The organism is Nocardia sp. NPDC050712, from assembly GCF_040654295.1.
Lineage (GTDB): Bacteria > Actinomycetota > Actinomycetes > Mycobacteriales > Mycobacteriaceae > Nocardia.
Map to the genome: position 1 here is coordinate 448905 of NZ_JBFAHT010000001.1, position 57312 is coordinate 506216.

Here is a 57312-nt window from a genome sequence, read left to right on the forward strand (position 1 = left end):
GTCAAGCCGTTCAAGCCGAAGGAGCTCGTCGCCCGCGTGCGGGCCCGGCTGCGCCGCACCGAGGAGGAGCCGGCCGAGCTGCTCTCCATCGCCGACATCGTCATCGACGTGCCCGCGCACAAGGTGACGCGCGGCGGTGCGCAGATCTCGCTGACGCCCCTGGAGTTCGACCTCCTGGTCGCGCTGGCGCGCAAGCCGCGTCAGGTGTTCACCCGTGAGGTCCTGCTCGAGCAGGTCTGGGGTTACCGGCATGCCGCCGATACCCGCCTGGTGAACGTGCACGTGCAGCGGTTGCGCGCCAAGGTCGAGAAGGATCCCGAAAACCCGGAGATCGTGTTGACGGTTCGGGGTGTCGGCTACAAGGCCGGACCTCCGTGATCGATGATCCGGAGCGCCCGGGCGACGGAAACAGGGGAGGGGAGCGGTCGCCCGAGGCGCCGGGATTCGGCGCGCGCGTCGAAGCCACGTTAGCCCCGGCGGTGGCCTGGCTCAAGGAGGTCGGGACCGGCCTCGGTCACGTCTGGCGCCGCTCGTTGCAGCTGCGCGTCATCGTGTCCACGCTGACGCTGTCGCTGATCGTCATCACCATTCTGGGCGTGGTGCTGACCAGTCAGATCACCGATCGCCTGCTGGACGCGAAGATCAACGCGGCGGTCGAGGAGATGGATCGCGCCCGCAACACGGTCGAAGCCCAACTCGTGGGCGCCCACGATGCCGGCTCCCAGGAGCAGCGCCTGACCGATGCCCGCAGCGCCCTGTCCAACCGGGCGGGCGGCACCGGATCCTCCGGCGCGGCGGGCAGTTTCGAGTCCGCGCTGACCATGGTCGGCGGCGCGCCGCAGCAGCAGATCTTCAACGGGCCGATTCAGGAGGTCCCGGAGGAGCTGCGCCGGTTCGTGCAGCGCAACCAGGTCAGCTATCAGTTCGCGATGGTGTCGAATCTCGACGGCTACGACGGGCGCGCCCTGATCATCGGCAGTCCGAGCGCCGAGGTGCCGACCCTCGAGATCTATCTGATCTTCCTGCTGTCCAACGAGGAACGCAGCCTGTCGCTGATGCGCGGCACCATGATGATCGGCGGTTTGGTGCTGCTGGTCCTGCTGGCCGCGATCACCGCGCTGGTCACCCGCCAGGTGGTGCTGCCGATCCGGTCCGCGGCGCGCATCGCGAGCCGTTTCGCCGACGGCCGCCTCAAGGAACGCATGCTGGTGCGCGGCGAGGACGACATGGCGCGGCTGGCGCAGGCGTTCAACGAGATGGCCGAGAGTCTGTCCAATCAGATCACCCAGCTCGAGGAGTTCGGCAATCTACAGCGCCGGTTCACCTCCGATGTCAGCCATGAACTACGCACACCGCTGACCACCGTGCGCATGGCCGCGGACCTGATCCACGGCAGCAGCGACGATCTCGATCCCGCGCTCGCGCGCAGCTCCGAACTGCTGGTCACCGAGCTGGACCGGTTCGAGGGCCTGCTCAACGACCTGCTCGAGATCAGCCGTCACGACGCCGGTGTGGCCGAGTTGCAGGTGGAATCGCTGGACCTGCGGATGTGCGCGCGGGCGGCCATCTCCACCGTCCGGCACCTGGCCAAGGACTCCGGTGTCGAGGTCGTCGTCGACCTGCCCGAGGAACCGCTGGTCGCGGAGGTGGATCCGCGCCGCGTGGAACGCGTGCTGCGCAATCTGCTCGCCAACGCCCTCGATCACAGCGAGGGCAAACCGGTGCTGATCCGGATGCGCGGCGATGTCGACGCCAACGCCGTCGCGGTGGTGGTGCGCGATCAAGGTATCGGCCTGCGCCCCGGCGAGGAGAAGCTGGTCTTCAACCGGTTCTGGCGTTCGGACCCGTCGCGGATGCGGCGTTCCGGCGGTACCGGTCTCGGCCTGTCGATCAGCGTCGAGGACGCGAACCTGCACGAGGGCCGCCTGGAAGCCTGGGGCGAGCCCGGCGTCGGCGCGAGCTTCCGGCTCACCCTGCCGCTGGTGCGCGGGCGCAAACTCGGCCCGAGCCCGCTGCCGCTGGAGCCGCTGCTGCGCAAGCCGTCGATGCCGGTCGAGCTGGACGCCGACGACAACGCCGAGGACGTGTCGAGCCAGCCGTTCCACCTCGTGGAGCCCACCAAGAACGGCCACTCGACGGCCGCGGAGACAACCGGACCCGCGGACGGTGCGCAGCCGCCGGAGCCCGGCGTGCTCACCGAACCCGGAGAGAAACAGTGATGACTGTGGCTACCCAGCGGAGGTCCCGGCTGACCGCGTTCACGGTGTGCGCCGTGGCGGCGCTGCTGGCGCTCACGGGGTGCGCCAGCCTGCCCGAGAACTCCTCGCCGCAGGCCCTGGGCACGATCAACCGCGAGCCCACCACCGAGGGGCCGCCGCAACCCGCGGCCGATCGGGACCCCGACCTGCTGCTGCGCGATTTCCTGCAGGCCACCGCCGAGCCCGCGAACCGGCACCTGGCCGCCCGCCAGTACATGACCCCGGCGGCGTCCACCGCGTGGGACGACGAGACCAGCACCACCATCGTCGAACGCCCCGACACGCTGCGCGAGTCCCGCACGCCCGACAAAGCCACCTACGTGATCCGCGCGCGCAAGGTGGCCGAGCTGTCGGCCGACGGCTCCTACCGGGCCATCGAGGGCCAGCTGCTGGAAAACAAGATCGAGATGAGCAAGGTCGACGGGCAGTGGCGCATCGATGATCTGCCCGACGGCGTGGTCATGGACAAGGCGGCCTTCGCCAAGTCCTACCGGCGCTACGCGCTGTACTTCGTCGATCCGAGCGGCAGTTCGCTGGTCCCGGACCTGCGCTGGATCGCCGCGCCCAAGAACGAACTGGCCGCCCGGCTGCTGACGCTGATCGGTTCGGGCACCCAGCCCGCGCTCGCGCCGGTGGTCCGCAACCAGCTCACCCCGCCGGTGGCGCTGCGCGGCGACATCACCAAGGCCAACGGCGATCCGGACGAGGTCGGAGTCGGACTTGGCGGCGTGCGCATAGATTTCGCGGGCGCCGCGAACCTGAGCCCGCGGGACCGCGAACTGCTGGCCGGGCAGGTGGTGCTCACGCTGGCGGGCGCCGAGGTGCTCGGCCCCTACATGCTGCTGGCCGACGGCAAACCGCTCGACGAGCGCTTCGCCGCCACCGGCTGGTCGGTCGCCGACGTGCAGCAGCTCAGCCCGGCGGTGCAGAGCCAGAACCGGATCGGCCTGCACGCCCTGCGCGGCGGTGCGCTGGCCCAGGTCACCGAGACCGGGGTACTCAACGCGCCCGGGTACTTCGGCACCGTGAACAACCTGCAGTCGGCGGCGGTCTCGCCGGACGGCCAATTCGTCGCCGCGGTATCGGATTCGGGGCGCCCGGCGCCCGAACCGCAGCGCACCCTGATGGTCGGCAGTTACGGCGGCAGCGCCTTCCCGATCGCGGAGGGCGGCAGCATCAGCCGGCCGTCCTGGAGTGCCGACGGCAGCGCGGCCTGGGTGGTGATCGACGGGGAGAAGGTGATCCGCGCGGTCAACGACCGGGCCACGGGCACGGTGTCGCCGCAGGAGGTCGACATCTCCGCGGTGAAGGCGGCCCAGGACGATCCGATGCTGCGCCTGCCGATCACCGAGTTGCGCGTCTCCCGGACCGGCGTGCGGGCGGCGCTGATCGCCGACGGCAAGGTCTACGTCGCCGTGGTCGAACGCCGCGCCAACGGGACCTACGCGCTCACTTCGCCGTTGGCGATCGCGGTCGGGCTCAGCACCCGCGCGGTGTCGCTGAGCTGGCTGACCGCCGACACCATCATGATCGCCCGCGAGGGCAATATCGATCCGGTGAGCACCGTCTCGATCGACGGCTCGCAGCTGACCTCGCAGATCAGCCAGAACCTGACCCCGCCGGTGCGTTCGGTGAGCGCGTCGCCGCAGCATCAGTACGTGGCCGATTCCCGCGCGGTGCTGGAGCTGACGAGTAATCCCGATGGCGGCGAACCGTATTGGCGCGAGGTCCCCGGCCTGGGGTCCAGCGCGGTACCGGTGCTCCCCGGCTGATTGTCGGTGCCCGGGCGCAGACTCGGGCGATGAGGACCCTGCTGGATCTGATCCTGCCGTCCGCCTGCGCCGGGTGTGACCGTCCCGGGACTGATTGGTGCGCGGCGTGCGCCGGCGCGCTGGGGCCGCCGGTGCGGGTGTGGCCGCGGACCGATCCCGGTGTCCCGTGCTGGGCGCTGAGCCCGTATTCCGGCCCGGCCCGCCGCGCCGTGCTCGCCGCCAAGGAACGCGGCCGCCGTGATCTCGCGGACCCGCTGGGGCAGGCCCTGGCGGCGGCGCTGACGCGGCTGCGTTCGGAGCGTCACACGTTGGTGCTCGTGCCCGCTCCGAGCCGTGCCGCGGCGGCCCGGCAACGCGGTGGCGACCCGGTAATCCGGATGACCCGGGCCGCCGCGCGGTGGCTGCCCGATTGCCAGGTGGCACCCCTGTTGCGGGTGTGGTGGGGTGTCCGGGATTCGGTGGGGTTGACACCGTATGAGCGAAAACACAATCTTCGCGGCCGGATCACAGTGCCGCCGGCCCGCGCGGCCGGGCCGGGCTTCGCGGCAAAAGCCGAGGTAGTGCTGGTCGACGACGTGCTGACCACCGGTGCCACGGCCCGGGAGTCGGTCGGTGCGCTCGCCGCGGCGGGTATCCCCGCCCGGGCGGTTTTGGTGACATGTACTGCTTGACTCCCGGAAATTTGCGTGAACAGTGGCGCACTCGCAGATGTCGTACTAGCGTCGCGGACACACACCCGATCCGGGAGTTTGGAGGTGACGCCTCGGACAATCCTCGTGCCGCGCGATTCCGCGCGATTCTTCCGCGAACCATGGAATCAGCCACTGCTCGGCACGGCTAAAACCCGCCGTACTTGATTCAAACAGGTGCGGCCAGATCCGGGAGGTACGCGTGACGACTTCTTCACGACCTTCAGTGCGAGATGCTGAACCCGCGGTGCTCAACGGCGCCGTTCTCGAATCCACGGAAAACCCACCCGCTGCGGAGCGCCCCAAGGCCCCCAGCGCGGACGTAGTGGTCAAGGGCCGCAACGTCGAGGTGCCAGATCATTTCCGAATCTATGTCGCGGAAAAGCTTTCCCGACTCGAACGCTTCGATCCGTCGATCTTCATCTTCGACGTAGAGCTGTTTCACGAACGAAACCGGCGCCAGCGCAAGGCGTGTCAGCGCGTCGAGATCACCGCGCGCGGTAAGGGCCCGATCGTCCGGGCCGAGGCCTGCGCCGACAGCTTCTACGCCGCACTCGAATCGGTGACCGACAAACTGGAGAGCCGGCTGCGCCGCACCAAGGACCGGCGCAAGGTGCACTACGGCGAGAAGACGCCCGTCTCCGTCGCCGAGGCCACGGCCGACCTGATCGACGAGGCGCTGTTCACGCGCTCGAATGGTTCCTCCGCACACGATCATCCGATCGAACGCGCCGAGAAGGCGCCGGAGTCCGGCGAGTACGAGCCCACCGGGCCGGGTCAGGTCGTGCGTACCAAGGTGCACAGCGCGACCCCGATGTCCGTCGACGATGCCCTCTACCAGATGGAGCTCGTCGGCCACGATTTCTTCATGTTCCAGGATCGAGAGACCGACCGACCGTCGGTTGTCTATCGTCGCCACGCTTTCGACTACGGCCTCATCCGGCTCGCTTAAGCGTTGTCCCGCTCACCCGGCCGGAGCCGATCCGGCCGGGTGCTTCAGGTTCCCAGCGGCTCAGCGGCCGCGGAAAAACGTGCGGTGCAGCAGTGATTCGCGCCGCGGCGGCCGCATCGCCTCCAGCATCACCAGGTCCGCGAAGGATTCGGCGTCCCGCTCGCGGGCCGTGCCGTAGTCGGTGCGGCCCAGCACGTGGGTGATGGATTCCGCCGAGATCGAGGGCAGCAATTCGGTGATCGCCGCGATCGAGGGCGCGGCTTCGGGCTCGGTGCTCTCCGGGCCGTGGCCCAGCAGCATGTGCCCGAGCTCGTGGGCGATGATGTGCTCGGCATGCCACTGCGTGGTGTCCGCGCCGTAGACGATGACGTCGCTGTCGCGCTTGGCGATCCACAGCCCGCTGCCGGTGCCGCAGCCACTACCGGCCAGCACCGCGGTGTCCACCGGATGCAGGGTGATCTCGCGCCCGCGGTACTCCGCCACGGCGTCGAGATAGATATGCAGATTCCAAGGGTGGGGTATCGGTACGTCTCGGGAAACCTCCCGGAACCGGTCGTCCAAACCCGCCATGCTGAACCTTTCGAGCGTCCTGCGAGCAGACGCGCGCGACGCGTTCTCCTACAGCAGTTCTGCGATCCCGCCCCGATGCCGGTACAGATGCTACCGAGTTTTTGACCCAGACACTGCCTCGGTGCTCTGGATGACAGCTGTCAGCCGCGCCGGATCCACGTCGGAGCCGCGCAGCGCGATGCTGGCCACGTTCGCATCGCGCATGGTCGCGAGCAGTTCGAGTTCCCGGTCGATGGCGGAGGCCACCGGGCCCGTGGTGGTCAGATAGTCGGGTTTCACGCCGAAGCAGTGCGCCAGCGCGGCCAGCACGTCGGTGCCGACGGTGGCTGTGTCGTAGTCGTCGAACACGCCGTCGCGCAGCCGCTCCAGATGTTCGGCGGGGATGGTGCGCAGCAGCGCCTTGCTGACCTGTTCGGCGACCGCGCCGGTAGTGCGCTCCGGTGCGGAACGCGGATGCATGGTCGCGAACAGGCGGTTGATCTTGCGGCTCAGCGTTAGTCGCGGACGGTCCTCGGTCATCGCTTGCCTACCTTTCCATCCCGTGGGCGTTCGCCGCTACCCATCGAGCGTGGAAACGTGCTTCGGTGGCCGCGTCCAGATCCGCCGAACGGCCCGCGAGCCAGCGCCGATAGCGCCGTTCGCGCACCTCGTCCGGGTCGCTGACCTCGGCCGGGATCTCCAGCAGATGGGAGAAGGCCATGGCGACCAGTGGGTGCAGATCGCGCCCCGGGCCGCCGTTGCGCTCCAGCATCATCGTCGCGTAGCGCGCCGAAAGCCGGGACACGACGCCGTTCATCTCCCCGACGGCCGCGAGCACCGCGGGCTCGGTGACGCCGGTGTGCTCGACCGCGTCGTTGAGCCGGCCCGCCGAGGCGAGCAGTCCGGTCAGATCGGAGATGTCGAAGCGGATCGAATCCGGCCCGGACACGACCGACTCCTCGCCGACCTCGGGCGCGGTTTCGCGCGGGGTCGGCGCCCCGCCCGCGTAGGTGCGGGCGGCGCTGCCCGGCAGCCAGCGCAGCGGCACATCCAGTTTGTTCAGGGTGTGCGTGGTGGTGGCGGCGGTGCCGTCCTCGATCTTGCGGATGGTCGGGGCGGACGGGCCACCGAGGTCGCCGATCTGCATCTGGGTCAGGCCGAGTTCATCCCGGCGTTCCTTGATGATCCGGCCGAAGCGCTTCTGCCGCGACAGCTCCGACATGCTTTGCATAGTGGTCTTCATGCTAGGTCCCCCCGTCATTTGAAGACAAGTTTATAGAAAGCATTTGAAAAGATCATAGAAATATTGCTACTGTTCTTCCACGCCGAGTGTGCGACGTCGGCCTAAGTGGTTCTCCAGGAGTCGATTCCGGGGCGAGCAGGGGCGTTGCCGGAATCGGCGTCCAGGTCTGTCCGCGCAACGGCGCGCGGGCGGAACCGGGCTCAGCGGCTTCTGGAGGGGATCGCTGAGCCCTTTTGGGTTGCATCCGCGCGCGGGCCTCCCTGCCCGGCGGGGTGCGGGGAGGCCGCTTCGGGCTGCCCGTAGACCTGAAACTTACTTCAGAGTAAGTTTATGGGGGACAGGTCTCTCGAAGGGAATTCCCATGGCTACCAAAGCTGCTCGCCGTGCGGTGATCGTCTCCGGCGCGCGCACCCCGTTCCTGCGCGCGTTCACCGATTACACCCGCATGGACTCCATCGCCCTCGCCGATGCCGCCGTGCGCGGGCTGCTCGAGCGCACCGGCCTGCCGGGCGCGCAGGTCCAGGCCATCGTCTGGGGCGGGGTTATCCTGCCCAGCGCCGCGCCGAACATCGCGCGCGAGATCGCCCTCGATCTCCAACTGGACGCGGGATGTGAGGGTTACACCGTCACCCGCGCCTGCGCCTCCGGGCTACAGGCCGTCACCTCGGCGGCCGCCGCCATCGAGCGCGGCGAGTACGACATCATGATCGCCGGCGGCAGCGATTCCACCAGCAACGCCGAGGTCAAGCTCCCGCAGAAGCTGGTGCACGCCGGTGCGCCACTGGCGCTGGGCAAGCCGAAGGTCAAGGACTACCTGTCCGCGGCCGCGCAGCTGGCGCCGTTCACCGACATCCTCCCGACCCGCCCCAAGATCGCCGAGCGCACCACCGGCGAGGTGATGGGTGAGTCGGCCGAGAAGATGGCCCGCATCCACGGCGTCACCCGCGCCGAACAGGACGCCTTCGCCGCCCGCTCGCATCAGCGCGCCGCGGCCGCCATCGATTCCGGCCGCTTCGCCGATGAGGTGCTGCGGGTGCGCACCCCCGAGGGCCTCGACATCGAGCGCGACGGCCTGGTGCGCGCGGACAGCAGCGAGGCCAAGCTGGCCAAGCTGAAGCCGGTGTTCGCCAAGGACGGCACCGTCACCGCCGGCAACGCCAGCCCGCTCACCGACGGCGCCTCGGCCGTCCTGCTGATGAGCGAGGAGAAGGCGCGCGAGCTCGGCTACCACCCGCTGGCCGCGTTCCGCTCCTGGAGCTACGTCAGCGTCGACCCGACCGATCAGGTCCTGATCGGCCCGGCCATCTCGATGCCGCGGGCCCTGGACAAGGCCGGAATGGCGCTGTCGGACATCGATTTCGTCGACATCCACGAGGCCTTCGCCGCCCAGACCCTCTCGGTCGTGCGGGCGCTCGGCAGCACCGACTGGGCCAAGACCCGGCTGGACCGCGACACCGCGGTCGGCGAGATCGATATCGACAAGCTGAACGTGCACGGCGGCTCGGTCTCGCTGGGCCACCCCTTCGGTGCCACCGGCGCCCGCATGGTGACCACCATGGCCAACGAACTCGCACGCACCGGTAAGAACACCGCGCTGCTCGGCATCTGCGCGGCCGGCGGCATCGGCGCCTCGGCGGTGCTGGAACGCGTCTGAGAACGACGAAGGCGCCCATGGGAAACCATGGGCGCCTTCGTCGTTTCGAGCCTAGTGCTTGCGACGGCCCTTCGGCGCGCGCTTGGGCTTGCTCTGCGTGCGGGCGGCCTCGCGGCGTTCCCGGCGCGTGGTGCTGTCGCCGTCACCGTCGCCGTACTCCTCGGCGTCGCTGTGCACGGTCGCGTTGCCGTCCTCGGCGGGACCGTAGTAGCTCAGGCCGCGCTGGGTGCGCTCGTCGATGCCCTTGGCGCGCAACGCGGCCGGGGCCGCGGTGCCCGCGGGCGGCGCCTGATCGGTGGGCAGCGGCCGCGGCGCGGTGCCGACCGGCGAACGCAGGCCCGGATCGACCGAGACACCCTCGGGCTGCGGCTGCTGCACCTCGACCTGGAGGTTGAACAGGAAGCCGACCGACTCCTCCTTCAGACCCTCCAGCATCGCCGCGAACATGTCGAAGCCCTCGCGCTGGTACTCGACCAGCGGGTCGCGCTGCGCCATGGCGCGCAGGCCGATGCCCTCTTTGAGGTAGTCCATCTCGTAGAGGTGCTCGCGCCACTTGCGGTCCAGCACCGACAGCAGCACCTGGCGTTCGAGATTGCGCATGGAGCCCTCGCCGGCCAGGCCGTCGATCTCCTGCTCGCGCTTGTCGTAGGCGGTGTGCGCGTCGTCGAGCAGCGCGTCGGAGAGCTCCTCGCGGGTCAGGTCGCCGGCCTCGCCGACACCCTGCTCACCGCTGAGATCCTTGTAATCCAGGCTCACCGGGTACAGCGTCTTGAGCGCCGTCCACAGCTTGTCCAGATCCCAGTCCTCGACGTAGCCCTCGGCGGTGGCGCCGGCCACGTAGGCGGTGATCACGTCGGTGATCATCTCCTGGACCTGGCCCTCCATGTCCTCGCCGCGCAGGATCCGGTTGCGCTCGCCGTAGATGATGGTGCGCTGCTGGTTCATCACCTCGTCGTACTTGAGGACGTTCTTGCGGATCTCGAAGTTCTGCTGCTCGACCTGGGTCTGCGCGCTCTTGATGGCCTTGGAGACCATCTTCGCCTCGATCGGCACGTCGTCGGGCAGGTTGAGCCGGGTCATGATCGACTCCAGCGCCGCGCCGTTGAAGCGCCGCATCAGCTCGTCACCCAGCGACAGGTAGAACCGGGACTCGCCCGGGTCGCCCTGGCGGCCGGAACGACCACGCAGCTGGTTGTCGATACGCCGGGACTCGTGCCGCTCGGTGCCGAGCACGTAGAGGCCGCCGGCATCGCGCACCGCCGCCGCGTCTTCCTCGGTCTGCTGCTTGACCTGCTCGAGTGCCGAATGCCAGGCGGCCTCGTACTCGTCCGCGGTTTCCACCGGGTCCAGGCCCTGCTTGCGCAGCAGGATGTCGGCGATGATGTCGGGGTTGCCGCCGAGCACGATGTCGGTACCGCGGCCGGCCATATTGGTGGCGACGGTGACCGCGCCGGGCCGGCCGGCCTCGGCGATGATCTCGGCTTCCTTCTCGTGGAACTTCGCGTTCAGCACGTTGTGCGGGATGCCGCGCTTGGTGAACTGCTTGGACAGGTACTCCGAGCGCTCCACCGAGGTGGTGCCGATCAGCACCGGCTGGCCGTTCTCGTGCCGCTCGGTGCAGTCGTCGACCACGGCGGCGAACTTGGCCTCTTCGGTCTTGTAGATCAGGTCGGACTGGTCCGCGCGGATCATCGGCTTGTTGGTCGGGATCGGGACCACGCCGAGGCCGTAGATCGAATGCAGCTCGGCCGCTTCGGTTTCGGCCGTACCGGTCATGCCGGACAGCTTGTCGTAGAGGCGGAAGTAGTTCTGCAGCGTGATGGTGGCCAGCGTCTGGTTCTCCGGCTGGATCTCGACCTTCTCCTTGGCCTCGATCGCCTGGTGCATGCCCTCGTTGTAGCGGCGGCCGACCAGGATGCGCCCGGTGAACTCGTCGACGATGATGACCTCGCCGTCGCGGACGATGTAGTCCTTGTCCTTCTGGAACAGCTCCTTGGCCTTGATGGAGTTGTTCAGGTAGCTGACCAGCGGCGAGTTCGCGGCCTCGTAGAGGTTGTCGATGCCGAGCTGATCCTCGACGAATTCCACGCCGGCCTCGTGCACGCCGATGGTGCGCTTCTTGATGTCGACCTCGTAGTGCAGGTCCTTCTTCAGCAGCGGCGCGATGCGCGCGAACTCGGCGTACCACTTGGAGGAGGCGTCGGCCGGGCCCGAGATGATGAGCGGGGTGCGCGCCTCGTCGATGAGGATGGAGTCGACCTCGTCGACCACGGCGAAGTTGTGCCCGCGCTGCACCAGATCGTCCAGCGAGTGGGTCATGTTGTCGCGCAGGTAGTCGAAGCCGAACTCGTTGTTCGTGCCGTAGGTGATGTCGGCGGCGTAGGCGACGCGGCGCTGGGCCGGGTTCATGCCGCCGAGGATGACGTCGACCTCGAGGCCGAGGAAGCGGTGCACGCGGCCCATCCACTCGGCGTCGCGCTTGGCCAGGTAGTCGTTGACCGTGACGACGTGCACGCCTTCGCCGGAGAGCGCGTTGAGGTAGGCCGGGAGCACACAGGTCAGGGTCTTGCCCTCACCGGTCTTCATCTCGGAGATGTTGCCGAGGTGCAGCGCGGCGCCGCCCATGAGCTGGACCTTGTAGTGCTTCTGGTTCAGCACGCGCCAGGACGCCTCGCGGGCCACGGCGAACGCCTCGAGCAGCAACTCGTCCAGGGATTCACCGTCGGCGTAGCGCTGCTTGAACTCGTCGGTCTTGGCGCGCAGCTCGGCGTCGGTGAGCGTCTCGATGTCCGGCCCGAGCGCGATTACCTCGTCGGCGAGATGAGCGAGGCGCTTGACCGTGCGGCCCTCACCAATCCGTAGCAACCTCGTCAGTGTCAGCGCAGGCACGGGTCTCGTCAGTCCTCTGGTCGGTGTGTCATATGTCGGCCCCCACGCGCCCGCCTGTTTACCTGGCGGGTCCGCAGCACGCTCCATGGTAATGCCGGACCCATGGTAGGCACCGCGCGCCGGCTATTGCTTGCAGGTGCTCGAAACGGTCGGACCAGCGGCGAACTCCTCGCCCCGGGTCCGTCGCGAATGCGGCGGCTTTCCTCTCTCACCGTAGCCGAGCCGGAGCACGCGCGTCGCTTACGATGGAACGCGTCCGCCGTGTCGAAGGCGGCGGGGGCAGCGCAGCTCGCAGACCTCACTCCGGGTGAGCGAAAGCCGTTATGGGGCAGCATGATCGGCAGACGGCAGTCGTTCGGCCAGTTATACGCAAGGAGTAGCGGGCAGCGTGATCACGAGGTTGACGCCGCAGGACGCGTCTTTTTTCCGGTGGGAATCCAGTAGCAATCCGATCCACATCGGTTCGCTCGCGATCGTCCAGAACACCGGCGAGCAGCGGGGGATGGACTACGAGCGCCTGGTCGACCTGGTCGAGGGCCGCTTGGCGCTGGTGCCGCGCTATCGCCGCAAGGTGCGCGAGATCCCGTTCGCGCTGGGCCGCCCGGTGTGGGTGGAGGACAGCCGATTCGATGTCACCTATCACATCCGGCGTTCCGCGCTGCCGCATCCGGGCACCGACGAACAGCTGCACGATCTGGTGGCGCGGCTGGCCTCGCGCCCGCTGGATCAGACCCGCCCGCTGTGGGAGATGTATCTGATCGAAGGGCTGTCCGGCGGCCGGTCCGCGATCTTCACCAAGACCCATTCCGCCCTGGTCGACGGGGACAGCGCGCTCGAGATCGGGCACGTCATCCTGGATGTGAGCGCCGCGCCGCGCGGTCTGGCCGACGACGCCTGGGTGGCGCCGCGCGAGCCGAGCGACACCGAACTGCTGCTGGGTGCGCTGACCCACCTGGCCGCGCAGCCGCAGGCGGCGCTCGAGGTGGTGCGCGGCGCCAGCGCCGACGCGTTCGCGATGGTCGCCGCAGCGGGCAAGGCCGTGGACTCGGTGGTCTCCGCGGTGCGCGCGGCCACCACCGGCGCGCCCGACAGCCCGCTCAACGCCAAGACCTCCCGCAACCGCCGCTTCGATGTGGTGCGCACCGACCTGGAGGACTACCGCACCATCCGCAAGCGCTTCGACTGCTCGATCAACGACGCCATCCTCGCGGTTGTCACGGGGGCTTTGCGTAATTGGCTGCTCTCGCGCGGTGCGGCGCTCACCGAGTCCGCGACGGTGCGCGCGGTGGTGCCGATGTCGGTCTACGTGGAGGGCGCCGACGAGCTGAAACCGGCCAGCGAGGTGTCGTCTTTTCTCATCGATCTGCCGGTCGGCGAGCCCAATCCGGTGATGCGGCTGTCCCACATCGCGCATGCCACCGAGGCCGACGGCAAGCACCGGCGCGGAGTGCGGGCGCGCACCCTGGTGCACATGGCCGGATTCGCACCGGCGAGCCTTCATGCCATGAGTGTGCGCGCGGCGAGTACTTTCGCAGAGCACACGTTCAATCTGGTGATCACCAACGCGCCGGGTCCGCAGACGCCGATGTTCATCGGCGGCGCGCGGATGCTGGAGATGTATCCGGTGTCGCCGCTGCTGCGCAATCAGGCCTCGAGTATCGGGATCACGTCCTACGACGGGCGGGTCTACTACGGACTCACCGCCGATCGCGACGCGATGGCCGACATCGGCGTGCTGGCCACCGCGGTACACGAATCCATGGAGGAGATGCTCGGTGCCTGTGTCTGAGGAGAAGATGCGCGTCTACATTCCCGCCACGGTGCCGATGCTGCGCGCCTTGGTCGCCGACCGCGAGATCTTCCCGCTGGGCGCGACCGCGTTCGCGGTCACCCCGGCGCTGCGGGAGGCCTATGCCTCCGGCGACGACGAGGAACTGGCCGAGGTGGCGATGATGGAGGCGGCGCGGGCCTCGCTGCGGTTGCTGGCAGGGGAGAGCGAGGACGCCGCGGAGTCCGCGGCGGGCGCGGACGCGCCGGGTCGCCCGATCTACCGGCGCGCGGTCATCGCCGCCGATGTCCCCGGCGCCCGGCATCGGCCCGACCTGGACGACGCGGTGGTGAAGCTGGCCGGCCCGGTGAGCTACAACCAGATCGCCTCGGTGCATGTCGACCTGGCCGAGGCCGAACCGCAGGTGGCCAAGGCCGTCGATGTGATCGATGCCGCTGACATGGGCGACACCGATGCCGAATTCGTGCTCGGCGACGCCGAGGACCACCAACTCGCCTGGTATGCGGCTCAGGAACTGCCGTTTCTGCTCGACCTGCTCTGAGCCCGGGCAGGACACGCTAACCTACGATGCCGTAACCTTGCTGTCGAAGCAGCCACGCAGGGAGCCAGTCTTGCGAGCTGCCCATCAGACACAGGAGATATACGGCACCGATGGTCTTCAAGAATGTGCGTGAATGGCTGGAGGCGCCGGCCGCGAATGTCGCCGAGCGCGGCGGCCGGCTGAACGTCTTGCGCGGGGCTGTCGCCCGGGTCACCACACCGTTGCTGCCCGACGATTACCTGCACCTGGCCAACCCGCTGTGGTCGGCGCGTGAACTGCGTGGCCGTGTGGTCGAGGTCCGCAAGGAGACCTCGGATTCGGCGACCCTGGTGATCAAGCCGGGCTGGGGTTTCGACTTCAGGTACCAGCCGGGCCAGTACATCGGCATCGGCATCCTGGTCGAGGGCCGCTGGCACTGGCGTTCCTATTCGCTGACCTGCCCGCCGAATTGGTCCGAGCCGGGCCACGGCGGCAAGCGCGTCATCTCCATCGCGGTGAAGGCGATGCCCGAGGGCTTCCTGTCCAGCCACCTGGTCTCCGGCGTGAGGCCGGGCGCGATCATCCGCTTGCAGGCGCCGCAGGGCGGTTTCGTCATGTCGTCCCCGCCGCCGGAGAAGGTGTTGTTCCTCACCGCGGGCAGCGGGATCACCCCGGTGATGTCGATGCTGCGCGGCATGGATCGGCGTGAGCGCGTCACCGATGTGGTGCACCTGCATTCCGCGCGCACCGCCGCCGACGTCATGTTCGGCCACGAACTGCGCGCGCTGCACGACCGGCATCCCAGCTTCAGCACGCATCTGCATCTGACCGGTGAGAACGGCAAGTTCAAGCTGACCGATCTGGACGAGCGCTTCCCCGACTGGCGCGATCGCGAGACCTGGGCCTGCGGCCCGGCGGCGATGCTCGACGAGATCGAGCAGCACTGGCGCGACGCGGGCCTGGCCGACAAGTTGCACGTGGAGCGCTTCGAGGTGGAGCGCTCGGCGGTCGGCGAGGGCGGCACGGTCACCTTCGCCAAGACGGACCGCAGCATCGAAGTCGATGGGGCGACCAGTCTGCTCGAGGCGGGCGAGTCGGCCGGGGTTCAGATGCCGTTCGGCTGCCGGATGGGTATCTGCCAAACCTGTGTGCTCACATTGAGTTCCGGCCACGCGCGGGACTTGCGCAACGGTGACGAAAAGCGCGAGGGTGACAAAGTGCAGACTTGCATTTCTGCCGCCGCCGGTGATTGCACGCTCGACATCTGAGCGAACAACGCTGGTAGAAACGGCGCGGCCGGGGTATCACCCAGCGGCAGGGGGTTGGCGGCACCGCCGCGGGGAGGGTGGACACAGGTAAGCTCGAGCTGAGTTCGAGCCGACGAAGGGACCCGGGTGGCAATCACCGACATCAAGGCTTTCGCGCACCTCACCGAAGCCGATATCGAGATGCTGGGCCAAGAGCTCGATGCCATCCGGCGGTCGGTAGAGCTGTCGCGTGGCGAGCGCGACGCGAAATACATCCGGCGCACCATCGCCGCCCAGCGTGGCCTGGAAGTGGCCGCGCGCGCCATTCTTTTCGGCAGCCGCAACCGGTGGGCCTGGCTCACCGGCACCGCGCTGCTCTCGGTCGCCAAGATCGTCGAGAACATGGAGCTCGGGCACAACATCAGCCACGGGCAATGGGATTGGATGAACGATCCGGAGATCCACTCCACCAATTGGGAGTGGGATCAGACGGGTCCGTCCTCGCAGTGGCGGCGCGCACACAATTACTCGCATCACACCTACACCAACGTGCTCGGCAAGGACGAGGACCTCGGCTTCGGCATCCTGCGGATGACGCGCGACGAGGCCTGGCGCCCGGTGCATCTGGTGCAGCCCTTCGCCAACCTGATCCTGGCCGCCACCTTCGAGTGGGGCATCGCCCTGCACGACTGGGACGCCGAGAAGGAACTCTCCGGTGCGCCGCGCAAGTGGAACTCCGAGCCGAACAAGGAGTTCGCCCGCAAGGCGAGCCGCCAGGTCGCCAAGGATTTCGTGGTCTACCCGGCGCTCACCGGTCCGGCCTGGAAGTCGACGCTCAAGGCCAACGCCACCGCGAACCTGATGCGCAACCTGTGGGCCTACGCGGTCATCTTCTGCGGCCACTTCCCCGACGGCGCCGAGAAGTTCACCGTCGAGCAGCTCGACGGTGAGACCAGCGGCGAATGGTATCTGCGCCAGATGCTGGGCAGCGCCAACTTCAAGGCCGGGCCCGCGATGGCGTTCATGAGCGGCAACCTCTGCTACCAGATCGAGCACCACCTCTTCCCGGATCTGCCGAGCAATCGGTACGCCGAGGTCGCGGTGAAGGTGCGCGAACTGTGCGACAAGTACGACCTGCCCTACACCACCGGTTCGCTGGGCAAGCAGTACCTGCTCGCCTTCCGCACCATCCACAAGCTCGCGCTGCCGGACAAGTTCCTCAAGCGCACCGCCGACGACGCCCCCGAGACGTCCTCGGAGCGCAAGTTCGCGGGCATCAGCCTGCCGACGCTGCCGACCGCGGCGCAGATGCAGGAAACCTGGCACGAGACCCACATCATTCCGGTCGATCCGGCGACCGGGCAGCGCTACGGTCTGCGCTCGGCGATGCAGGAGGCGAAGCTCGTGCTGAAGGCGAAAGCCGAGCACGAGAAGGAAGTGCTGCGCGAGGCCAAGCGGGCGCTGCGGGAAAAGGCGCGCCAGGAAAAGCAGGTGCTGCGCGAAGCCGGTGTGGCCTTGCAGGAGCGGGCCCGCCACGAGCAGGAAACGTTGCGGCACAAGCCGTTCTGGGCGAAGGCGACACGCCGTTTCGGCTAACGGCTTAGCATCTCCGCATCACGTTTTCAATGCGGGATTTGCCACACTTCCACGTCGAATCTCACAACCTACGGTTACGTAACTTACGGTACTGTAACCAGTATGGCGATCTCGGATGTCAAGGAATACGCACACCTCACGCCGGAGGATGTCGAAGCTATCGGGGCCGAACTCGATGCCATTCGCCGTGAGGTCGAGTCCGCGCGCGGTGAAAGCGATGCCCGCTACATCCGCAACGTAATTCGGCTCCAGCGCGCCTTGGAAATCAGTGGCCGCGGTGTGCTGTTCTTCAGTCTGTTCCCGCCGGCCTGGCTCGCGGGCACCGCGCTGCTCGGCACGGCCAAGATCATCGAGAACATGGAGATCGGCCACAACGTCATGCACGGCCAGTGGGACTGGATGAACGATCCGGAAATCCACTCCAGCAACTGGGAATGGGACAACGCCGGCCCGTCCGAGCACTGGAAGATCACCCATAACTTCCTGCACCACAAGTACACCAACGTGCTCGGCATGGACGACGACATCGGCTACGGCCTGTTGCGCGTCACCCGCGATCAGCGGTGGTCGCCGTTCTACCTCGGCCAGCCGGTGTACAACCTGCTGCTGCAGATGTTCTTCGAATACGGCGTCGCCATCCAGCATTTGGAGCTCGGCAAGATCGCCAAGAAGAAGTGGGCGCCCGGCAGCCCCGAGCGCATCCAGTTCGAGGCGGACCGCAAGCTGGTCCTGAAGAAGATCGGCAAGCAGGCCGCCAAGGACTACCTGATCTTCCCGCTGCTCACCGGCCCTGCGTTCCTCGGCACGCTGAGCGCCAACTTCGCGGCCAACGTCATCCGCAATGTGTGGACCAACGCGGTCATCTTCTGCGGCCACTTCCCCGACGGCGCCGAGAAGTTCACCAAGGGTGACGTGCTGACCGAGTCGCAGGGCGAGTGGTACCTGCGTCAGATGCTGGGCAGCGCCAACATCTCCGGCGGCAAGGTCCTGCACTTCATGACGGGCAACCTGAGCCACCAGATCGAGCACCACCTCTTCCCGGACCTGCCGTCCAACCACCTGGCCGGGATCGGGGTCCGGGTGCGGGCGATGTGCGACAAGTACGACCTGCCCTACACCACCGGTTCGCTGCCGGTGCAGTACTTCAAGTCCTGGCGCACCATCATGAAGCTGTCGCTGCCCAACAAGTACCTGCGCCGCGGCACCGACGATGCCCCGGAGACCAAGTCGGAGAAGGGTTTCGGCGGCACGGCGACGATCGATCCGGCCACCGGCAAGCGCACCGGTCTGCGGACCGCGCTGCAGGCCGGCCGTAAGCGGATCACCCGTCGCGAGACGGTTTCCGTCTAGTCCGCAGTCGTTCGAGCACCGGGAGTCCAGCCGAGCTGGGCTCCCGGTTTTCGTGTGCGCGCTGCCCCTTGGTTGACTGGGCGGGTGAGTGCTGAGGAGTTGTACGAGGTCATCCGGCGGCGGCGGGATGTGCGCGCGGAGTTCACCGGGGCACCGGTGGACGAGGCCACGCTGCTGCGGATTCTCGACGCCGCGCACCGCGCCCCGAGTGTCGGCAACTCCCAGCCGTGGGACTTCATCGTGATCCAGGACCCGGCGACGCTGCGCAAGTTCGCCGACCACGTCGCCGAGAAGCGCGCCGAGTTCCACCGCTCCCTGCCGCCGGACCGCGCCGCCACCTTCGACCCGATCAAGATCGAGGGCATCACCGAGAGCGGTACCGGCGTCGTCGTCACCTACCGCCACGACCGCGGCGGCCCGCACATCCTGGGCCGCGCCACCATCCCCGAAACCGGCGTCTACTCAGCCGTTCTGGCCATCCAGAACCTCTGGCTCGCCGCCACCGCCGAGCACATCGGCGTCGGCTGGGTCTCCTTCTACGACCCCGCCTTCCTCGCCGACCTGGTCGCCGCCCCCACCGACATCCACCTGGTCGCCTGGCTCTGCGTCGGCCCCGTACACGAATTCCAGCAGCTCCCCGACCTGGAACGCTTCGGCTGGCGCACCGGCCGCCCCCTCGCCGACGCCGTGCACCGCGAAACCTTCGGCGGCTAGCCCGGCGCCAACGCCGCCGCGTGCCCGCGAATCGCGGGCTCGTAGCGCTTGATCTCGGCCGAATCGACCCGGTCGGCGATCAATTCCAACAGCGCTCCCAGCGCTTGATCCGGGTGGCCCGAGGCGTGCGCGGTCAGCGCGGCGAAGACCCGCAACGAGTCGGAATCGGGAAACTCCGCCCGCGCCTGCTCGAGCACCTGCCTCGACTCGTCGTACCGCCCGAGGTTGCGCAGCGAACTCCCGTACTGCAACAGGCACCGCTGCCGGATCACCCCGCTCAGCCCGGGCAGCGCCTTGCCGTAGTACTCGATCGCCGTATCCTCCTGCCCCGCAGTGTCATACGACCCACCCACTTCATACAACACATACGGATTCCCCGGGTGCTGCGCCAGCAGCCGCTCGAAGAACTCGATCGTCGGCCCCATATTCGCCCGATCCCGCTTCGCGAACGCCGCCGCGATCGTCGCGGCCAACTCGGGCGTCAATTCCGCATCGTTCGCTGTGCCACTCATCCGGTCATCGAACCGCACGACTCTCGTCCCGGCAATCCGATTGCCGGACCCCGGAGCGCGGTACCTTATGCCTCGTGGACCGCGCTGCCGTGCAGGCCTGGGTCGAGGAATACGAGCGGGCCTGGCGGTCGCCGGGCACGGCGGCACTGGATGGGCTCTTCGCGCCCGACGCCGGTTATCTGGTGTCCCCGTGGGCGGAGCCGCTCGACGGGCTCGCCGCGCTGGCCGAGTTCTGGGAGCAGGGCCGCGACGGGCCCGGTGAAGGCTTCACGATGGAGTCCGAAGTCGTTGCCGTGGAAGGTGATACGGCCGTGGTCCGGGTCGAGGTGGCGTACCTGGACGACACGCCCGCGCGCTGGCGCGACCTGTGGATCCTGTGCTTCGACTCGGTCGGGCGCTGCACCTGGTTCGAGGAATGGCCGTTCGCGCCGAAGCAGCCCGACGGGCACTAGTCGGTGCTGCGCTGCCAGGATTCGTTGGAGTTCAGGGCGTTGAGAAGCATGCGGATGGCGGCGACGCGACGTTCCTTGCCCGGAAGCCGATCCAGGGCGCATTCCGGATCGGCGGGCGGGCCGAGATGGGTGCAGCCGCGGGGGCAGTCCTCGATGGCGGCGGCCAGATCGGTGAAGGCGGCGATGACATCGTCGGGGGTGATGTGCGCCAGGCCGAAGGAGCGCACGCCGGGTGTGTCGATGACCCAGCCGCCGGCGGGCAGCGGCAGCGCGACGGACTGGGTGGAGGTGTGGCGGCCCTTGCCGACGCCGGAGACGATGCCGACGGCCCGATCCGCATCGGGCACAAGACGATTCACCAGGGTCGACTTGCCGACGCCGGAGTGCCCGATGAGGGCGGTGAGCTTGTTGTCCAGCAGCGCGTTGACCGGTTCCAGCGGATCGTCGACGCCGCCGTAGACGATGGTCAGCTCGAGATCGTCGAAGGCGGCGGCGAATTCGGACTCACCGGCCAGATCGTGCTTGGTCAGGCACAGAATCGGTTTCAGCCCACCGGCGAACGCGGCCACCATGGCGCGTTCCACGAACCCGGTGCGCGGCGGCGGATCGGCCAGGGCGACGACGATGAACAGCTGCTCGGCGTTGCCCACGACGATCCGTTCGAACGGATCGGTGTCATCGGCGGTGCGCCGCAACACCGTTCGGCGTTCGGCCACCCGCACGATGCGGGCCAGGCTGTCCGGCTTGCCGGACAGATCGCCGACCACGTCCACCTGATCGCCGACGACGATCGGCGTTCGGCCCAGCTCGCGGGCGCGCATCGCGACGATCGGCCGTTCCGGATCACCGTCGAGCACGCAGCCCCAGCGGCCGCGGTCCACCGCCACCACCATCGCGGCCTCGGCATCGCTGTGCCGCGGACGGGTTTTGGTGCGCGGACGCGAACTCTTGCCCGGACGAACCCGGACATCGGATTCGTCGTAGCTGCCCGAACTGCGCCCGCTCAGTGTGCCGCTCCCGGCGCGGAATCGAGCATCGTGGCCCACAGATCGACGAAATCGGGCAGTGTCTTGGCGGTGGTGCCGATGTCTTCGATCTCGATACCGGGCACCTTGAGGCCGAGGATCGCGCCGGCGGTCGCCATCCGGTGGTCGGCGTAGGAATGCCAACGGCCGCCGTGCAATTCGGCGGGCACGATCTCGAGCCCGTCCTCGGTCTCGGTGACCTTGCCGCCGAGCCGGTTGATCTCGGTGGACAGCGCCGCCAGCCGGTCGGTCTCGTGCCCGCGCAGATGCGCGATGCCGCGCAGCCAGGACGGGGAGTCGGCGAGCGCGGCCAGCGCGGCGACGGTGGGGGTGAGTTCGCCGACGTCGTGCAGGTCGATGTCGATGCCCGCGAGCCGTTCCGGCCCGCGCACGGTGAGGACGCCGTCGACGATGCCGACCTCGGCGCCCATCCGCACCAGGATCTCCCGGATGACATCACCGGGCTGGGTGGTGATCCGCGGCCAGTGCGGAATGCTGACCGCGCCCCCGGTGATCGCCGCGGCGGCCAGGAACGGTGTCGCGTTGGACAGATCGGGTTCGATTTCCCAGTCGACCGCGCGGATCGGGCCGGGATGCACGATCCAGGTCTGCGCCTTGCGGCTGTCGGCCGGCGCCTCCACCGAGACGTCGGCGCGGCGCAGCATTTCCACCGTCATCTCGATGTGCGGCACGGACGGCAGCGCCTTGCCGTCGTGATGCACGGTCAGGCCCTCCTCGAAGCGCGCGCCGGAGAGCAGCAGCCCGGAGACGAACTGCGAGGAGCCGGACGCGTCGATGGTGACGGTGCCGCCGCGCAGCGCGCCCTTGCCGTGCACGGTGAAGGGCAGGGTGTCGCCGTCGACCTCGGCGCCGAGGCCGCGCAGCGCCTCGAGGATGGTGCGCAGCGGGCGGGCCCGGGCCTGGGTGTCACCGTCGAAGGCGACGGCGCCGGTGGCCAGCGTCGCGGCCGGCGGAAGGAAGCGCATGATCGTGCCGGCCAGCCCGCAGTCGACGGCGCCGCCGCCGAGCGGAGTGGGCGTGACGGCCAGGGTGTCGGCGTCGCCTTCGATGCGTGTGCCCATGGCCCGCAGGGCCTCGATCATCAGGTTGGTGTCGCGACTGCGCAGGGCTCCGGTGAGCGTCGAGGGACCGTCCGCCAGGGCCGCCAGGATCAAGGCCCGATTGGTGATCGATTTCGATCCGGGCAGGCTGACGGTGGCGTGGACGGGAACATCGACATGGGGAGCTTGCCAATAAGTCACGGGTCCATCTTCGCCCATCGCACCGACTGACACGCGGGCGGTCGCGGAATAAGACCAGCCGCACCGGCCGGTGGCCGATGCGGCTGGATCGAAGGTACTGCTTACTTGTGCCGCCCGTGCAGGAACGGCACCACCTTGCGCAGCAGGTTCATGGTGGACTCGCTGCGGCTGTAGGACAGCAGGGCCATCCCGGGAATCGCGAACTTCTGCACCGCGATCGAATGCGGCCGGGCGAACTCGCGCAATCCGGGCTCGCCGTGGATGCGGCCGATGCCGGATTCGCCGACGCCGCCGAAGGGCAGCCCGGGGATGGCGGCGAAGGCCAGCACCGAGTTCACCGAGGTGGCGCCCACGCGCAGCCGGCGCGCGATCTCCAGGCCGTTCTTCTTGGAGTACACCGCCGAGGACAGCCCGTACTTGGACTTGTTGGCCAGTTCGACCGCCTCGTCGACACCGTCGACGGTCTTGATGGTGACGGTCGGGCCGAAGGTCTCCTCGGCGACGGCCTCGGAGTCCTCGTCCACGTCGACCAGGACGACCGGCTCGATGAAGGGGCCCTTGACCGATTCCGGGCCGCCGAGCACCGCGGTGCCGCCCTTCTTCAGCGCGTCCTCGATGTGGCGGCGCACGATGTCGATCTGGCTCGGCATCGTCATCGGGCCGTAGTGCGCCTTGTCGCCCGAGCCCGGCTTGATCTCGGTCAGGATCCGCTTGACCTCGGCCACGAACTCCTCGCGCACCGAACGGTCGACGTACACCCGCTCCACGCCGGCGCAGGTCTGGCCGCTGTTGGAGGTGGCGCCCCAGGCGACCGCGTCGGCGGCGGCCTTCACGTCGGCGTCGCCCGCGACGATCACCGCGTCCTTGCCGCCGCATTCCAGCAGCACGGGGGTGAGGGTGTCGGCGGCGGCGGCCATGATCCGCTTACCGGTGGCGGTGGACCCGGTGAAGGCGATCTTGTCGACGCCGGAGCGGACCAGCGCGGCGCCGGTCTCGCCGTAGCCGTTGATCACCTCGAACACGCCTTCGGGCAGGTCGGGGTTCGCCTTCTTGAACGCGGCGACGAGGAAATTGCCGATGCCCGTGGAGAATTCGCTCGGCTTGAACACCACGGTGTTGCCCGCGGCGAGCGCGTAGCCGATGGAGCCGTTCGGGGTGTAGACCGGGTAGTTCCAGGGGCCGATGACGCCGACGACGCCGAGCGGGCGGTGCTCGAGGCGCGCGGAGAAGTTCGACATCAGCGGGCCGGGGGAGATCTTCTTGGGGCCGAGCACCTTCTTGGCGTTCTTGGCGGCCCAGGCGATGTGCTCCAGCGCCAGCATCAGTTCCAGGAAGGCGTCGTCGAGCGGCTTGCCGTTCTCCCGGTGGATCAGGGCGCAGAACTCGTCGGAGTCGGCGACGAGCTGGGATTCCCAGCGCTGCAAGTACTTCCGGCGCTCGCCGTACTCCAGGGCGCCCCAGGTGCCGGCGGCGGTGCGGGCCTTGGCGACGGCCGCGCGCACCGCGTTCTCGTCATCGATGGGGTAGCTGGCGATGACTTCCCCGGTGGCCGGATCGACCGACGTCAACAACGTCTCGGGGGTGGTCTCTGTGGTGGTCACAGTGGAACTCTCCTCTTACCTCTGCGGTGGCCCGGTCGGTGCGCGCACCGGAGTGGACGAGGTGTGATCTACCCCATCCAATGAGAGGATGTTATGCCAAAACTCTCACCAGGTCACCAGCTCGGTTTCAATTGTCCCCGAACTTGTCGGGGTGAAGTGGCACGATCGAGATATGTGCGGACGATATGCGACCACGACGAACCCCGGCAAGCTTGCCGTGGAACTGGACGCCATCGACGAGTCCGGTGGCGAAAATGATTCCGGCAGTAACGGTTTCACGAACTACAATGTCGCGCCGACCACGCAGGTCCTGACCGTGGTGGAGCGGCACGAGCACGGGCACCCCGAGGACGACCCGAAGCTGCGGATCCGGCGGATGCGCTGGGGGTTGATCCCGCTGTGGACGAAGGTCGCCGAGCCCGGCGTCCCGGTCAAGGGCAAACCCCTGTTCAACGCCCGGGCCGACAAGGCCGCCACCACGCCGTCGTTCCGCGACGCGGTGAAGTACCGGCGCTGCCTGGTCCCGATGGACGGCTGGTACGAGTGGCTGGTCGAGCCGGATGCCACCAAGAAGGGCAAGGTGGCCAAGCAGCCCTATTTCATGGCCAATGCCGACGGTTCCCGGCTCTATATGGCCGGTCTGTGGTCGGTGTGGCGGGATAAATCCCTGCCCGAGAGCGATCCGCTGCTCTCCTGCACCATTCTGACTACCGACGCGGTCGGCGATCTCACCCGCATCCACGACCGGATGCCGCTGCAGATGCCGCGCGAGCACTGGGACGCCTGGCTGGACCCCGATCATCCGGCCCCGGCCGAGTTGCTGACCACGCCGAGTCCCGAGGCGGTCTCCGGGATTATCACGCGGCCGGTATCCCAGCTGGTCAACAGCGTGCGCAACAACGGCCCGGAGCTGCTCGACACCCTCTAGGGCGACAGAACAACGGCCGAGCGGATCAGCTGCTGATCGGCTCGGCCGTGCGTCGGGGTGCTCAGAGCTTGCAGGGCACCGTTTCCGTGGCCAGGCTCAGGCCGCACTTGAGCACGCCCGCGCCCAGGTCGATCGCCTTGTTGACCAGTCCGCCGCCCAGCTTCTCGGCCTTTTCGGCCTTCTCGTCGGGCTTGGCCTTGCCGGGGTAGTCGGCCTGCTGGCCGGGGTTCACCTGAATGACAACCGGATCCGCGCCGGCCGGGCTCGCGGTCAGCGGGCCCAGAGCCAGCGTGGCTGCTCCGAGTACCGCGACGAGCGAGCGGGAGACCAGGCGGTGCTGAGACAACATTGAGCATCACATCCTCGGGTCGGACGAATCGGACCTTGCTGGAGCTCGAGCGCAGCGCCTGTTTTGTCCGGTGCTGCCGGGATCATTACCGCACAGATCCGCGGTCGGCTGTTGGATGCCACACGGTCTGTTTTCAACCGGCGACGATCGGCGCGGTCACCGCCGCCGCCAGCCGCACCAGGTCGGCGGGCGCGAGTTCGATCTCGAGGCCGCGCCGCCCCGCGCTGCACAGCATCCGATCCCAGTGCAGCGCCGAGGCGTCCACCACGGTCGGCAATTGCTTGCGCTGGCCGAGCGGGGAGATGCCGCCGAGCACGTAACCGGTGGTCTTCTCGGCCTTCGTCTTGTCCGCCATGGCGGCCTTCGGCACACCCAGGGCGGCGGCAGCGGCCTTGAGCGACAAGGTGTTCGGCACCGGCAGCACCGCCACCGCCAGCGTCCCGGTGGACAGCTCGAGCACCAGGGTCTTGAAGATCTGCCCGGGCTCGACCCCGAGCTCCGCGCCGAGCGCGTCGACCGCCTCGGTGCCGTAGGAATCCGAGCGCGGATCGTGGGTGTAGGCGTGCACGCGATGCGCCACTCCCGCCACGGTCAGGGTGCGAATCGCCGGTGTCGAGGCTGCGGCCATGGCAGCGACTGTAACCGGCGCGGGAACACCGGGACGCTCGTGCCTGTTGCATTGCGATAGCAGCCAGTTGACGACGTGTGAGGAGAAGCCGGTGCCCGTATTGCTCGACGAACGTCCGGTGTGGACCGGGCCCGCCGACACGCAGTTCCCGATCGCTGTGCCGATGCCGGTAGATTTGGCAGGTACCGCAATCGAAGGGACAGGTGTGACGAGCGACGAAGGCGTGGTGGACGAGGGCAACCCCGGCACCGCGGTCGACGATGCGGAACTGGGGCAGCGGTTCGAGCGCGACGCGCTCCCGATGCTGGACCAGCTCTACGGCGCCGCGCTGCGTATGACCAGAAATCCCGCCGACGCCGAGGACCTGGTGCAGGAGACCTACGTCAAGGCGTTCCAGGGCTTCAAGAGCTTCCGCGAGGGCACCAACCTGCGGGCCTGGCTCTACCGCATCCTGACCAACACCTACATCAACTCCTACCGCAAGAAGCAGCGGCAGCCGGCGCAGTATCCGACCGAGGAGATCTCGGACTGGCAGCTCGCGGCGACCGCCGAGCACACCTCGACGGGCCTGCGCTCGGCCGAGGTGGAGGCGCTGGACGCGCTACCCGACGACGACATCAAGGCCGCGCTGCAGGAGCTCCCCGAGGAGTTCCGGATGGCGGTCTACTACGCGGACGTCGAAGGTTTCCCGTACAAGGAGATCGCCGACATCATGGGCACCCCCATCGGTACTGTGATGTCCCGGCTGCACCGCGGCCGCAAGCAACTGAAGGGTCTGCTCGCCGACGTGGCGCGCGAGCGCGGGTTCAACCGCGGTGAACGGCAGGAGGTCAAGCAGTGAGCGACGACATGGAGCTCGACTGCCGGGCGGTACTCGCCGACGTCTGGCTGATGCTGGACGGGGAGTGCGACGACGCCACCCGGGCGCGCTTGCAGCACCACATGGACCACTGCTCGCCCTGCATCGAGGCCTACGGCATCGAGGAGAAGGTCAAGGGTCTGCTCAGCCGCAAGTGCGGCGGTGACCGGGCGCCCGATTCGCTGCGCGATCGGCTCACCATCGAGATCCGGCGAACCATCACGATCACCGAGATTCAGACCAGAGAGTCTTAAAAGACCGGCAAACATTGAGCGGCCCGCGCTTCCCTCGGGAAGTGCGGGCCGCTCGGTGTTTTCACACGTGCGCTACGCCTCAGGCGTTGGGCCGCTTGCCGTGGTTGGCTGCGCTTCCCTTGCGGCTGCGCTTCTTACGTCCACGCTTACCCATGAGTAGGCTCCCTTCTGATTGAAGGCCATTCTTTCACGTGTGGTTGGCTGTACCTTCAGCGGATACAGACCGAACCGAAGAAGGGGCATCCATGGCCGAGGAAGTGCGCGCGGAGATGGTCTCGACCGTCCTGACCGTCGACGTCAAGGTCGGCGACAAGGTGCACGTGGATCAGGCGCTGATCCTGCTCGAGTCCATGAAGATGGAGATTCCGGTGCTGACCGAGGTCGAAGGCGAGATCACCGAGGTCGCGGTCGAACCCGGCCAGGTCCTGCAGGCAGGCGACTTGATCGCCGTGATCTCCTGATCGAAGCGTAGATCCCCGTGTCGACCCTCAGCGAGCTACTAGCCGAACACACCGACCTTCCCGGCGTCGCCGTGGACCATCTGCAACGGGTGGTGGGCGATTGGCAACTGCTCGCCGACCTATCCTTCGCCGATCTATCGCTCTGGGTGGGCGCCGGGCCGGTCACCGACGGCGCCGACATAGTGTGCGTCGCCCAGTGCCGCCCGACCACGGCCGCGACCGTGCACATCGAGGACCGGGTCGGCACCACCGCCACCCCGGACGATCATCCCCAGGTCTTCGACGCCCTGATCAGCGGCAAGATCGTGCGCGCCGACAGTGGCGGCGAGGCCGCCGCGGTCTATCACCCGCATCCGGTGCACGCGATCCGCGAGGCCATCCCGGTGCGCTGCGGCGACGACGTGATCGCCGTGCTGTCCCGCGACACCGACACCCAGCGTTCCAAGGTCCGCAGCACCCTCGAGATCGCCTATGTGGCCTGCGCCGACGACCTGTGCCAGATGATCGCCGACGGCACCTTCCCGACCACCGAGGACCGCGCGGCGACCCATTCCAGCCCCCGCGCCGGCGACGGTTTCATCCGGATCGACACCGAGGGCAGCGTGGTCTACGCCAGCCCGAACGCGCTGTCGGCCTATCACCGGATGGGTTTGCAGAGCGATCTGGCCGGTCAGGATCTCGCGGTCACCACTCGCTCGCTGATCACCGACCCGTTCGACGCCCAAGAGGTGGTCGGCGATATCCAGGCCGCGCTGGCCGGGCGTACCGGGCGCCGGATGGAGGTCGAGGCGCGCGGCGCCACCGTGCTGCTGCGCACCCTGGTGCTGCGCCCGCACGGCGAATTGGCCGGCGCCGCGGTACTCGTCCGCGATGTCACCGAGGTCAAGCGGCGCGATCGCGCGCTGCTGTCCAAGGACGCCACCATCCGTGAGATTCATCACCGCGTGAAGAACAACCTGCAAACCGTGGCCGCGCTGCTGCGGTTGCAGGCGCGCCGCACCGAGAACGAGGAGGCGCAGGTCGCCCTCACCGAGTCGGTGCGCCGGGTGACTTCCATTGCCTCCGTGCACGAAATGCTGTCCATGTCGGTGGACGAAGAGGTCGACCTGGACGAGGTCGTCGACCGGTTGCTGCCGATCATGGCCGATGTCGCCACCGTGCACACGGCGCGCATCAAAGTGCGCCGCGCCGGTTCGCTGGGCGTCTTCTCCGCCGAACGGGCGACGCCGCTGGTGATGGTGCTGACCGAATTGGTACAGAACGCCATCGAGCACGCCTTCGATTCGGGCGAAAACGGCACGGTGACAATTCGTTCCGAGCGTTCGGCGCGCTGGCTCGACGTGATCATCAGTGATGACGGCCGGGGCCTGCCCGCCGGATTCAGCTTGGAATCCTCCGACCGGCTCGGACTACAGATCGTGCGGACGCTCGTCACGGCGGAACTGGGCGGCTCCATCGGCCTGCATCCGGGTGCGGATGTCGGTACCGACGCGGTGTTGCGTGTTCCGCTGGGCCGCCGCTCCGGGCGCTGAATATCGGTGCGCGCAATCGAATTCGGACATTTGGTTGCGCTATAACAAGTTCGAGAACAAATAAGCCCGGCACCAGTGTTCTTGTCGGTGCCGGGCCGAATGCGTTCCCGGGCCCATGAGGCTGTGGCCCGGTAACGCCAGTCGTCGCTCTAGACGACGGTGCGGGTCCGGGTGCGCGCGTTACGACGCTTGAGCGCCCGGCGCTCGTCTTCACTCATTCCACCCCACACGCCGGCATCCTGACCGGACTTCAGGGCCCAGGACAGGCAATCGGCAGTGACGGGGCAGCGAGCGCAGACCAGCTTGGCATCGGCAATCTGCGCGAGCGCAGGACCACTGTTACCCACCGGGAAGAACAGTTCAGGGTCCTCGTCACGACAGATGGCCTTGTGGCGCCAGTCCATTCCTCTGCTCCTTTGCTGGGCGCCGCAAATGGCGCCTTATGGTTTGTGGATCGTTCACTTGTGCGACTCAAAAGTTTCCGCACGGTTGCTTGTGAATGCTTTCACGAACACCGTAGATGTCAATAGGTATCTGGTGCACCGTGGGGAAGCTCACGCTCTCGAAGTTCCCAGCGCGGGAACCTGCGGGCTCCTTTGTACTCGCTCTACCCAGTTTTCGCAGCGCAACCGAATGTTTCAGATCGCGTTTCGTGTTCAACGAGGCTGTGGGGCCACCACTTCGAGTACACCCGGCACCGAGGTGAAATCCACCACGTTGCGCTTCCCGATAAAGTCGCCATCGATTTGCAGCCCGATCGGCACCGGCGATTCGATCCGCACCGACGGCACGTCGTCCTCGCGAAACAGATTGCGGGACTTGGGATTTCCGTCGGCCGCCAGCAGCTGGCGGGCGAGCAGCAGGGTGGGAACCACATCCATCGAGCGCACCGCGAACAGGCCGAGGCCGGCCTCGAAGGTGGTGCCCGGATTGGTGTGCACCGGAGTGTCGTTGAGGTACGTCCACGGACTGGTGTTCGTTACGAACGCGTAATGCACGGCGTCCACCGGAGGGTGCCCGGGGATCGCTACGCGGACGCTGGGCTTGTTGCCCTTGGCCCGGAAGAACTGCCGAACGGTTGTGCGAAGGTAGCGCGCCGGGGTGGCGAGATGACCGTCGGCGCGGCTGGCGTCGATCGCCTCGCAGACATCGGCGTCCAGGCCGACACCGGCGCTGAAGGTGAACCAGCGGTCGTCGGCAACGCCCAGGCCGATCTTGCGGTCCCGGTTGACCGTGAGCAGGTCGATCAGCTGATTGGTCGCGGTCACCGGGTCCGGCGAGATGCCGAGCGCCCGGGCGAAGACGTTCGCGGACCCGCCGGGAATGACACCCAACCGGGGCCGCCAGACCTGGCCGTCGTCGACCTCCGGCAGCGGCAGGAATCCGTTGATCGTCTCGTTCACGGTCCCATCGCCGCCGTGCACGACGATCAGGTCCATTTCGTTGGTCGAGGCCCATTGCGCCAGCTCCGCCGCGTGGCCGCGATGCTGGGTGTGCGCAACGGTGAGTTGTGTGCGGCTCTCCAGCGCGTGGGCCAGCAAATCCCTGGTCTCCGGAGTGGTGGAAGTGGCATTCGGATTCACGATCAGCAGGGTCCGCACGGTCGGAAGCCTAGTTGGCGCCGGTGCGCGGTCCGAAATGCCGTCCCGGGGGTTCGGCTCGTAGGCTTGGCGCGTGGTTGACAGCGACAGGAATGCGGAAAGCGCGGGTGTGCCCGCGACGGTGCGCGGCGCGGGCGGGCTGGTGGCGCTCGAGGGCGCGATCGCGGTGACCGTGGCGCTCGTGCTGGTGGTGCGCGGCTTGCTCGGGCACGATCAGTCCGCGACCAGTGGCTACGGCACGGCCGCGTGGTTCGGCATCCTCGGCGGCGCGGTGCTGGCCGCCGGCCTCGGGCTGCTGACGGGGCATCGCTGGGGCCGCGCCATCGCGGTGATCGCGCAGATCCTGATGATCCCGGTGGCGTGGTCGCTGCTCACCGATTCGCATCAGCCGGTGTACGGGGCGCTGCTCGGCATCGTCGCCCTCGCCTCGCTGGGATTGCTGTTCGCGCCTGCGTCCAACCGGTGGATGACCGAGGGCTACGGGGTCGACCCGAGCGCCGAGCGCAAGGCCTGACGGCACAGCCGGTCGGCCTGCCTGGTGGTTTCGGGCTGGCGGTACTTCGGGGTGAGCGCCAGCACCTGCGCGCAGGCGGTGTCGAGATCGATGCGGTGCCCGACCGAGACGAAGACCGGCTTCACGCCGGTTCGGGTACGCAGCGCCCGGCCCACCACCTCGCCGTCGATCAGCAGATCGGTGGCGGCCCCGCGTTCGGGCGCGGGTTCGGTGTAGTTGCCCCACACCGTTTTCGCGACGCCGATGGTGGGTATGCCTACGAGAATCCCGAGGTGGCAGGCGAACCCGAAGCGGCGCGGGTGCGCCAGGCCCTGGCTGTCGCAGATCAGCAGATCCGGTGTGCGCGCCAGCTTTTCCAGGACCGCCAGCGAGGTGGGCAGCTCGCGGAAGGCGAGCAGGCCCGGCAGGTACGGGAAAGTCGTTGTGCCGTGCGCTATCGCGGTTTCCCGGGGCGCCAGCGACGCGGCGTCCAGCACCACCGCGGCGGCGGCGACCACGCCGGACTCGTCGTCGTAGGCCGAGTCGAGTCCGGCGATGGTGCGGAATTCCGGTGGGCGCGGGTTGGTCTGGTCGACGAGCGGGCGCAGCCGGTCCTGCAGTGCCATGGCCTCTTCGGCCGTGGCGGGCCAGCTGTCCGGAACGGTTACCTGCACGGCCGGTTCAGCGCGCTTGCTTCGCCAGTTGCAGCAGTTCGCCACCGGCGAGCCGGTAGCCGACCCAATCGTCTTGCTGGACAGCGCCGAGCGACCGGTAGAACTCGATCGACGGGGTGTTCCAGGTGAGCACCGCCCAGTCCACCCGGCTGTAGCCGTTGTCCGCGGCCTCCTTCGCGAGCGCGGCCAGCAGCGCCTTGCCGTAGCCCTTGCCCCGGGTCTCCGGCTTGACGTAGAGATCCTCCAGGTAGATCCCGTGCGTGCCCTTCCAGGTGGAGAAGTTCAGGAACCAGATGGCGGTGCCGACGATTCCCGTCTCGTCCTCGACGACGTGCCCGAAAAGCGCGGGGGCCGAACCGAACAGCGAGGTGTGCAGCTGCTCGATGGTGAGCGTGCACTCTTCGCGCGCCCGCTCGTATTCGGCCAGGTCGTAGACGAGATCGACCATGGCGGGTACGTCGGCGGGGGTGGCGCGGCGGACGACGGCATGGCCGGGGTGGGTCATCGTGAGGCTCCATTCAGGTGCGGGACGAGGTTGTGTGCGTGGATGGTCCGGGCGTCGTGCTCGTACCCGAGCACGCTGGTGGCGGCGGTCGTCATGGCGAAGCGGCGGCCCTCGACCAGATCCAGTTCGGCCCAGCGGGTGATCAGCGCGCGGGAGAAGTGGCCGTGGCCGACCAGGATGACGTCGCGGTCGGGCAGCGCGGCGGCCACGGTGGCCAGCACGCGGTCGGCGCGGGCGCGCACCTGCTCGGCCGACTCGCCGCCGGGCACCGGGCCGGTCCAGATGGTCCAGCCGGGGGCTTGCTCGCGGATCTGCGGGGTGGTCAGGCCCTCGTACTCGCCGTAGTCCCATTCGACCAGGTCGTCGTCGAGGGTGAAATCGGTGAAGCCGGCGAGTTCGGCGGTGCGCACCGCCCGCTGCCGGGGGCTGACGAGCACCAGCGGCTCGCGCAGTTTCAGCTCGGCCACCAGGGGCCCCGCGGCCCTGGCCTGTTCCTCGCCGAGCGCGGTCAGTGGCAGGTCCGTGTTGCCGGTGTGCCGGCGCACCTTGGACCAGGCGGTTTCCCCGTGCCGGAGCAGGGCTAGTCGGGCATCGTCGCGTACGGCCATGTCTCCATCATGCTGGACGACCGCACGCGAACCGACGCCCCGCCACGGACTTTGTTCGCCGAAGGTGCGCACCGCGGGCGATCCGCCGCTCAGCCGCCGAGGGCGTAGAGGTCGCCGCCGCGCTGTTCGAGCACGGTCCCGCCGAGCACCGCCAGCGAGATGGGGGAGCCGTCGTAGCCGGGCCGTTCGATCGGAATGCGTTGCACCTCGGCCCCATTGGCCGGGTCCAGTGCCGCCAGGCCGCCCGCGACCGGCACCAGCAGCTTGCCCGCCATCACCGCGGGCGTGCCGAGCGCGCCGGGCGCGGTCCAGATCGGGTCGAACGTGGTGGCGTGCAACGCGATCAGGCTGTTGCCGGTGAAAACCAGGTAGGCCGAGCCGACTCGCACGGTGCTCGCGTTCGCGGCCAGCGGAGCCGAAAGCTGATGCACCACAATCGGATTGCCGTTGGAGTCGTAGACGCCCAGGCGCGGCGGGCTGCTCTCGCCGCCGGACTGGCTGCCGCCGGGCAGGTACACCACGATCCGGCTGTCCGACACCGCAAGCACCCGGGTCTCGGGGGAGTCCGCGCCGAGCCCGTTGAGCACGTGCGAGCCGTACTCCTCGGGCACCGTGTTGTCCTTGGGCGCCGGATTGAGGACGGTCAACCGGTTGGTCGCGTCCTCCGGGCACTTCTCCAGCACCGCCAGCCGGGACGGGCTGGAACCCGCCGAGAGCAGGGTGCAGTCCTTACGCGGCTGGGTCTTCACGTTCACCGGCGCGTCCACGTAGCCGTATTCGAGGGTGCGCACCAGATCCGAACGCCACATCTCCAGGCGCTTGTCGCCCTGGGCGAGCATGTAGGTGCCGTCGACGCTGAGCCGGATCGAGGGGTCCATGTAGCTGCTGCGCGCGGTCCGGCGGTCGCCGTTCTCCCCGGCCAGCAGCGTGGCCTGGCTGCACCCGCGCTGATCCTTGTAGACCGCGACGACCTGGCCGAACTGGGACTCGAGCCCGCACAGCGGCATATCCCGGCGGTAGCGCCAGATCTCCGCGCCGGTGCGGGCATCGCGCCCGGTGACGGTGCCGCCCTCGCCGGTGATCACCGCGCCCGCGGAGATCACCGCCCGGGTCGCGGCGCTGTCGGGCGCGTGCCACAGCTCGTGCAGGGCGGCGGGCAGCTGGTCCGCGGTGGGTGGCGCCGACGCCGGGGTCGCCGCGGTCACCGATTCGGTGCCTGTGGCATCGCCACGGGCCCACACCACCAGCGCCGCGACCACCACGAGCGTGGCGATCGCGACTGCGGAGATGATGTCGGCGCGCGTTCGCCGCTCGGGTGCGAGCACGCTTGCGAGACTAGCGGATCCGCCGAATTATGCCGAAGCGGTCGCGGTCTCGGGGGCGACCGCACCGGTGTCGGCGGTCTCCTCCGCGGGCTTGCGGCGACGCCGGGTGCGGGCCGGCTTTTCGGCCGAATCCGCTTCCGCCGCACCGTTTTCCGTGTCGGCGCTACCGTTCTCGGTGGCGTCGGCGGTGGCGGCCTTGCGGGTGCGCCGGCGCTTGACCGGAGCCTCGGTGGTTTCCTCGCCGGTGCTCACGGCGGCGGTGGCTTCACCCGTGCTCTCGGCCTCGGCGGCCACGGGCTTGCGGGTGCGGCGGCGCTTGACCGGGGCCTCGGCGACCGGCTCGCCGCCGTTCGCCGACGCGGTGTCGGCGACCTCGGCCGCGACAGCGGTGCTGCCGTTGCTTTCGGCCGAGCCGTTGCTCGCGGCAGCGGTGCTGGTGCCTTCGGTCGAGGGCGCGACCTCGACCGCGGGAGCGGTCGTGTCGGTGCCCTCGGTCGCGGTGGCGTCCTCCGCGGGCTTGCGGCGCCGACGGCGACGGCGCGCGGGCTGATCCGCGTCGTCGGCCTCGGTCTCCGCGTCGGCGGTCTCGGTCACGGCTTCGGTGGCCGCGCCCTCGACGTCCCCGCCCGAGCGGCGGCGCCGGCGACGCCGACGGCCGGGTGCCTCGGCATCGTCCGAAACAACCTCGTCAGCGGCCTTTTCGCCACCTTCGCCGTTGGTCGCGGCCTCGTCCAGCGGCTGACCGCGCAGCGTCCGCTTACGGTTGCGCTGGCGCGGGGCCCGGCGTTCACGCTCCACGACGACGGCGTCCTCGTCGCGCGCGGGCTTCGGCTTGCGCACCTGGCCCGTGGCATCGGTGGGGATGCCGAGATCGGTGAACAGGTGCGGCGAGCGCGAGTAGGTCTCCACCGGCTCCGGGATACCCAGGCCCAGGGCCTTGTCGATACCGGCCCAGCGGTTCAGCTCGTCCCAGTCGATCAGGGTGATCGCGACACCGGTGCGACCGGCGCGGCCGGTCCGGCCGATGCGGTGCACGTAGGTCTTCTCGTCCTCCGGGCACTGGTAGTTGATGACGTGGGTGACGTCGTCGATGTCGATACCGCGCGCCGCGACGTCGGTCGCGACCAGCACGTCGATCTTGCCGTTGCGGAACTTGGTCAGCGCCTTCTCGCGCGCGATCTGGCCCAGGTCGCCGTGCACCGCGCCGACCGCGAAACCGCGCTCGGCCAGTTCGTCGGCCACCTTCTGCGCGGTGCGCTTGGTGCGGGTGAAGATCATGGTCGCGCCGCGGGTCTCGGCCTGCAGGATCTTGGCCACGAGCTCACTCTTGTCCAGCGCGTGCGCGCGGTAGACGAACTGCGCGGTGCGATCGTGCACCGAGGAGGCGTGCGCCTCTTCGGCCCGGATGTGGGTCGGCTTGGTCAGGAAGGTGCGGGCCAGGGTGATGATCGGGCCGGGCATGGTGGCCGAGAACAGCATGGTCTGGCGCTTGTCCGGAACCATGGTCAGGATGCGCTCGATATCGGGCAGGAAGCCCAGATCCAGCATCTCGTCGGCCTCGTCCAGGACCAGCACGCCGACCTTGCCGAGGATCAGGTGGCCCTGGTTCGCGAGATCCAGCAGCCGGCCCGGCGTGCCGACGACCACGTCGACGCCCTGGCGCAGCGCGGCGATCTGGGTGTCGTAGGGACGGCCACCGTAGATCGAGGCGACCTTCAGCGCGCCCTGATGGTTGGTCAGGTACTTGGCGGCGTTCTCCAGATCGGAGGTGACCTGGATGCACAGCTCGCGGGTCGGCACGATGATCAGCGCGCGCGGGGTGCCGTCCAGCGGCGTGGTGCCGGTGTCGGCGGTGGCGACGCGGTGCAGCAGCGGGACGCCGAAACCGAAGGTCTTGCCCATGCCGGTGCGGGCCTGACCGATCAGGTCCTCGCCGGCCAGGGCCAGCGGCAGCGTCAGCTCTTGGATCGCGAAGGTGCGTTCGATGCCGATCTCGCCGAGCGCGCGGACGATTTCCTCGCGGACTCCCAATTCGGCGAATGTCGGGGCGGTGTGCGTGTCATCCAGTTCGGCGGTGAGCAGCGTGTCCGCTACACCGGGTTCTTGTTCGACAGTGATCTTGCTCAGGGTTCGTGCCTTCCACTCGTATCGCGTCACGCGCGCACGAGACGTGGGGCGGGCCGGTCGGCCCGCGGTGACCACGATCCGCCTGTGATGTTCACCGTCCGGGCCGCTGGCGCGAGGTTCGCACGGGTGCCGTCGCTGCGGCAGCTACCTGGAACATCGGCGCGGCGCTAGGGTGATGCGGATCTGGTGCGCGCACATTTTCTCGGACATCGGATTCGCCGCTTCGAGCGCGAAATTTTCGTTGTCCACGGTGATTGTAGCGTGATATTGTGCGCGCCCCGAATTGCCGCCTCCGCAATTCGAAATACCGGTGTCCGCCGCGCGCGCGAAATCGCGACAAACCGGGCTTGCCTGTTACCGCTGGTACCGGGATGTGAGACATTCTTCTGGTGAGTTTCGCTGACACCGTCTCAACGGCCGCGCGCAATGCCTGGGCACTGACCTTCGGTCCGGGCGTCGAAGCCCCGGATCCCGCGCCCTCGACCGTGCTCTCGGCGGCCCCGCATCGGCTGCTGCGCCGTTTCGACGGCGTCGAGTCATCCAGTGCCGCAGGTGATTCCGCGGTCCTGCTGGTGCCGCCGCTGGCCGCCCCCGCGACCTGCTTCGACCTGCGCGCCGACCAGAGCCTGGCCCGCTTCCTGGTGGAATCCGGGCGCGCGCCCTACCTCGTCGACTACGGCGAGATCACCTTCGCCGACCGGCGCATGGGCTTCGAGGACTGGATCGACGACATCCTGCCCGACGCGATCCTGCGCACCTCCGCCGATCGCGGCGGCGCACCCGTCGACCTGATCGGCTGGTCCCTCGGCGGCACCCTCGCGCTGCTCACCGCCGCCGCGCACGCGCACCTGCCGATCCGGTCGGTCACCGCGGTGGGCGCACCCCTGGACTACGACAAGATGACCGGCATCCCGCAGTTGCGCGCGGTCGCGAAACTGACCGGCGGCATCGCCACCTCCACCGCGGTGCGCGCCGCCGGCGGCATCCCCGCCGGTCTCACTCGCGCCGCCTACCGGATCACCGCCTGGGATCGCGAACTCACCCGGCCCTGGTTCGTCGCCAGCAATCTGGCCCGTACCGAAACCCTGGCCAAGATGGAATCCATCGACCGCTTCATGGCCGAGATGCCCGGCTACCCCGGCCGTTTCTACGGCCAGCTGTGGGGCCGGCTGATGCTCAACAACGACATCGGCAAGGGTGTCGTGCACTTCGGGCCGCGCGCGATCGCGCTCGCCGACGTCACCGCGCACGTGCTGCTGGTCGGCGGACCCGCCGACGTCATCACCCCGGCGGCCGCTGTCGAGGCGGGTACCCGCACGCTCACCGGCGCCGCCTCGCTGCGCTACGAGACCGCCCCGGGCAGCCACCTGGGCATCCTGACCGGGGAGACCGCGCGCGACACCACCTGGACGTACCTGGACAAATTCCTGTCCGAACTCTGAGGGGAGCGCGCTCCACACGTTCTTCCGGACGCGACTAGGCTGGGCGGCTATGGGAGCACATTCGGGGATGGCAGTCGGCGGAGCCGACGGGGTGGGTCAGCTCAGTTCGGGAGCACTGGGATTTTCGGCCACCGGTGAGGCGAATACGCCGATCGCGGCGGATCATCCCGGAGTAGCCGACCTGTTCGCCGTCCTGGCCTACGGCGAGATCTCCGCGTTCTACCGCCTGGCCGAGGAAGCCAAGCTCTCGCCCACGCTGCGCGGCAAGGTCGCGGCCGCGAAGATGGCCGCCTCGGAGATGCGCCACTTCCAGACCCTGGAGGCCGCGCTGGCCGAGCAGGGCGCCGACGTGTTCGACGCGATGGCCCCCTTCGTGCGCGCCCTGGACGCCTACCACGACTCCACCGACCCCTCCACCTGGCTGGAGTCGATGGTGAAGTTCTACGTCGGCGACGGTATCGCCGCCGATTTCTACTCCGAGATCGCGGGCTCGCTCGCGCCCGGCGTCGCCGCCGTGGTCCGCGACGTGCTCGCGGAGACCAGCCACTCCGAGTTCGTGGTCGAGGAGGTCCGGCGGGCCGTCGAGACCAGCCGCTCCGAACGCGACCGCCTCACCCTGTGGGGCCGGCGGCTGCTGGGCGAGGCGATCACGCAGGCGCAGTACGTGATGGCCCAGCGTGACGAACTGACCGATCTGGTGCTCGGCTCGGCCGGCGATCTCAACGGCATCGCCGCCCTGTTCGAGCGCATGCAGGACAGCCACGCCAAGCGCATGGCTGTCCTGGGCCTCTGAATCACGCTGCCGGCGGCGCCAATTGGGCGATCACCAGATAGTTGTCGTCGGTGGGTTCGCCGCCGACGACATCGCAGTTCGCCAGAATCAACCGGCCCGCAACGGCTTCGCGTAATTCGTGCTGGCCGAGCAGCGCGCCCTTGGGAACCGGGGCGGCGCTCTGCACCACGTACTCCAGCACGCCGTTGGGCGTGCGCAGCGCCACCCGGTCGCCCGGCCGCACGACCCGCAGCGCCCGGAACGGCGCGGCGCGCTTGCTGTAGTTGTGCCCGGCCACCAGGACGGTCTGCTTGGTTTCGGTTCCGGGAGTACCGCTTTCACCCCACCAGACCGGTAACTCGTCGACCGGGTTCAGCTGCTGTCCGCTCGCACCGCCGCGCATCAGTTTCTCCGGATGCAGGGGACTGCTGAGGTAGGTCACGCCCTCGGCCGAGCGCAGTTCGAGATGGGTCGGCTCGGCCGGCTCGATCACGGCAGGGGTGGCCGCGGCGATCTGGGCCGGCACCGCCGCGCGCTGCGGCGGTGGCAGCGACACCTCGTCGCTGCCACAGCCGGCGAGCGCGCAGACCACGGCCGCGCACAGCAGCCAGGAACGGGCCTCACGCATGCGTGCGGGTGCGCTTGCGGCGGACCACCAGCGTGACCGTCGTCGCCACCGCCGCCGCGCCGAGCACGCCGGCGCCGATCAGCACGACCGGCAGGTCGGAGCCGGCCGCGGGCGAATCACCGAGGGCGAGATCCACCGGGGGCAGCCCGCCCGCCAGCGTCTCGTTGCCGCCGCCTTCGGTCCGGAAGTAGTCGACCACCTCGAACACGCCCTCACCGGTGAAGACGCCGACCACCTTCAAGCCGGTCTCGCCGATGATTACAACGGTCTCGGTCAGCTTGGTGATCTCGATGCCGTTGAACAGCTGACCGCCCAGGTTCAGCGTCGCGACCAGCGCGACACCGGCGGCGATCGCCGCCGCGAGCTGGGCCTGCAACGCGGTCTGGGCCTGCAGTGCCGCGGTCAGCGCGACAGCCGCGCCGTCCAGCTTCAGCTGCCATTCGGTGACCAGCTTCGCCGCCGCCTCGGCGTCGAGTTTCAGTTGCAGCGCGAGCGCCGCGTCGACGCCGGCCTGCGCGGCGAGGGACGCGTCGAGCGCCGCCTTGGCGGCGAGCTGCATCTCGCTCAACTTCGTCGTCGCGCTCGCGACGACCGCCTGCGCGGCGGTGACGGCCGCCGACACCTTGTGTTGCACCGCCAGGCTCGCGAGCGCCGCCGCCTGCGCGGCCTTCTTCTCCAGCGCCAGCTTCGCCGCCAGCGCCGCCTCGGCCGAAGCCTGTGCGGTACCGGCCAACTGGGCCGCCGCGTCGGCGGCCGCCTGCGTCGAGACCACGAGTTCGGCGGAGGCGTTCGCTTCGATCCGGGCCTGCGCGGCCGCTTCGATCTGCACCGAGGCCTCGGCCCCCGTGGCGCCCGCCGCCTGCGCTTCCAGCGCGGCCGCCTTGTCGGCGGCGACCCGCGCCGCGGCCGCCGCGTCGGCCGCCGCCTTTTTCGCCGTGGCCGCCGCGGTCTGCGCGGCCGCCGCGTCGGCCTGCAGTTTCGCCGCGGCCTGGGCGGCGACGACCAGTTCCTGATCGGCCTTCGCGGCGGCGACCGCGGCCTGCGAGGCTTCGAGTTTCGCCTGCGCGGCCTCGACCGTGGCCTGCGCGGTGGCGTCCTCGGAGTGCGCGGCGGCGGCCGCGACCGCGGCGGCGTGTTCCTGTTCGGCGCTCGCGGTGGCGTCGACAGCCGCGGTGACCGCGGCCGCCGCCTGCACCTCGCCGCCCGCCCGGACCTCGAGCTGGGTGCCCGCGCCGGCCGGCAGCTCGGGGAGCTGTACCTGCGGCGGCTGCACACTCGGCACGTTCAGGGCCGGGACCGGCAGCTGCGGGGCGGTCGGCAGTTGCGCCGCCGGGACCGGCACCTGCGCGGTCGGCACCGGAACCGTCGGAACCTGTACGGGGGCAGTCACACTCGGCAGCTGCACCGCCGGTACGGGTACCGCCGGTGTCGGCACGGTGAGGTGCAGACCCGGTGCGGGTGTGGTCGTGGACGGCTCGGTGGTGCTCGAGGTCGGCTCGGCCGCGGCGATCGGGCCGGCTACCGCGGCGGCCAGCGCCAGAACGGTGCCGACGGTTGCCAGCTGGGACAGTCGAGACATGGCAATAGAACGCTCCGACATCAGGATATGACCCTCTCACTACGTTGCTTCCGGCGCTGGGAAGCGGGGTCACCCTTGCCCCGACAACGTCGGGCAACCGGTTCGCAGGTGCGCCGTGCAGGCGACTTGTGCTGCGCCTGCACCCATGTCGTCGCGCAGCGAACAGTTGTTACCGGGTTCTATCGATCACTCGCCGGAGACCAGGCGCAAACCCCGCGCACCCGTCTCGACCTTGTCGGTCAGCCACACCACGATGCTCTGATCCCGATCGGCCGAGAGCATCTCGAACGGCACCGCGACCGACCCGTGCTCGGGATGATCGAAATGCAGCGTGCCCGAGGCGTCCTCACCGCTGCGGTGCGACTTCCAGCGCTTGGCGAATTCCGGCTCCTTGCGCAGCGCGTCGATGGTGGCGCGCAACGTGTCGTCGGCGGGCCAGCGGGACTTCGCGCGATGCAGCGCGGCCACGAAATGATCGGCCGCGGCCGACCAATCCCGGATGACGGTGCGCGCGTTCGGGTTCATGAAGGTGAACCACGCCAGATTGGTGCCGTGCTCCTCGTCGAGCAGGCCGAGCGGGCCGACGAAATCCGCCCACGCGGCATTCCAGCCGAGCACGTTCAACCGCCGCCCGACGACGAACGCGGGCGTGGGATTCAACGACGTCAGAATCGTCTCGATGGACGGCGGCAGCTGCTCCTGCGGCGTGCTGGCGCCCGGGCACAGCCCGGAATCCTCACTGCACTTCGAGGCCGCCCCGGAGGCCAGGGCCAGCATGCTGAAATGGCGGCGGTCGGTGTCGTCGAGCAGCAGCGCGTCGGCCAGGGCGCCGATCACCGCGGCCGACGGGTTGCGATCGCGGCCCTGCTCCAGCCGGGACAGGTAGTCGACGCTGACCCCGGCGCGCACGGCGACCTCCTCGCGGCGCAGCCCCGGGGTACGCCGGCGCCCGCCGCCGGGCATGCCGACATCGCCCGGGCGCAGTTCCGAGCGCCGGGCGATCAGGAATTCCGCGAACAGGTTCTCCTCTGCGACCACCGTTCCATGGTGCCCTGTCCTCGGATTCTTAGCCTGGCCCTGGCAGTGCCCGGATAACGGCGGTCTGGTTAGCGCCGGTCAGCGCGGCGATCGTGGTTGCCATGACTACTTCCGAAACCACCACCCTGAAAGCCGGCGCCTGGGCGCTGGACGCCGCGCACTCCTCGGTCGCCTTCACCATCCGCCACCTCGGCATCGCGAAGGTGCGCGGTACTTTCGGCAAGTTCGAGACCGAGTTCGTCGTCGACGAGTCCGGCGCGGCCACCCTGGGCGCCACCATCTACCTGGATTCCTTCGACACCGGCAACGCCGACCGCGACGCACACGTCCGCCAGGCCGACTTCCTCGATGTCGCCAACCGCCCCACCCTGACCTTCCGCGGCCTCGCGCCGGTCCAGGTCGCCGAGACCTTCACCGTCGAAGGCGAGGCCACCCTCGGCCAGATCACCAAGCCGGTCACCCTCGAGGTCGAGTGGGGTGGCGTCGTGGAGCTGCCGGGCACCGGGGACCGGCACGCCGGGTTCTCCGCGACCGGCACCATCAAGCGCACCGACTTCGGCGTCGGCGGCCCGCTGCCGGGCATGCTCAGCGACGCGGTGAAGGTCGAGCTGGAGATCCAGCTGATCGAGCCGAAGTAACCGCTGTTCGCTGTCAGCGCAGGCAGGCTCCTGCCCCGGCGCTCCGGCCCTGGACTAGCCTTGATTCGACAGCACAGGACTCTAGGTTCGGAGGTTGGCCGTGGAGGTCAAGATCGGTATTTCGGATAGCCCGCGTGAGCTCATCATCAACAGCTCGCAGACCGCCGATGAGGTGGAGGCGCTGGTGTCCGGTGCGCTGACCGGCGAGAGCGGCATCGTGTCGCTGACCGACGACAAGGGGCGCAAGTTCCTGATCCAGGCCTCGAAGGTCTCCTACGTGGAGATCGGCACCCCGGCCAGCGGCCGCGTCGGCTTCGCCACGGTCTAGCAGCCTTCAGAACACGACAGAGCCCCTGTCCTCCGCGGAGGACAGGGGCTCTGTCGTAGGTTCGCTCAGGAGCCGAGGCTGCGCGGCACACCGTCGATCGGGTGCAGCGGCACGTGCGACAGGCCACCCCAGGCCAGCGTGACGGTGGTGTCGATGGCGTCGTCCTTGGGGATCGGCCGATCGGCTTCCAGCCAGTAGCGGGCGGTGGTCTGGCTCGCCCCGACCAGGCCGACCGCGAGGATGCGGGCGCGGTAGGGGTCCAGGCCGGAGTCGTGCGCGACCAGATCGAAGACGGCGTCGACACAGGCCTCGGTGGCCTGCTCGACCCGGCGCTGCACCTGCGGCTCGGAGGTCAGGTCGGACTCGAAAACCAGTCGGAAACCCTGCATCTCGTTGTCGACGAAGTCGAAGTAGGCCGCGACGGCGGCGCGCACGCGCTGCTTGTTGTCGGTGGTGGAACGCAGCGCCTGGCGCACGCTGGACACCAGCATGTCGACGTAGTTCTGCAGGACCGCCAGATACAGCTCGAGTTTGCTGGTGAAGTGCTGGTAGAGCACAGGCTTGCTCACTCCGGCGCACTGCGAGATCTCGTCCATGCCCGCCGCGTGGTAGCCGCGCAGCACGAAAACCTCACTCGCCGCGTGGAGCAGCTGCTGTCGCCGCTCGTCCCTCGGCAGCCTGGTCCCGCGTTTCGCAGGTGCCATGGCCTCGGACGATGATCTACGGGACGGCATCCGGTCCACGAGGTCGGTCATTTTCGGCTCTCCCAGTCGACGCCCCGGCGGAAGGGGTGGTACACCGGGTATCCCAAGAACGATACCCGGTCGTAGGTCACAGTTGGCGGCGGGTTCGACAACATTGCCCCGCCGATGAGATATCGCACAGCGAACCTCTGCCGTATCTCGTAGCGAGTCTTTCGTACGCGCGGGACGACCCACTTGTCCACTGTGAGAGTCTGTTAGCCGTGACCGACCGAACGGAAACTCCGTCCGGAGGCGGGCGTGACACGCGCCGCCCCGGCTCTGTCGCGTCTACTCCGGAATCCGTACCGCGGCGCGACGGCGACGGTGTGGAGATCTACGACCCCCTCGGGCTGTATTCGACTGGGGAAGAAGACCAGACCGATCGCTCGCATCAGCCGCTGCGTGCCCGCTGGGATCCGACGGCGCCCGAGGACGGCAAGAACCGCGCGCACCGCCCGGGCCGGGTGGTGAAGAAGCAGAGCCGGCTCGGCCGCTTCGTCTCCACCTACGGCTGGCGGGCCTACGCGCTGCCGGTGCTGCTCGTGGTCACCGTGCTGGTCGTGGTGGACGCGGTGCGCGGCGGCACCGAGGTCGTGGCGGGCACGCCGGGCTTCGGCGCGCTCAGTCCGCGGGCCGCCTCGGCGGGCATCATCGGCGCACCGCCGGGTGACGGCAAGTTCCCGACCGATCTGCCCACCGGCGCGCTACCGCAGGGCGGTGCCTTCACCGACGCGGGCGCGGGCACCTGGCGGGTCGTGCCGGGCACGGCCGAGGCCGGCGCGGGCGCCGCGAACGTCTTCACCTACTCCGTGGAGATCGAGGACGGCATCGACACCTCTGGCATCGGCGGCGATGTCGCCGTGGCGACGATGATCGACTCCACCCTGGCCAACCCGAAGAGCTGGTCGCACGACAAGCAGTTCGGTTTCCGCCGGATCGACCAGGGCCGGCCGGATTTCCGGGTCTCGCTCACCTCGCGCCAGACCACCCGCAAGGCCTGCGGCTTCGACATCCCGATCGACTCGTCCTGCTACAACGCCGACTCCGGCCGGGTGCTGCTCTCGGAGGTGCGCTGGGTGCGCGGCGCGATCGCCTTCGAGGGTGACATCGGCTCCTACCGGCAGTACCAGATCAACCACGAGGTCGGCCACGCCATCGGCTACCACCAGCATCAGCCGTGCGAGACCGACGGCGGGCTGGCGCCGATCATGATGCAGCAGACCTTCGGCACCGAGAACAACGAGATCGCCACCCTCGATCCGTACGGCGTGGTCCCGATGGACGGCAAGCGTTGCCGCTTCAACCCCTGGCCGTACCCGCGCGGCTGACCCCGCCGCATTAGTAGTACGGACGTACGGGACGATGGAGCGGGAAGAACGGCCCGGCTCCCGGCGTTGTACACGCTGAGCTATGAGGCCCACCGATTCGAGGAGAGACCGGACGTGTCCTTGGCAAGCACAGCTTCAGCAAAATCCCTGCCGCCGCTGGTCGAGCCGGCCGCGGAACTCACCCGCGACGAGGTCGCGCGCTACAGCCGGCACCTGATCATTCCCGATCTCGGGATGGACGGGCAGAAGCGGCTGAAGAACGCCAAGGTGCTGGTGATCGGCGCCGGTGGCCTGGGTTCGCCCGCGCTGCTGTACCTGGCCGCCGCCGGTGTCGGCACGCTGGGCATCGTCGAGTTCGACGAGGTCGACGCCTCCAACCTGCAGCGCCAGATCATCCACGGCGAATCCGATATCGGCCGCTCCAAGGCCGACAGCGCGCGCGACTCGATCCTGGAGATCAACTCCGGCATCACCGTCAACCTGCACAAGATCCGGCTCGAGCCGGAGAACGCCATCGAGCTGTTCGCCCAGTACGACCTGATCGTCGACGGCACCGACAACTTCGCCACCCGCTACCTGGTGAACGACGCCGCGGTGCTGGCGCACAAGCCGTACGTGTGGGGTTCGATCTACCGCTTCGAGGGCCAGGTGTCGGTCTTCTGGGAGGACGCCCCCGACAACCGCGGCCTGAACTACCGCGACCTCTACCCGGAGGCCCCGCCGCCGGGCATGGTCCCGTCCTGCGCCGAGGGCGGCGTGCTCGGTGTGCTGTGCGCGTCCATCGGCTCGATCATGGTGACCGAGGCGATCAAGCTGCTGACCGGCATGGGTGACCCGCTGCTGGGCCGCCTGATGGTCTACGACGCACTCGACATGAGCTACCGCACCATCAAGCTGCGCCGCGACCCGGAGCGTCAGCCGATCACCGAACTGATCGACTACGACGCCTTCTGCGGTGTGGTCTCGGAGGAGGGCCAGGCCGCGGCCGCCGACTCCACGATCACCGCGCGTGAGCTCAAGGAGCTGCTGGACGCGGGCAAGGACATCGAGCTGATCGACGTCCGCGAGCCGGTGGAGTGGGACATCGTGCACATCGAGGGCGCGAAGCTGATCCCGAAGGACCGCATCCTCTCCGGTGCGGCGCTCTCGGAGTTGCCGCAGAACCGCCCGATCGTGCTGCACTGCAAGACGGGCATCCGTTCCGCGGAGGCGCTGGCCGCGCTCAAGCAGGCCGGCTTCGCCGACGCCACCCACGTGCAGGGCGGAATTGTGGCCTGGGCCAACCAGGTCGACACATCGCTGCCGGTTTACTAGCGGTTTCGGGCGCGCCACGGGCGCGTCCTACCAAACTCGGCGGTACCGTACGGCCGTGACTTCTGTGGAACCTCCCGAGCACGTGCGCGCCACGTTCGGTCTGCGCGAAGTGACACCGGTTGCCCTGGGGGACTGGGACGGTGGCTGGCGCTGCGGTGACGTGGTGCTCAGCCCGGTCGCCGATCACGCCAGAGCGGCGTGGTCGGCGAAGATCCGCGAGACGCTGAAGGTGGACGGGCTCAGAGTGGCTCGGCCCGTGCGCGCCACCGACGGGCGCTATGTCGTCTCCGGCTGGCGGGCCGACACCTATCTGGAGGGCACTCCGGAGCCGCGTCACGACGAGGTCGTCTCGCTGTCGCTACGCCTGCACCAGGCCACCGCCAAGCTCGAGCGCCCGCGCTTCCTGGTGCAGCCGCCGGTCGCCCCGTGGGTGGATGTGGATGTCTTCGTCGCCGCCGACCGCGCGGCCTGGGAACCGGTCCCGCTGCGCAGCCTGCGCGCCGGCGGCACCCTGCCCACCACCTCACCCGACGGGCAGCGCAGCATCGAATTGATCGGCCAGCTCGCCACTTTGCGCAAGCACGTGCAGGCCCAGCCGCAACTGGTGCACGGAGACCTGTTCGGCACAGTCCTTTTCGCCGGAGTCTTCACCCCCGGCCTCTCCGACATCACCCCCTACTGGCGTCCGCCCGCCTGGGCCGCCGGCGTCATCGTCGTCGACGCCCTCGCCTGGGGCGGCGCCGACGACGGCCTCCTGGAGCGCTGGCGCGAACTCCCCGAGTGGCCCCAAATGCTGCTGCGCGCGGTCATGTTCCGCCTCGCCGTGCACGCCCTGCACCCCCGCTCCACCCCCGAGGCCTTCCCCGGTCTGGCCCGCACGGCCGACATGGTGCGCCTGATGCTCTGAGTTCGCCGCGGTTTGCTTGTCACGGCTCCGAGAACAGGAGTGCGGTTGCCGAGGCGATTTCATCGCGCTGCGGGACAAACGATGCGCGCAGTTCGGTGAGGAATTCCGGTGTCAGGCGGTCCGAGCCGGGAAGTTCCGCCAATGCCCGGAGGGTGCGATCTTGTGCGGCGTGCTCTATTTGCTGCAGTGGTCCGGTGGGCGTCGGCTCGCCCGCGGCAACGGTTACCGACCGGACTCCACTCAATCTCTGATCTATGATGTGAAGTAAATTCTCGAGCATCTCGCCCGTCTCCTCGCCGAGTTCCGAACTCGGTTGGATCTGTATCGCAAGCGCGAGCACGGACAAATACTCCGCATGCAGCAGAAAATAAGCTGCGTCGAGTGAATCGGTGCCGTCGCTCGACGCCTCGGCACGCGCCTCGAACTCCTCCACGATGTCGGCTATTTCCGCGTCGTCTCCCTCGCCCGCGGCGGCGAGCCATGCGCGTTCCAGCAGGCTTGACAGCCGGTCGGCTTCCTCTTGACCGGCCAAGGCGAGGAAGATCCCACTTCCACGCTCCGCGCAGCCGAGCGCGAAGGCGGCGAGCCTTGCCGAGTCGAGCGATGGGAGCGTGTCGTACGCCGCAGCATTGGATGCCATGCGCTGGTTCCCTTCTATCTTGTCCAGAACATTGTAAAGGGTGAATACAATTCGGGTTTCGATGTGCCTCTTGCCACTCCGAGCTCGACGTTCAAGCCTTCGATGAGCGGGAGGCAGGTCTTGTAGCAGAAATTGGTTGATGCAGCACCGTAGACGACGGTATCGTGCGGTCCCAGTGACTTGAGTATGTTTTCTTCAGCATGTCCAGGTCCGTTCACGAAACTCTCGTTCGAGTTCAAGTTCCAGTTTCTCGGCATTTCGCCTTCGCCATTTATGCCGACAATGGTGCGATACTCGCCTGTTTTCCAGTTATAGACGCCGAATACCGCGGTAGTGTTGTGAAAACCGCGCCTGAGGGAGTTGAGCTCTTCGGCGCGTTGGCGTGCCAAGTCCGCGTCGTCGCGTGTGCCCGGACTGCATGGTGTCAAGCCGAGCGGGTCGAGCCGGACACCCGGATTATGGGGATAGGTATTCGGGTTGGGGGACGGAAGCAGTCCCAGTGGATCCTGGGTGAGGTATCGCCCCGTAGCGGGATCGTAAACGCGGTAGAAGTTGTAGTGGAACCCGGTTTCGGCGTCGTAGACCTGTCCGGGGAAGCGCAGCGGCGTCGCTGATGTGCCGTTCCACGTGGTTATACCCCACAGGTCGGTCTCCGCGGTTGCCTCGGTGCGACAGGTTGCGGGGTCGACTAGTTCGAGGGGAGTACCGACGAGGTCGGCAACGATTGCGTGGAATTCGCGGTCGACAGCGGATTGTTCGATGGACTGGGTGATGGGGGTGTAAGTGTCGGGTTGATACGTCCAGCGGGTGACTGTACCCATCACGCACTGCTCGGTCAGGCAGGTGCCGTCCCAGGTGAAGTCGGTTTGCTCGACGGCTGCGGACCCGTCTTCGGTAAGGCGTCGTTTCGATGAGCGACGCCCCAGTGCGTCATAGGTGTATTGCCACCATGCGCCGGTCGGCGTGTACACGTCGGTCAGTTGATCGAATGCGTTGTAGCGGTAGTGCCAGACATCGGCTTTGCGGGATAGACGGATGGTTGTTTTGCGGATCAACCGACCGCAGCTGTCGTAGTGGTAGCGGTTGTGCCCGTCTTGGATGAGGAGGTTGTTGTGGTAGCGGCGCCGGCTTGCCGTGAACGGCCGACGTCGTTGCTGGGCAATGCGGGCTGCCGCGTGGTCGGCTTCTTCTTGGTGGCGGGTGGAGTACCGGCCCGTGATGTTGTCGAGTTGGTCGTAGGCGTACTGCTCGGCGAGGACGCCGTTTTCAGTGATGGTTGTTACTCGGCCGATCGAATCCAGGCCGTAAGTTCGGTGCACGGGTTCGGAGTCGCCCCGGCGAACGGTGTGGGCGGTGGGGTATCCGTCCGCGCGGAAGGTGTATTCGTCATTCCGCATCGACTGCGGCTTTGCTGCCTTGGTATCGGGCCGAGCCGCTATGGGATGGGCGAGCACCTTCTGGTTGGCAAGGTGTCCGGCGGGGGTGAGTGTGCGCTCGATCATGAGGCTGTCTACGGCCCAAGTGGTCAGCTGGCCGGCGGCGTTGTAGGTGAAATCGACGCTGCGGCCATCGGTGACCATGGTGGTGATTTGGTCGGAAGGGTTGTGCTGCCACCGTGTTTCGCTACCGGATGGCGAGGTTCGGGCGAGGCGCCTGCCGAGGCGGTCGTACTCGAAGGTGCTGACGTGCTGTCCGTCGAGTTCCTGGGTGAGCAGTTGTTCGCTGCTGTTGTAGGTGAATTCGAGGGTGCGGATCGGATTCGCAGCATGGCCCGAAACCGCGGTCAGCAGTCGTCCGGACAGATTGTGGGTGTAGCTCAGCCATTCCCCGGTTGCAGCGGAGATCTTGGTGAGGCGGCCGAGGATGTCGTAGCTGTGCTGACGGGTCACCCCGGTTGCGGCGGTGACGGTGCTGATGCGGCCGACCCGGTCGTGGGTGTAGGTGGTTGTGGCGCCGGTGTAGTCGGTTTCCGAGGTCAACCGGCCGGCTCGGTCATAGGCGAAGTGCCAGGACAGACCGATCGGGTTTGTCACCGATGTGAGGCGTTGTTCGGTATCCCATTCGTAGCCGGTGACAGCGCCGGTCGGATCACTACGCTGTTGGAGGAGATCGAATGCACCGTAGTGGTAGCGCGTTATGCCGTGATTGGCATCGGCATAGAGAGTGAGGTTCCCCTCGCCGTCGTACGACCAGACTTCGCTGTTACCGTCGGCGTCAGTGCGCCGCAACAGTTTCGACTCACTGGTCCATTCGTAGCGGGTAGCTGCCCCGGTCGGCTCGGTGACAAGGATCGGACGGCCGAAGTGGTCACGGTCGACGGTCGTGCGGTTCCGCAGAGGGTCGGTGACGGTGATCGGGAGACCAGCTGGATCGACTTCGACGCTAGTGACAGCGCCGTCGGCTCGGGTGATGGTGGCGACCGCGCCGGTGTGATGGTAGGTGTATTCCGTACGGGCACCAGCGGCGTCGATAAAAGCAGTGTGATTGCCTTCATCGTCATATTCGTGCCGATAGACGACACCCGCCTCGATGACGGTGCTCGGACGTCCACGGGTGTGATATTCGATCCGTATGTCTGCGCCATCGGGTCGAACGATTGCGCTGAGGTCGCCGTCGGAATTGTAGTTGTAGGTGGTCGTCGCTCCGTCAGCGGTCACGACTTTGATCGGCCGGCGGTTCTTGTCGTAGTCGGTATAGGTGCGGTTACCCAGCGCGTCGATTATTTCGCGACAGCGTAGGTCGGCGTCGAAGATGTAAGTTGTTGTCGCGCCCAGCGAATCGGTGGAAACGGTGCGGCGGCCGGAACCATCCGGATAGACGACGTAGTCGAGGTTGGCGTTGACAACGCCAGAGTTGCCGCGCTGCTGGATGACGCGACCCGGTTCATCGTAGACATTGAGTAGACTGTTGCCGTTGGAGTCCTTCCACCACAGCATGCGGTGGGCGTCGTCATAGCCGAAGGTAGTGGTGGCACCTACCCCGTTGGTTACGGCGATCAACTCACCGTGTTCGTACTCGAACTCTCTTATCCGGGTGACGAATTCATTCCCATTCGAGTCGCTCCCGAGTGCAGACAGAGCGGTTATGCGGCCTTCTGTCGACTGTACTGAAATGCGGTAACCGCCGGAATGTGTTATCTCGGTCGGGTTTCCGCCCTGGTCGTATCGGAACTGGACACGGTTGTGGTGGCGATCGGTGATTGCCGAGATGGGATAATCGCCGGATAGAGCTCCCGTGGTGTCGCCGGATAGTGCGAAGTGCCACATTATTTCGCGCTCGGGATTGTATATCTGATAACCGCCGGATTCTGTGCGGCTCAACGGCCATTGATGGGCCGCCTCCATCGGCAGTACCGCCGTGCCGGGAGCGGAGTGCGGATAGCCGAGCAGGATGCCGTCTTCACCGATGAACGTGACACTCGACTGCTCGACGATGATCCGCATATCGAGCGTGGCAGCCCAGGTCGGGCCGAACCAGCGTCCGTACCGATACCCGGAGCGATGTAGTCGTTCCAGCACCAAGGGTAGAACGCCGGGAAGGTCGACATCGGTTGCCTCGAGCAGGAACTCGCCGCTGGCCGCGTCGACGGGGTCGTTGCACTTGGTGAGATCGACCTTGGTTTGAGTGTTCTTGGGATCGTTGTTCTTCGCCTCATCGGAGGCGCCTTCGTTCGATTTCGGTTTCTTCGTGCTCGCCGGCGAGGTCGGGCTGTCATCGGTCTTCGGAGTCTCGCCTTTGCTAGGTTCTGGTGTGTCCGACTTCGGATTGTCGGTCTTCGTCGGTTCGGTCGAGGCCGGTTTCGTCTTGTCGGTGCTGGAGGGCTCGGTGCCGGCCGGTTTGGTGGAGTCGTCCTTCGAATCGTCACCGGACTTGTTCTTGTTCTTCTTCGAACCCGTGGTCAGGTCGGTCGACTTGCCGTTTTTGCCACGCAGCTTCTTCGCGATCGCAGTGAACGCGTCTTTCAGCTTCGCCAATAGCGGGCGTAGTTTCGCCATCGTCTTGGCCAGGCGGGTGAACAGTTTCGTAATCGTGGCCACGGTCTTGGCGACGTACACCGCTGCTTGTGCGGCGATCAGCGGGGCGGCTGTTCCCAGAGTGAACAATGCTTCCGCCGCCCACGCCGCCAACCGGCCTACTGCTTGCGCAACGAGGTCCTTGACGGTGTCACGGACGGCCGAGACGACCATTCCGGCCATTTCGATGGCCTGTGACGCGGCGGAGGCTGCCTGTACCGCGGCGTTCAGTGCGTCCGAGGTCTCGGCGGACCTAGTCTTGTAGGCGGTTGCGGTAGCACCTGTCCAGTCCGAAACATCCTGTTCGACGGCAGTTTTGTGAGTTTGAGCGGTCTCGGCGATCTTGGCTGAGACGTTCTCCCAGGTTTTTGCGTAGGCGGCGATCTGCTCAGGATCACCGGCGACGTAGTTGAGGGCGTCTTGCAGCGGTTGGACGTGATCGATCAACCAGCCCACGCCGTAGGAGGCCAGAGTTCCCAGTGGATCCACGGCAAGCGACGCGGCTTCCGCGGCCAACCCGACCATGCCGAGACCCGCATCGATCCATGACCCGGAGGAGATTGCCTCCGACAGATCCGCGACAGTGTCGAAAAGTCCGACCCCCGAATACCATTCGGTTGGTTCTTCTTCTTTCGAGGCGATCAGCGAGTTCGGCTCGCTCACGAGGCCGGGCCCTCGATCTTGGCGGTCTGTGCCTTGGTTTTCGCCGCGTTCGCCGTGTCGGTGGCGGTGAACCCGTCGGCGACCTTCTTCAGTTTCGCCGCATCCTCCGCTACCGCGTCGATAGCGGCCTGGATGGCGTCGACGCCCTCGGTTTCCACCGAATCCACGAACAGGGGAGGCAGAAAGGCGCAGATCTTCCCGTACGCATCGGTCGGCGCCGACACGGCCTGCGCCGCTTGCAACGCCATGCTCAGCGGGTCCGTCAGCTTCCCGAGGTTCGTGGCATGCGTCGCAAGCTTCGATGCGTCGACATTTACCGAATCAGCCATGGCCGTGAACCCCCTCGAGCACGGTGCTCCCCGGCACCGATCAAACAACTCTTCGCGCGTAGTACGTTGACCGAGAGCATAACTGCGGTCGGGCTCGAACCGTTCGCCGCGAGCCTCCGCGCAACGGTCGCATGCGGTGCGGCCTTCCCGGCTCGGGCCCGCACGGCCGACATGGTGCGCCTGATGCTCTGAGTTCGCCGCGAAAGGCCGTGCGTGTCATCGTCGGCGCGGGTATACCGGATGGGGACCGGCTCCAATCCCTGCGACGGCGTCAGGACAGTGGCGGATGAGAATTCAGCCCAGACAACAGATTCTGGATATTTGGCAGTCGGTATTGAGTGCTTCCGGGGCCGGTGAGGTCTGGGCTTGGGGTGGCCCCGGCGCCGGCGACTCGATCAGTGACGCGGCGCAATTGCTGTGCCTGCTCTACCCGGCCACCGAGATCGACAGTCTCGCGATCGGCAATCCGGATCGGATCGCCGATGATGTCGCGACGGCGCTGGAACCGCTCGGCTGGCCCAGCCAGATCGATCAGGCGCTCGTCGGCCTGCTCGAGGAATACCTGGAACGTAATACCGCGGCGGACGGGGAGCCGACCTTTACCGTGGCCGACCACGTGAGCGGCACCGAATCCGGTCGTCCCACCGGGGCGCAGGGCGGGATCGAGGCCGTCGACGCGTACGCGATCTCGGTGCGGCTGTGCCTGGCCGGTCTGCGCTACCTCTGGAGCGCGCAGCGGGCGGCCGCCGAGCGGCGCGGGCACATGGATCGGGTGCTGCGGCTCACCCGGAGCCTGGGCGCCCGGCTGACTGCCGCGCTCACGGGGCTGCTGCGCAGCTTCGTCGTCACCACGATCGTGCCGGAATCGCCTGCCGGGCAGTCGATTATTCGCATGCTCAACCAGGCCGACCGGCCCGAGAAGCAGGTGCTGCGGGAGCTGTCGGAATCGCTGGAACGGGTGCGCACCCGGGTGCGCAACGATGTCTCGCTCGGCCGGACCCACGGCTTCGACCTCTACGACGACCAGTTGCTGCTCGAGTGCGGCTGGACCTGGGGCGTCGCGAAAGACGCCGCCCCGGTCGATCTGGTCGAGGCCGCGGTCGCCGTGCGCGCGGGGATCGCGGAGCCGCGTCCGGATCTGTATTTCACCAGCACCGCCCTCGACGCCATCGACGATCTGCTCTCCCCGCACACCCGCGAATCGGGTCTGCTGGACGAGTCGCAGTGGCGCCTGGCCGAGGCCTTGCAGATCCGTTCCGATCTGGCCCGGCGCTACTGGTCGACCGTCGCCCGATTCGGTTCCGGGCATTGGCCGCTGGAAGACATCCCGTGGCGCACCTCCGACGGCGAGCAGTCCGACTACGCCAGCCTGGTGGTGGCCGGCATCCTGATCCAGGATCTGGCCGACCGGGTCGCCTCGCACGACGAACTGCCCAGGGTCGCCGCGATTCTGGACGAGCTGGCGCGGCACGGCCGCATCACCCGCCGTCCGATGCTCGACGATCCGGCGATTCAGCTGCACGCGCCGGGCATAGCGGTCCACCTGAACGGCACCGAGGAGGTCGACGGCGGCCCCCGATTGCGGCGCCGGGTCCCGGATTTCGCGGCGGTGCTGCTGGAACGCACCCTGCAGGCCGCGGGCCTGGCCACCGAGCTCGGCACTCGCGATCAGTTGATGCGCCTGGCCGGGCTCACCATGGAACACCTGAACCTGCGCTTGCTGCAGGAGGGCCCCGCGGCCGGGCTCTGGGAGCACGCCACTGGCGGGCCCGGGGATTCCGGCCCGTCCTGGTGCCTGAGCGAGCGGGTCACGCGCTGTCTCGTCACCGCCGAGCGCGGCATCCGCGCCCCACTACCGAGCGCCCCCGCCAGCCGCACCCTGGCCCGGGAACTGCTGTGCGAAGCCGAACACCTCCTGGACCGCCAACTCCTGGACACCGAAACCTCCACCGCCCGCCACGATCTCGGCCGCATGGAAGACCTGATCGACCGCTCCCGCGACCTGCTGACCCGCGGCAGCCCCGGCACCGCCTCCGCCCTGGCCCTGCAGGCCCTGCACCAGCTGGACCGCCTGGCCGTCGCCCGCTCGGACGCCGACCGAATCCGCTAGCCGTGGACGGCAATGCCGCGCCGAGACAGGTTGTCTCGGCGCGGCATTGAGCTACGAGCGCCCCTTACACGTTGGCGTAGGCGAGGGAGGGGACTCGGCCGATGGCGAAGGTGGAGCGTAGGTAGAAGAACCAGGTGACGCCGGCCATGACGAGGAAGGCGACGGCGTAGGCCCAGAAGGCGGGGTTCATGCTGCCGAAGTTGATGTTGGACAGGCGGAGGGCCTGTTGCAGCAGGTAGCCGCCGGAGGCGCCGATCGCGCCGATGACGCCGATCGCCGCGCCCGCTTGGCGTTTGGCCGAGGCCTGGGCGTCGGTGAGTTCCATGCCGTGTTCGGAGGCGTGCTTCTTGGCGACGGCGGAGAAGATGGACGGGATCATCCGGTAGGTGGAGCCGTTGCCGATGCCGGTGAGGACGAACAGCAGCAGGAACGCCGCCAGGTAGAGCGGGAAGCTCTTCATCTCCAGCCCGGCCATGATCAGCGCGACCGCCACCGACATGCCGGTGAAGACGCCGACGGTGATCTTCGCGCCGCCGACCTTGTCGGAGACCCAGCCGCCGAAGGGGCGGCTGAACGAGCCGACGAACGCGCCGAGGAAGGCGAGGTTGCCCAGGGTGGTGATCCAGCCGATCTGGGCCAGGTGCGGGAAGTTGGCCTTGATCAGGGTGGGGAAGGCGAAGGAGAACCCGATGAAGGACCCGAAGGTGCCGATGTAGAGGAACGACATCACCCAGGTGTGCTGATTGGTCAGCGCGAGTTTGTAGGACTTGCCGTCGGATTTCGCGGTGGCGATGGAGTCCATGTAGCGCAGCGCGCCGAAGGTGGCGATCAGGATGAACGGCACCCAGACCAGCACGGAGAGCGTGATGCCGAAGCGGTAGCCCGCGGGATCCTTGGCCAGCAGATGGGTGCCGAGGGTGATCAGCAGCGGCAGCACCAGCTGGGTCTGTGCGACGCCGAGATTGCCGCCGGCGGCGTTGATGCCCAGGGCCGCACCCTTTTTCCCCTCGGGGAAGAAGAACGAGATGTTGGCCATCGACGAGGAGAAGTTACCGCCGCCGAAACCGGCGAGCGCCGCGAGCACCATGAACACCCACATGGGTGTGCCCGGCTGGTTGACGAAGTAGGCCAGGCCGAGGGTCGGGATGAGCAGCATCGCCGCGCTGAACGCGGTGAAGGCCCGGCCGCCGAACTTGGGAATGGCGAAGGTGTAGGGGATGCGCAGGGCCGCGCCGACCAGGGTCGGGGTGGAGGTGAGCAGTAGCGCGTTGCTCACCGCGACCGGGTTGCCCTTGCCGAGCCCGGCCAGGAAGTCGAAGCCGGCCAGGCCCATGCTGGTGACCACGGTGCCCCAGATCACCCAGACCGAGAACCCCAGATTCTCGGCGAACACCGAGAAGATCAGGTTCTTGCGGGCGGTCTTGTTGCCGCCGGATTCCCAGAATTTCGTGTTGTCCGGTTCCCAGTGCTCGAGCCAGCGCCCGCGCTTCTGGTGCTCGAACTCGGACTGCTGGCCGGTGGCAGCAACTGTGGCAGTCATCGGCTTCCTCTCGATTGCCTCGCTGGTGGGTCGAGTCAAAAGGTAGAAGCCGCGTGTTGCGTCCCAATGGCCTTCGGTGACGTTCCCGGCAAATCGGACTCACATTGGGGAAGTGCCCTCGGTGACCGGTTGGTTACTTTGGGATTCGAATGCGGGACCAGTCGGACTTGTGTTTGCTGCGCGGGCGATGCCGGTAACTAGCGATCGGGATATTCGGCGATCAACGCGGCGAGGAAACAGCGCGCGGCTTGCACGGCGGCCTCCGGATTCCCGTCGACGACGGCCTGCACGAGTTCGATGTGCTCGGCATCGTAGGAATCATCGGCCCGCGAGGTGCGGGACCGGATGACCTGTTCGATGGCGGGCAGCAGCGAGTCGTAGAACTCGAGGTACACCGCGTTGTGGCTGGCGACCACGATCGCGCGGTGCAGTTCCACGTCGGCGGTGATGGCCGCGTGGTTGTCCTCGTCCCACTTGTTCTCGTTGCGTTCGTCGAGCAACTGCCGCAGGGTGGCGATGTCGGCGTCGTCGCGGCGGCGCGCGGCCAGCGCGGCGGCCGTGGTGTCGAGCGCGAGCCGGAGTTCGAGCACATCGCGTTCCTCCGCGTCGGCGAAGTACTTGGAGAGCGTGCCGCCGACTTCCGAGGCGGCGATCACATAGGTGCCCGAACCCTGGCGTCTTTCGAGCATGCCGGCGTGCACGAGGGCCTGAACGGCCTCGCGCACGGTATTTCGGCCGGTCCCGGTGAGCTCTGTGAGCTCCGGTTCGGTGGGGATTCGAGACCCGATCGACCAACGCCCCGAACGTATTTCGGCACGCAGCTGCTCGGTTACCTGGGCAATGAGGCTGGTGCGCCGGACTGGTTGCACCGGATCAGAGTAC

52 protein-coding genes and 1 pseudogene are annotated in these 57312 nt (G+C 67.9%); 27 read left to right on the plus strand and 26 right to left on the minus strand.

Going from position 1 to position 57312, the window contains the following annotated elements:
* The 5 genes from AB0H76_RS02135 to raiA form a co-directional block, all read left to right on the plus strand.
* Positions 1-378: response regulator transcription factor (locus AB0H76_RS02135; RefSeq protein ID WP_357316111.1), on the plus strand; the 378-nt coding region annotated here is incomplete at its 5' end.
* A 101-nt stretch (positions 379-479) separates the two neighbouring features.
* Entirely contained in the window at positions 480-2219 is a 1740-nt protein-coding gene (gene mtrB / locus AB0H76_RS02140; RefSeq protein ID WP_357320314.1) for an MtrAB system histidine kinase MtrB, read from the plus strand.
* A complete protein-coding gene (gene lpqB, locus AB0H76_RS02145; protein ID WP_357316113.1) occupies positions 2219-4030 on the plus strand; it encodes an MtrAB system accessory lipoprotein LpqB in 1812 nt (603 codons plus the stop codon). Before mtrB ends, lpqB begins: the two co-directional genes overlap by 1 nt.
* A 29-nt stretch (positions 4031-4059) precedes the next feature.
* Positions 4060-4701: a ComF family protein gene (locus AB0H76_RS02150; RefSeq protein ID WP_357316116.1), complete on the plus strand. Its 642-nt coding sequence runs from the start codon at positions 4060-4062 to the stop codon at positions 4699-4701.
* Between the two features lie 343 nt (positions 4702-5044).
* Positions 5045-5671 carry a ribosome-associated translation inhibitor RaiA gene (gene raiA, locus AB0H76_RS02155; protein WP_357320317.1) on the plus strand — a complete coding sequence of 209 codons (627 nt, stop codon included), beginning with the start codon at positions 5045-5047 and terminating at the stop codon, positions 5669-5671.
* 60 nt (positions 5672-5731) lie between these two features.
* Here raiA and AB0H76_RS02160 read toward each other — a convergent pair whose 3' ends face one another.
* The 3 genes from AB0H76_RS02160 to AB0H76_RS02170 form a co-directional block, all read right to left on the minus strand.
* Complete coding sequence (locus AB0H76_RS02160) at positions 5732-6241, minus strand: hypothetical protein (protein WP_357316119.1); 510 nt, start codon at positions 6239-6241, stop codon at positions 5732-5734.
* A 90-nt stretch (positions 6242-6331) separates the two neighbouring features.
* Positions 6332-6760, minus strand: a complete 429-nt coding sequence (locus AB0H76_RS02165; protein ID WP_357316122.1) for a hypothetical protein — start codon at positions 6758-6760, stop codon at positions 6332-6334.
* A gap of 7 nt (positions 6761-6767) precedes the next feature.
* Positions 6768-7442, minus strand: a complete 675-nt coding sequence (locus AB0H76_RS02170; RefSeq protein ID WP_357316124.1) for a helix-turn-helix transcriptional regulator — start codon at positions 7440-7442, stop codon at positions 6768-6770.
* A 382-nt stretch (positions 7443-7824) separates the two neighbouring features.
* On the opposite strand from AB0H76_RS02170, the gene AB0H76_RS02175 reads away from it, so the two are divergent.
* Positions 7825-9117, plus strand: a complete 1293-nt coding sequence (locus AB0H76_RS02175; protein WP_357316127.1) for an acetyl-CoA C-acyltransferase — start codon at positions 7825-7827, stop codon at positions 9115-9117.
* Positions 9118-9168: 51 nt separating this feature from the next.
* On the opposite strand, the gene secA is transcribed toward AB0H76_RS02175, so the two are convergent.
* Positions 9169-12006: a preprotein translocase subunit SecA gene (gene secA / locus AB0H76_RS02180; RefSeq protein WP_357316130.1), complete on the minus strand. Its 2838-nt coding sequence runs from the start codon at positions 12004-12006 to the stop codon at positions 9169-9171.
* 388 nt (positions 12007-12394) lie between these two features.
* Here secA and AB0H76_RS02185 point away from each other — a divergent pair, with 388 nt between their 5' ends.
* The 6 genes from AB0H76_RS02185 (at position 12395) to bluB (ending at position 19222) form a co-directional block, all read left to right on the plus strand.
* Complete coding sequence (locus tag AB0H76_RS02185) at positions 12395-13795, plus strand: wax ester/triacylglycerol synthase family O-acyltransferase (RefSeq protein WP_357316132.1); 1401 nt, start codon at positions 12395-12397, stop codon at positions 13793-13795.
* Between the two features lie 7 nt (positions 13796-13802).
* Positions 13803-14336, plus strand: a complete 534-nt coding sequence (locus AB0H76_RS02190; protein WP_357320320.1) for a hypothetical protein — start codon at positions 13803-13805, stop codon at positions 14334-14336.
* Positions 14337-14446: 110 nt separating this feature from the next.
* Positions 14447-15583: a ferredoxin reductase gene (locus AB0H76_RS02195; RefSeq protein ID WP_357316134.1), complete on the plus strand. Its 1137-nt coding sequence runs from the start codon at positions 14447-14449 to the stop codon at positions 15581-15583.
* Between the two features lie 126 nt (positions 15584-15709).
* Positions 15710-17158, plus strand: coding sequence for a fatty acid desaturase (locus tag AB0H76_RS02200; protein WP_357316137.1), 1449 nt, complete (start codon positions 15710-15712; stop codon positions 17156-17158).
* Positions 17159-17260: 102 nt separating this feature from the next.
* A complete protein-coding gene (locus AB0H76_RS02205) occupies positions 17261-18508 on the plus strand; it encodes a fatty acid desaturase (protein ID WP_357316140.1) in 1248 nt (415 codons plus the stop codon).
* Between the two features lie 84 nt (positions 18509-18592).
* Complete coding sequence (gene bluB / locus AB0H76_RS02210; protein WP_357316143.1) at positions 18593-19222, plus strand: 5,6-dimethylbenzimidazole synthase; 630 nt, start codon at positions 18593-18595, stop codon at positions 19220-19222.
* Here the strand turns inward: bluB and AB0H76_RS02215 are convergent.
* The gene (locus AB0H76_RS02215) at positions 19219-19734 is read right to left on the minus strand and encodes a tetratricopeptide repeat protein (RefSeq protein ID WP_357316146.1); all 516 of its coding nucleotides are present in this window, start codon (positions 19732-19734) and stop codon (positions 19219-19221) included. The genes bluB and AB0H76_RS02215 overlap by 4 nt on opposite strands.
* 74 nt (positions 19735-19808) lie before the next feature.
* Here AB0H76_RS02215 and AB0H76_RS02220 point away from each other — a divergent pair, with 74 nt between their 5' ends.
* A complete protein-coding gene (locus AB0H76_RS02220; RefSeq protein WP_357316149.1) occupies positions 19809-20186 on the plus strand; it encodes a nuclear transport factor 2 family protein in 378 nt (125 codons plus the stop codon).
* Here the strand turns inward: AB0H76_RS02220 and rsgA are convergent.
* The 3 genes from rsgA to AB0H76_RS02235 all read right to left on the minus strand — a co-directional run bounded on the left by rsgA (position 20183) and on the right by AB0H76_RS02235 (position 24074).
* Positions 20183-21193, minus strand: a complete 1011-nt coding sequence (gene rsgA / locus AB0H76_RS02225) for a ribosome small subunit-dependent GTPase A (RefSeq protein WP_357320323.1) — start codon at positions 21191-21193, stop codon at positions 20183-20185. The two genes, AB0H76_RS02220 and rsgA, sit on opposite strands and share 4 nt — an antisense overlap.
* A complete protein-coding gene (aroA, locus tag AB0H76_RS02230; protein ID WP_357316152.1) occupies positions 21190-22491 on the minus strand; it encodes a 3-phosphoshikimate 1-carboxyvinyltransferase in 1302 nt (433 codons plus the stop codon). Before aroA ends, rsgA begins: the two co-directional genes overlap by 4 nt.
* Before the next feature lie 83 nt (positions 22492-22574).
* A complete protein-coding gene (locus AB0H76_RS02235; RefSeq protein ID WP_357316155.1) occupies positions 22575-24074 on the minus strand; it encodes an aldehyde dehydrogenase family protein in 1500 nt (499 codons plus the stop codon).
* A 172-nt stretch (positions 24075-24246) separates the two neighbouring features.
* Between AB0H76_RS02235 and AB0H76_RS02240 the strand changes: the two genes are divergently transcribed.
* The gene (locus AB0H76_RS02240) at positions 24247-25002 is read left to right on the plus strand and encodes an SOS response-associated peptidase (protein ID WP_357316158.1); all 756 of its coding nucleotides are present in this window, start codon (positions 24247-24249) and stop codon (positions 25000-25002) included.
* Between the two features lie 61 nt (positions 25003-25063).
* On the opposite strand, the gene AB0H76_RS02245 is transcribed toward AB0H76_RS02240, so the two are convergent.
* Positions 25064-25351: a hypothetical protein gene (locus AB0H76_RS02245; protein WP_357316160.1), complete on the minus strand. Its 288-nt coding sequence runs from the start codon at positions 25349-25351 to the stop codon at positions 25064-25066.
* Between the two features lie 133 nt (positions 25352-25484).
* A complete protein-coding gene (gene ybaK, locus AB0H76_RS02250) occupies positions 25485-25979 on the minus strand; it encodes a Cys-tRNA(Pro) deacylase (protein ID WP_357316162.1) in 495 nt (164 codons plus the stop codon).
* A 67-nt stretch (positions 25980-26046) separates the two neighbouring features.
* On the opposite strand from ybaK, the gene AB0H76_RS02255 reads away from it, so the two are divergent.
* From AB0H76_RS02255 to AB0H76_RS02270, 4 genes are all read left to right on the plus strand, one after another.
* A complete protein-coding gene (locus AB0H76_RS02255) occupies positions 26047-26820 on the plus strand; it encodes a sigma-70 family RNA polymerase sigma factor (RefSeq protein ID WP_357316165.1) in 774 nt (257 codons plus the stop codon).
* An 8-nt stretch (positions 26821-26828) separates the two neighbouring features.
* The gene (gene rsrA / locus AB0H76_RS02260; RefSeq protein ID WP_357320326.1) at positions 26829-27092 is read left to right on the plus strand and encodes a mycothiol system anti-sigma-R factor; all 264 of its coding nucleotides are present in this window, start codon (positions 26829-26831) and stop codon (positions 27090-27092) included.
* Positions 27093-27337: 245 nt separating this feature from the next.
* Positions 27338-27553 (plus strand): biotin/lipoyl-binding carrier protein, encoded by a 216-nt coding sequence (locus tag AB0H76_RS02265; protein WP_357316168.1) that lies wholly within the window; start codon positions 27338-27340, stop codon positions 27551-27553.
* 17 nt (positions 27554-27570) lie between these two features.
* A complete protein-coding gene (locus AB0H76_RS02270; RefSeq protein ID WP_357316170.1) occupies positions 27571-29085 on the plus strand; it encodes a histidine kinase N-terminal domain-containing protein in 1515 nt (504 codons plus the stop codon).
* 149 nt (positions 29086-29234) lie between these two features.
* Here AB0H76_RS02270 and AB0H76_RS02275 read toward each other — a convergent pair whose 3' ends face one another.
* Both AB0H76_RS02275 and AB0H76_RS02280 read right to left on the minus strand, forming a co-directional pair.
* Positions 29235-29489 (minus strand): WhiB family transcriptional regulator, encoded by a 255-nt coding sequence (locus AB0H76_RS02275; protein WP_011211115.1) that lies wholly within the window; start codon positions 29487-29489, stop codon positions 29235-29237.
* 252 nt (positions 29490-29741) lie between these two features.
* Positions 29742-30686, minus strand: coding sequence for a diacylglycerol kinase family protein (locus tag AB0H76_RS02280; protein WP_357316172.1), 945 nt, complete (start codon positions 30684-30686; stop codon positions 29742-29744).
* Positions 30687-30759: 73 nt separating this feature from the next.
* On the opposite strand from AB0H76_RS02280, the gene AB0H76_RS02285 reads away from it, so the two are divergent.
* Entirely contained in the window at positions 30760-31200 is a 441-nt protein-coding gene (locus AB0H76_RS02285; RefSeq protein ID WP_357316174.1) for a hypothetical protein, read from the plus strand.
* On the opposite strand, the gene AB0H76_RS02290 is transcribed toward AB0H76_RS02285, so the two are convergent.
* The 5 genes and pseudogenes from AB0H76_RS02290 to AB0H76_RS02310 all read right to left on the minus strand — a co-directional run.
* Entirely contained in the window at positions 31164-31853 is a 690-nt protein-coding gene (locus AB0H76_RS02290; protein ID WP_357316177.1) for an endonuclease V, read from the minus strand. The genes AB0H76_RS02285 and AB0H76_RS02290 overlap by 37 nt on opposite strands.
* 7 nt (positions 31854-31860) lie before the next feature.
* On the minus strand, positions 31861-32358 hold the full coding sequence (locus AB0H76_RS02295; RefSeq protein WP_357316179.1) for a GNAT family N-acetyltransferase: 498 nt from the start codon (positions 32356-32358) through the stop codon (positions 31861-31863).
* Positions 32355-32966, minus strand: a complete 612-nt coding sequence (locus tag AB0H76_RS02300; RefSeq protein WP_357316182.1) for an acid phosphatase — start codon at positions 32964-32966, stop codon at positions 32355-32357. The genes AB0H76_RS02295 and AB0H76_RS02300 overlap by 4 nt, the downstream gene beginning before the upstream one ends.
* A gap of 89 nt (positions 32967-33055) precedes the next feature.
* Positions 33056-34291: a PQQ-binding-like beta-propeller repeat protein gene (locus tag AB0H76_RS02305; protein ID WP_357316184.1), complete on the minus strand. Its 1236-nt coding sequence runs from the start codon at positions 34289-34291 to the stop codon at positions 33056-33058.
* Between the two features lie 621 nt (positions 34292-34912).
* Positions 34913-36418, minus strand: a pseudogene (locus tag AB0H76_RS02310) (DEAD/DEAH box helicase); the annotation flags it as partial.
* A 389-nt stretch (positions 36419-36807) separates the two neighbouring features.
* Between AB0H76_RS02310 and AB0H76_RS02315 the strand changes: the two are divergent.
* Together AB0H76_RS02315 and AB0H76_RS02320 are read left to right on the plus strand one after the other, a co-directional pair.
* The gene (locus tag AB0H76_RS02315) at positions 36808-37860 is read left to right on the plus strand and encodes an alpha/beta hydrolase (RefSeq protein ID WP_357316187.1); all 1053 of its coding nucleotides are present in this window, start codon (positions 36808-36810) and stop codon (positions 37858-37860) included.
* A 67-nt stretch (positions 37861-37927) separates the two neighbouring features.
* Entirely contained in the window at positions 37928-38653 is a 726-nt protein-coding gene (locus AB0H76_RS02320; protein ID WP_357316190.1) for a ferritin-like fold-containing protein, read from the plus strand.
* A gap of 1 nt (position 38654) precedes the next feature.
* Here AB0H76_RS02320 and AB0H76_RS02325 read toward each other — a convergent pair whose 3' ends face one another.
* The 3 genes from AB0H76_RS02325 to AB0H76_RS02335 form a co-directional block, all read right to left on the minus strand.
* Positions 38655-39260, minus strand: a complete 606-nt coding sequence (locus tag AB0H76_RS02325; RefSeq protein WP_357316193.1) for a class F sortase — start codon at positions 39258-39260, stop codon at positions 38655-38657.
* Complete coding sequence (locus AB0H76_RS02330) at positions 39253-40839, minus strand: hypothetical protein (protein WP_357316196.1); 1587 nt, start codon at positions 40837-40839, stop codon at positions 39253-39255. Before AB0H76_RS02330 ends, AB0H76_RS02325 begins: the two co-directional genes overlap by 8 nt.
* Positions 40840-41025: 186 nt before the next feature.
* A complete protein-coding gene (locus AB0H76_RS02335) occupies positions 41026-41877 on the minus strand; it encodes a helix-turn-helix transcriptional regulator (protein WP_357316199.1) in 852 nt (283 codons plus the stop codon).
* Positions 41878-41978: 101 nt separating this feature from the next.
* On the opposite strand from AB0H76_RS02335, the gene AB0H76_RS02340 reads away from it, so the two are divergent.
* Together AB0H76_RS02340 and AB0H76_RS02345 are read left to right on the plus strand one after the other, a co-directional pair.
* Positions 41979-42515 (plus strand): YceI family protein, encoded by a 537-nt coding sequence (locus AB0H76_RS02340; protein ID WP_357316201.1) that lies wholly within the window; start codon positions 41979-41981, stop codon positions 42513-42515.
* Between the two features lie 100 nt (positions 42516-42615).
* On the plus strand, positions 42616-42843 hold the full coding sequence (locus tag AB0H76_RS02345; RefSeq protein ID WP_357316204.1) for a DUF3107 domain-containing protein: 228 nt from the start codon (positions 42616-42618) through the stop codon (positions 42841-42843).
* Between the two features lie 65 nt (positions 42844-42908).
* On the opposite strand, the gene AB0H76_RS02350 is transcribed toward AB0H76_RS02345, so the two are convergent.
* Complete coding sequence (locus AB0H76_RS02350; protein ID WP_209888199.1) at positions 42909-43598, minus strand: TetR/AcrR family transcriptional regulator; 690 nt, start codon at positions 43596-43598, stop codon at positions 42909-42911.
* Between the two features lie 314 nt (positions 43599-43912).
* Between AB0H76_RS02350 and AB0H76_RS02355 the strand changes: the two genes are divergently transcribed.
* The 3 genes from AB0H76_RS02355 (at position 43913) to AB0H76_RS02365 (ending at position 47135) form a co-directional block, all read left to right on the plus strand.
* Positions 43913-44914 carry a DUF3152 domain-containing protein gene (locus tag AB0H76_RS02355; protein WP_357316206.1) on the plus strand — a complete coding sequence of 334 codons (1002 nt, stop codon included), beginning with the start codon at positions 43913-43915 and terminating at the stop codon, positions 44912-44914.
* A 114-nt stretch (positions 44915-45028) separates the two neighbouring features.
* The gene (gene moeZ / locus AB0H76_RS02360; RefSeq protein ID WP_357316209.1) at positions 45029-46228 is read left to right on the plus strand and encodes an adenylyltransferase/sulfurtransferase MoeZ; all 1200 of its coding nucleotides are present in this window, start codon (positions 45029-45031) and stop codon (positions 46226-46228) included.
* Between the two features lie 55 nt (positions 46229-46283).
* The gene (locus AB0H76_RS02365; protein ID WP_357316210.1) at positions 46284-47135 is read left to right on the plus strand and encodes a TIGR02569 family protein; all 852 of its coding nucleotides are present in this window, start codon (positions 46284-46286) and stop codon (positions 47133-47135) included.
* A 19-nt stretch (positions 47136-47154) separates the two neighbouring features.
* Here the strand turns inward: AB0H76_RS02365 and AB0H76_RS02370 are convergent, their stop codons facing one another.
* Genes AB0H76_RS02370 through AB0H76_RS02380 form a run of 3 tightly spaced genes read right to left on the minus strand, consistent with a single transcriptional unit; the run spans position 47155 to position 52780 of the window.
* On the minus strand, positions 47155-47775 hold the full coding sequence (locus AB0H76_RS02370) for a hypothetical protein (RefSeq protein ID WP_357316213.1): 621 nt from the start codon (positions 47773-47775) through the stop codon (positions 47155-47157).
* 14 nt (positions 47776-47789) lie between these two features.
* Positions 47790-52451 carry a DUF6531 domain-containing protein gene (locus tag AB0H76_RS02375; RefSeq protein WP_357316216.1) on the minus strand — a complete coding sequence of 1554 codons (4662 nt, stop codon included), beginning with the start codon at positions 52449-52451 and terminating at the stop codon, positions 47790-47792.
* Complete coding sequence (locus AB0H76_RS02380; protein WP_357316219.1) at positions 52448-52780, minus strand: type VII secretion target; 333 nt, start codon at positions 52778-52780, stop codon at positions 52448-52450. Before AB0H76_RS02380 ends, AB0H76_RS02375 begins: the two co-directional genes overlap by 4 nt.
* A gap of 286 nt (positions 52781-53066) precedes the next feature.
* Between AB0H76_RS02380 and AB0H76_RS02385 the strand changes: the two genes are divergently transcribed.
* Complete coding sequence (locus tag AB0H76_RS02385; RefSeq protein ID WP_357316222.1) at positions 53067-54890, plus strand: SCO2524 family protein; 1824 nt, start codon at positions 53067-53069, stop codon at positions 54888-54890.
* A gap of 64 nt (positions 54891-54954) precedes the next feature.
* On the opposite strand, the gene AB0H76_RS02390 is transcribed toward AB0H76_RS02385, so the two are convergent.
* Both AB0H76_RS02390 and AB0H76_RS02395 read right to left on the minus strand, forming a co-directional pair.
* Positions 54955-56430, minus strand: coding sequence for an MFS transporter (locus AB0H76_RS02390; RefSeq protein WP_357316224.1), 1476 nt, complete (start codon positions 56428-56430; stop codon positions 54955-54957).
* Positions 56431-56627: 197 nt separating this feature from the next.
* The gene (locus AB0H76_RS02395) at positions 56628-57299 is read right to left on the minus strand and encodes an FCD domain-containing protein (protein ID WP_357316227.1); all 672 of its coding nucleotides are present in this window, start codon (positions 57297-57299) and stop codon (positions 56628-56630) included.
* Positions 57300-57312 lie beyond the last annotated feature (13 nt).

Bases quoted from the DNA above. Each gene is read 5' to 3' on its own strand.
- lpqB (WP_357316113.1), top strand. From the start codon at position 2,219: ATGACTGTGGCTACCCAGCGGAGGTCCCGGCTGACCGCGTTCACGGTG.
- AB0H76_RS02150 (WP_357316116.1), top strand. From the start codon at position 4,060: ATGAGGACCCTGCTGGATCTGATCCTGCCGTCCGCCTGCGCCGGGTGT.
- AB0H76_RS02160 (WP_357316119.1), bottom strand. From the start codon at position 6,241: ATGGCGGGTTTGGACGACCGGTTCCGGGAGGTTTCCCGAGACGTACCG.
- AB0H76_RS02165 (WP_357316122.1), bottom strand. From the start codon at position 6,760: ATGACCGAGGACCGTCCGCGACTAACGCTGAGCCGCAAGATCAACCGC.
- AB0H76_RS02170 (WP_357316124.1), bottom strand. From the start codon at position 7,442: ATGTCGGAGCTGTCGCGGCAGAAGCGCTTCGGCCGGATCATCAAGGAA.
- AB0H76_RS02175 (WP_357316127.1), top strand. From the start codon at position 7,825: ATGGCTACCAAAGCTGCTCGCCGTGCGGTGATCGTCTCCGGCGCGCGC.
- AB0H76_RS02190 (WP_357320320.1), top strand. From the start codon at position 13,803: ATGCGCGTCTACATTCCCGCCACGGTGCCGATGCTGCGCGCCTTGGTC.
- AB0H76_RS02195 (WP_357316134.1), top strand. From the start codon at position 14,447: ATGGTCTTCAAGAATGTGCGTGAATGGCTGGAGGCGCCGGCCGCGAAT.
- AB0H76_RS02205 (WP_357316140.1), top strand. From the start codon at position 17,261: ATGGCGATCTCGGATGTCAAGGAATACGCACACCTCACGCCGGAGGAT.
- AB0H76_RS02215 (WP_357316146.1), bottom strand. From the start codon at position 19,734: ATGAGTGGCACAGCGAACGATGCGGAATTGACGCCCGAGTTGGCCGCG.
- aroA (WP_357316152.1), bottom strand. From the start codon at position 22,491: ATGGGCGAAGATGGACCCGTGACTTATTGGCAAGCTCCCCATGTCGAT.
- AB0H76_RS02240 (WP_357316158.1), top strand. From the start codon at position 24,247: ATGTGCGGACGATATGCGACCACGACGAACCCCGGCAAGCTTGCCGTG.
- AB0H76_RS02245 (WP_357316160.1), bottom strand. From the start codon at position 25,351: ATGTTGTCTCAGCACCGCCTGGTCTCCCGCTCGCTCGTCGCGGTACTC.
- ybaK (WP_357316162.1), bottom strand. From the start codon at position 25,979: ATGGCCGCAGCCTCGACACCGGCGATTCGCACCCTGACCGTGGCGGGA.
- rsrA (WP_357320326.1), top strand. From the start codon at position 26,829: ATGGAGCTCGACTGCCGGGCGGTACTCGCCGACGTCTGGCTGATGCTG.
- AB0H76_RS02265 (WP_357316168.1), top strand. From the start codon at position 27,338: ATGGCCGAGGAAGTGCGCGCGGAGATGGTCTCGACCGTCCTGACCGTC.
- AB0H76_RS02275 (WP_011211115.1), bottom strand. From the start codon at position 29,489: ATGGACTGGCGCCACAAGGCCATCTGTCGTGACGAGGACCCTGAACTG.
- AB0H76_RS02295 (WP_357316179.1), bottom strand. From the start codon at position 32,358: ATGACCCACCCCGGCCATGCCGTCGTCCGCCGCGCCACCCCCGCCGAC.
- AB0H76_RS02300 (WP_357316182.1), bottom strand. From the start codon at position 32,966: ATGGCCGTACGCGACGATGCCCGACTAGCCCTGCTCCGGCACGGGGAA.
- AB0H76_RS02320 (WP_357316190.1), top strand. From the start codon at position 37,928: ATGGCAGTCGGCGGAGCCGACGGGGTGGGTCAGCTCAGTTCGGGAGCA.
- AB0H76_RS02325 (WP_357316193.1), bottom strand. From the start codon at position 39,260: ATGCGTGAGGCCCGTTCCTGGCTGCTGTGCGCGGCCGTGGTCTGCGCG.
- AB0H76_RS02330 (WP_357316196.1), bottom strand. From the start codon at position 40,839: ATGTCTCGACTGTCCCAGCTGGCAACCGTCGGCACCGTTCTGGCGCTG.
- AB0H76_RS02340 (WP_357316201.1), top strand. From the start codon at position 41,979: ATGACTACTTCCGAAACCACCACCCTGAAAGCCGGCGCCTGGGCGCTG.
- AB0H76_RS02350 (WP_209888199.1), bottom strand. From the start codon at position 43,598: ATGACCGACCTCGTGGACCGGATGCCGTCCCGTAGATCATCGTCCGAG.
- AB0H76_RS02370 (WP_357316213.1), bottom strand. From the start codon at position 47,775: ATGGCATCCAATGCTGCGGCGTACGACACGCTCCCATCGCTCGACTCG.
- AB0H76_RS02380 (WP_357316219.1), bottom strand. From the start codon at position 52,780: ATGGCTGATTCGGTAAATGTCGACGCATCGAAGCTTGCGACGCATGCC.
- AB0H76_RS02385 (WP_357316222.1), top strand. From the start codon at position 53,067: ATGAGAATTCAGCCCAGACAACAGATTCTGGATATTTGGCAGTCGGTA.
- AB0H76_RS02390 (WP_357316224.1), bottom strand. From the start codon at position 56,430: ATGACTGCCACAGTTGCTGCCACCGGCCAGCAGTCCGAGTTCGAGCAC.